At 71.1% G+C, this 57381-nt stretch carries 46 protein-coding genes and 1 pseudogene (1 of these 47 only partly in view); 19 read left to right on the top strand and 28 right to left on the bottom strand.

Going from position 1 to position 57381, the window contains the following annotated elements; translation table 11 throughout:
- The 6 genes and pseudogenes from ACT1U9_RS30345 to ACT1U9_RS30320 form a co-directional block, all read right to left on the bottom strand.
- Positions 1–676, bottom strand: partial view of a TetR/AcrR family transcriptional regulator gene (locus tag ACT1U9_RS30345; RefSeq protein WP_444535819.1) — the 5' portion only. It extends 68 nt beyond the left edge of the window; 676 of the gene's 744 nt are visible here — the first part of the coding sequence; it begins with the start codon at positions 674–676; its stop codon lies beyond the left edge, outside the window.
- A 141-nt stretch (positions 677–817) separates the two neighbouring features.
- The gene (locus tag ACT1U9_RS30340) at positions 818–1618 is read right to left on the bottom strand and encodes a maleylpyruvate isomerase family mycothiol-dependent enzyme (RefSeq protein ID WP_444535818.1); all 801 of its coding nucleotides are present in this window, start codon (positions 1616–1618) and stop codon (positions 818–820) included.
- Positions 1619–1649: 31 nt separating this feature from the next.
- The gene (locus ACT1U9_RS30335) at positions 1650–2519 is read right to left on the bottom strand and encodes a class II glutamine amidotransferase (RefSeq protein ID WP_444535817.1); all 870 of its coding nucleotides are present in this window, start codon (positions 2517–2519) and stop codon (positions 1650–1652) included.
- A 36-nt stretch (positions 2520–2555) separates the two neighbouring features.
- A pseudogene (locus ACT1U9_RS30330) lies at positions 2556–4979 on the bottom strand (phosphoketolase family protein).
- Positions 4980–5128: 149 nt separating this feature from the next.
- Positions 5129–6514, bottom strand: coding sequence for a S53 family peptidase (locus tag ACT1U9_RS30325; protein WP_188273651.1), 1386 nt, complete (start codon positions 6512–6514; stop codon positions 5129–5131).
- Positions 6515–6781: 267 nt separating this feature from the next.
- Complete coding sequence (locus ACT1U9_RS30320; protein WP_444535816.1) at positions 6782–7567, bottom strand: SDR family NAD(P)-dependent oxidoreductase; 786 nt, start codon at positions 7565–7567, stop codon at positions 6782–6784.
- A 122-nt stretch (positions 7568–7689) separates the two neighbouring features.
- Between ACT1U9_RS30320 and ACT1U9_RS30315 the strand changes: the two genes are divergently transcribed.
- From ACT1U9_RS30315 to ACT1U9_RS30300, 4 genes are all read left to right on the top strand, one after another.
- Positions 7690–8322: a TetR family transcriptional regulator gene (locus ACT1U9_RS30315; RefSeq protein ID WP_444535815.1), complete on the top strand. Its 633-nt coding sequence runs from the start codon at positions 7690–7692 to the stop codon at positions 8320–8322.
- 171 nt (positions 8323–8493) lie between these two features.
- The gene (locus ACT1U9_RS30310) at positions 8494–9552 is read left to right on the top strand and encodes a radical SAM protein (RefSeq protein ID WP_444535814.1); all 1059 of its coding nucleotides are present in this window, start codon (positions 8494–8496) and stop codon (positions 9550–9552) included.
- 389 nt (positions 9553–9941) lie between these two features.
- Positions 9942–10481, top strand: a complete 540-nt coding sequence (locus ACT1U9_RS30305) for a hypothetical protein (RefSeq protein ID WP_444535813.1) — start codon at positions 9942–9944, stop codon at positions 10479–10481.
- A 107-nt stretch (positions 10482–10588) separates the two neighbouring features.
- Positions 10589–11386, top strand: coding sequence for a nucleotidyltransferase domain-containing protein (locus tag ACT1U9_RS30300; RefSeq protein ID WP_444535812.1), 798 nt, complete (start codon positions 10589–10591; stop codon positions 11384–11386).
- Here the strand turns inward: ACT1U9_RS30300 and ACT1U9_RS30295 are convergent.
- The 6 genes from ACT1U9_RS30295 to ACT1U9_RS30270 all read right to left on the bottom strand — a co-directional run bounded on the left by ACT1U9_RS30295 (position 11367) and on the right by ACT1U9_RS30270 (position 20708).
- Positions 11367–14303: a condensation domain-containing protein gene (locus tag ACT1U9_RS30295; RefSeq protein ID WP_444535811.1), complete on the bottom strand. Its 2937-nt coding sequence runs from the start codon at positions 14301–14303 to the stop codon at positions 11367–11369. The genes ACT1U9_RS30300 and ACT1U9_RS30295 overlap by 20 nt on opposite strands.
- Positions 14304–14338: 35 nt before the next feature.
- Entirely contained in the window at positions 14339–15850 is a 1512-nt protein-coding gene (locus ACT1U9_RS30290) for an amino acid adenylation domain-containing protein (RefSeq protein WP_444535810.1), read from the bottom strand.
- A 23-nt stretch (positions 15851–15873) separates the two neighbouring features.
- The gene (asnB, locus tag ACT1U9_RS30285) at positions 15874–17679 is read right to left on the bottom strand and encodes an asparagine synthase (glutamine-hydrolyzing) (protein WP_444535809.1); all 1806 of its coding nucleotides are present in this window, start codon (positions 17677–17679) and stop codon (positions 15874–15876) included.
- A gap of 108 nt (positions 17680–17787) precedes the next feature.
- Complete coding sequence (locus ACT1U9_RS30280) at positions 17788–18645, bottom strand: hypothetical protein (RefSeq protein ID WP_444535808.1); 858 nt, start codon at positions 18643–18645, stop codon at positions 17788–17790.
- Entirely contained in the window at positions 18632–20005 is a 1374-nt protein-coding gene (locus ACT1U9_RS30275) for a ferritin-like domain-containing protein (protein ID WP_444535807.1), read from the bottom strand. Before ACT1U9_RS30275 ends, ACT1U9_RS30280 begins: the two co-directional genes overlap by 14 nt.
- Complete coding sequence (locus ACT1U9_RS30270) at positions 19992–20708, bottom strand: HAD family hydrolase (protein ID WP_444535806.1); 717 nt, start codon at positions 20706–20708, stop codon at positions 19992–19994. Before ACT1U9_RS30270 ends, ACT1U9_RS30275 begins: the two co-directional genes overlap by 14 nt.
- Positions 20709–21053: 345 nt before the next feature.
- Here ACT1U9_RS30270 and ACT1U9_RS30265 point away from each other — a divergent pair, with 345 nt between their 5' ends.
- From ACT1U9_RS30265 to ACT1U9_RS30245, 5 genes are all read left to right on the top strand, one after another.
- Positions 21054–22109, top strand: coding sequence for a phosphotransferase enzyme family protein (locus ACT1U9_RS30265; protein WP_444535805.1), 1056 nt, complete (start codon positions 21054–21056; stop codon positions 22107–22109).
- Positions 22099–23421, top strand: a complete 1323-nt coding sequence (locus tag ACT1U9_RS30260) for an aminotransferase family protein (protein ID WP_444535804.1) — start codon at positions 22099–22101, stop codon at positions 23419–23421. The genes ACT1U9_RS30265 and ACT1U9_RS30260 overlap by 11 nt, the downstream gene beginning before the upstream one ends.
- On the top strand, positions 23421–25184 hold the full coding sequence (locus ACT1U9_RS30255; RefSeq protein WP_444535803.1) for a 1-deoxy-D-xylulose-5-phosphate synthase N-terminal domain-containing protein: 1764 nt from the start codon (positions 23421–23423) through the stop codon (positions 25182–25184). The genes ACT1U9_RS30260 and ACT1U9_RS30255 overlap by 1 nt, the downstream gene beginning before the upstream one ends.
- Entirely contained in the window at positions 25165–26523 is a 1359-nt protein-coding gene (locus tag ACT1U9_RS30250) for a glycosyltransferase (RefSeq protein WP_444535802.1), read from the top strand. The genes ACT1U9_RS30255 and ACT1U9_RS30250 overlap by 20 nt, the downstream gene beginning before the upstream one ends.
- An 81-nt stretch (positions 26524–26604) precedes the next feature.
- Positions 26605–27615: a prephenate dehydrogenase/arogenate dehydrogenase family protein gene (locus ACT1U9_RS30245; RefSeq protein ID WP_444535801.1), complete on the top strand. Its 1011-nt coding sequence runs from the start codon at positions 26605–26607 to the stop codon at positions 27613–27615.
- A 7-nt stretch (positions 27616–27622) separates the two neighbouring features.
- Here ACT1U9_RS30245 and ACT1U9_RS30240 read toward each other — a convergent pair whose 3' ends face one another.
- Positions 27623–29350 (bottom strand): alpha-amylase family glycosyl hydrolase, encoded by a 1728-nt coding sequence (locus ACT1U9_RS30240; RefSeq protein ID WP_444535800.1) that lies wholly within the window; start codon positions 29348–29350, stop codon positions 27623–27625.
- A gap of 128 nt (positions 29351–29478) precedes the next feature.
- Between ACT1U9_RS30240 and ACT1U9_RS30235 the strand changes: the two genes are divergently transcribed.
- The 5 genes from ACT1U9_RS30235 to ACT1U9_RS30215 all read left to right on the top strand — a co-directional run bounded on the left by ACT1U9_RS30235 (position 29479) and on the right by ACT1U9_RS30215 (position 34008).
- Positions 29479–30333: an SDR family oxidoreductase gene (locus ACT1U9_RS30235; protein ID WP_444535799.1), complete on the top strand. Its 855-nt coding sequence runs from the start codon at positions 29479–29481 to the stop codon at positions 30331–30333.
- Positions 30330–30917 carry a DUF1349 domain-containing protein gene (locus tag ACT1U9_RS30230; protein ID WP_444535798.1) on the top strand — a complete coding sequence of 196 codons (588 nt, stop codon included), beginning with the start codon at positions 30330–30332 and terminating at the stop codon, positions 30915–30917. Before ACT1U9_RS30235 ends, ACT1U9_RS30230 begins: the two co-directional genes overlap by 4 nt.
- Positions 30904–32166 (top strand): hypothetical protein, encoded by a 1263-nt coding sequence (locus ACT1U9_RS30225; RefSeq protein WP_444535797.1) that lies wholly within the window; start codon positions 30904–30906, stop codon positions 32164–32166. Before ACT1U9_RS30230 ends, ACT1U9_RS30225 begins: the two co-directional genes overlap by 14 nt.
- A gap of 109 nt (positions 32167–32275) precedes the next feature.
- Complete coding sequence (locus tag ACT1U9_RS30220; protein WP_444535796.1) at positions 32276–33163, top strand: sugar phosphate isomerase/epimerase family protein; 888 nt, start codon at positions 32276–32278, stop codon at positions 33161–33163.
- Between the two features lie 8 nt (positions 33164–33171).
- Positions 33172–34008, top strand: coding sequence for an endonuclease/exonuclease/phosphatase family protein (locus tag ACT1U9_RS30215; protein WP_444535795.1), 837 nt, complete (start codon positions 33172–33174; stop codon positions 34006–34008).
- A 15-nt stretch (positions 34009–34023) separates the two neighbouring features.
- On the opposite strand, the gene ACT1U9_RS30210 is transcribed toward ACT1U9_RS30215, so the two are convergent.
- Together ACT1U9_RS30210 and ACT1U9_RS30205 are read right to left on the bottom strand one after the other, a co-directional pair.
- Complete coding sequence (locus tag ACT1U9_RS30210; protein ID WP_444535794.1) at positions 34024–36804, bottom strand: LuxR C-terminal-related transcriptional regulator; 2781 nt, start codon at positions 36802–36804, stop codon at positions 34024–34026.
- On the bottom strand, positions 36792–36923 hold the full coding sequence (locus tag ACT1U9_RS30205) for a hypothetical protein (protein ID WP_444535793.1): 132 nt from the start codon (positions 36921–36923) through the stop codon (positions 36792–36794). The genes ACT1U9_RS30210 and ACT1U9_RS30205 overlap by 13 nt, the downstream gene beginning before the upstream one ends.
- 353 nt (positions 36924–37276) lie before the next feature.
- Here ACT1U9_RS30205 and ACT1U9_RS30200 point away from each other — a divergent pair, with 353 nt between their 5' ends.
- Positions 37277–40294, top strand: coding sequence for a BTAD domain-containing putative transcriptional regulator (locus ACT1U9_RS30200; RefSeq protein ID WP_444535792.1), 3018 nt, complete (start codon positions 37277–37279; stop codon positions 40292–40294).
- Between the two features lie 24 nt (positions 40295–40318).
- Here the strand turns inward: ACT1U9_RS30200 and ACT1U9_RS30195 are convergent, their stop codons facing one another.
- The 3 genes from ACT1U9_RS30195 to ACT1U9_RS30185 form a co-directional block, all read right to left on the bottom strand.
- Positions 40319–40519, bottom strand: coding sequence for a hypothetical protein (locus ACT1U9_RS30195; RefSeq protein ID WP_444535791.1), 201 nt, complete (start codon positions 40517–40519; stop codon positions 40319–40321).
- Positions 40520–40675: 156 nt separating this feature from the next.
- Positions 40676–41038, bottom strand: a complete 363-nt coding sequence (locus ACT1U9_RS30190; RefSeq protein WP_444535790.1) for an STAS domain-containing protein — start codon at positions 41036–41038, stop codon at positions 40676–40678.
- Between the two features lie 238 nt (positions 41039–41276).
- Positions 41277–41933 (bottom strand): TetR/AcrR family transcriptional regulator, encoded by a 657-nt coding sequence (locus ACT1U9_RS30185; protein ID WP_444535789.1) that lies wholly within the window; start codon positions 41931–41933, stop codon positions 41277–41279.
- A 106-nt stretch (positions 41934–42039) separates the two neighbouring features.
- Between ACT1U9_RS30185 and ACT1U9_RS30180 the strand changes: the two genes are divergently transcribed.
- Positions 42040–43170 (top strand): FAD-dependent oxidoreductase, encoded by a 1131-nt coding sequence (locus tag ACT1U9_RS30180; RefSeq protein ID WP_444535788.1) that lies wholly within the window; start codon positions 42040–42042, stop codon positions 43168–43170.
- Positions 43171–43228: 58 nt separating this feature from the next.
- Here ACT1U9_RS30180 and ACT1U9_RS30175 read toward each other — a convergent pair whose 3' ends face one another.
- From ACT1U9_RS30175 to ACT1U9_RS30160, 4 genes are all read right to left on the bottom strand, one after another.
- A complete protein-coding gene (locus ACT1U9_RS30175; protein ID WP_444535787.1) occupies positions 43229–43753 on the bottom strand; it encodes a hypothetical protein in 525 nt (174 codons plus the stop codon).
- Positions 43754–43981: 228 nt separating this feature from the next.
- A complete protein-coding gene (locus ACT1U9_RS30170) occupies positions 43982–46126 on the bottom strand; it encodes a xanthine dehydrogenase family protein molybdopterin-binding subunit (protein WP_444535786.1) in 2145 nt (714 codons plus the stop codon).
- Positions 46123–47115, bottom strand: coding sequence for an FAD binding domain-containing protein (locus ACT1U9_RS30165; RefSeq protein WP_444535785.1), 993 nt, complete (start codon positions 47113–47115; stop codon positions 46123–46125). The genes ACT1U9_RS30170 and ACT1U9_RS30165 overlap by 4 nt, the downstream gene beginning before the upstream one ends.
- A complete protein-coding gene (locus tag ACT1U9_RS30160) occupies positions 47112–47684 on the bottom strand; it encodes a (2Fe-2S)-binding protein (RefSeq protein ID WP_444535784.1) in 573 nt (190 codons plus the stop codon). Before ACT1U9_RS30160 ends, ACT1U9_RS30165 begins: the two co-directional genes overlap by 4 nt.
- A 320-nt stretch (positions 47685–48004) precedes the next feature.
- Here ACT1U9_RS30160 and ACT1U9_RS30155 point away from each other — a divergent pair, with 320 nt between their 5' ends.
- Together ACT1U9_RS30155 and ACT1U9_RS30150 are read left to right on the top strand one after the other, a co-directional pair.
- Entirely contained in the window at positions 48005–48934 is a 930-nt protein-coding gene (locus tag ACT1U9_RS30155; RefSeq protein WP_444539290.1) for an NADP-dependent oxidoreductase, read from the top strand.
- A gap of 59 nt (positions 48935–48993) precedes the next feature.
- A complete protein-coding gene (locus ACT1U9_RS30150) occupies positions 48994–49929 on the top strand; it encodes an AraC family transcriptional regulator (RefSeq protein ID WP_444535783.1) in 936 nt (311 codons plus the stop codon).
- A 40-nt stretch (positions 49930–49969) separates the two neighbouring features.
- On the opposite strand, the gene ACT1U9_RS30145 is transcribed toward ACT1U9_RS30150, so the two are convergent.
- From ACT1U9_RS30145 to ACT1U9_RS30120, 6 genes are all read right to left on the bottom strand, one after another.
- Positions 49970–51079 carry an alpha/beta hydrolase gene (locus ACT1U9_RS30145; protein ID WP_444535782.1) on the bottom strand — a complete coding sequence of 370 codons (1110 nt, stop codon included), beginning with the start codon at positions 51077–51079 and terminating at the stop codon, positions 49970–49972.
- Positions 51080–51240: 161 nt separating this feature from the next.
- Entirely contained in the window at positions 51241–51981 is a 741-nt protein-coding gene (locus ACT1U9_RS30140) for a L,D-transpeptidase family protein (RefSeq protein ID WP_444535781.1), read from the bottom strand.
- Between the two features lie 206 nt (positions 51982–52187).
- Positions 52188–53915 (bottom strand): choice-of-anchor A family protein, encoded by a 1728-nt coding sequence (locus ACT1U9_RS30135; RefSeq protein WP_444535780.1) that lies wholly within the window; start codon positions 53913–53915, stop codon positions 52188–52190.
- Positions 53916–54170: 255 nt separating this feature from the next.
- Positions 54171–54755, bottom strand: a complete 585-nt coding sequence (locus ACT1U9_RS30130) for a hydrolase (RefSeq protein WP_444535779.1) — start codon at positions 54753–54755, stop codon at positions 54171–54173.
- 42 nt (positions 54756–54797) lie between these two features.
- Complete coding sequence (locus ACT1U9_RS30125; RefSeq protein ID WP_444535778.1) at positions 54798–56129, bottom strand: MFS transporter; 1332 nt, start codon at positions 56127–56129, stop codon at positions 54798–54800.
- Between the two features lie 86 nt (positions 56130–56215).
- Positions 56216–56668, bottom strand: coding sequence for a MarR family winged helix-turn-helix transcriptional regulator (locus ACT1U9_RS30120; RefSeq protein ID WP_444535777.1), 453 nt, complete (start codon positions 56666–56668; stop codon positions 56216–56218).
- A gap of 143 nt (positions 56669–56811) precedes the next feature.
- On the opposite strand from ACT1U9_RS30120, the gene ACT1U9_RS30115 reads away from it, so the two are divergent.
- On the top strand, positions 56812–57348 hold the full coding sequence (locus ACT1U9_RS30115; protein WP_444535776.1) for a histidine kinase: 537 nt from the start codon (positions 56812–56814) through the stop codon (positions 57346–57348).
- The last annotated feature ends 33 nt before the right edge of the window (positions 57349–57381 follow it).

Here is a 57381-nt window from a genome sequence, read left to right as displayed (position 1 = left end):
GGCCCGCGATCATCTCCTGCTCGTCGTCGTACTCGGTGAACAGCGGGACGAGCGCGCGCAGCCTCGGATACTCGGCGGCGGGCAGCCGGTGCAGGCCCAGGCGCAGCATCGGGTCGGGCTCGTCGGGATCGTCGACGACCTGGCGCTTGTCGACCAGGAGGGAGCCGAGGTTCCAGGCCACCACGGCGCGGTAGATCCGCAACGCCGTGGCGTCGTCGAAACCGGCCCGGCCGAGGACGGCGAGGATGTGCTCGGTGAGCTGGAGCGCCGGGGCCGGGCGCCGGGCCACCGGGACGCTGAGCGGGCGGGTGGCCACCAGGGGCAGGATCTCGGGGTGGGTGTGGGCCACCACGGCGAAGGTGCGGCAGATGCGTCGCAGCTCGGTGCGCCAGGCCTGGTCGGCGGGCCCGGCGTCCCGGTCGGCCCGGGACTCCTCGGCCGAGCTTCGCAGCCGGTCGTTGACCTCGGCGAAGAAGGCTTCGACCAAACCGTCGACCAGGGCCTCCTTGCCGGGGAAGTACCGGTAGAGGGCCATCGACTCCACGCCCAGGTCGGCGGCCAGACGGCGCATGGTGAGCGCCGCCAGCCCGTCGCGGTCGACCAGCGAGACGGCCGCGGCGAGCACCAGCGGACGACTCAGCCGCCCCCTTTTCTCGGGGCCGCCCTGTTCAACCATGTCCGCACCCCTATCGCGTGCGTTCCCGACTCCGCCGGGTGTGCCCAGGTCGGTCGGGGGGGATAGAAATAAGGATACAAGGTAAACAGGGTAAATACACTCTTCAATCATCCTGAACCACCCCGAGCGCCGCCGAGCCCGCTACAGCGGCGGGACCAGGGTGAAGTAGCGGTCCAGCAGGGACCGGTCTCCCCTGACCTCCAAGTGGTCGGCGGGCACGCGCTGCCACAGGAACAACATCAGGTCCGACGCCGTGGCGGTCAACTCGACGTCACAGCACGCGGTTCCCTCGTTGACCAGGACCTCGTCGCCCTCGAACTGGATGATCCAGATGCCTGCGCCGTCGCTCTGCCGGAACCGCATCCGTTCGCCCGATCCGCGCGGCGCCTGCTGCACGGCCCGCCGGAACGGGGCCATGACGCGGAAGGTGTGGGTGACGGCGTCCACCGCGAGGAGGGTGTCGACGGGCCCGGGCTTTCCCACCGTGTTCTCGGCGTCCCAGCGGTGCACGGCCGCCTCGATCGCCTGGATCCGCTGCCAGAAGCCGACGGTCTGCTCCGTCGACCAGGTCCACACCTCTTCGCGCGGATCGCGGGTGGCGAACAGCCGCTCCAGTCTCGCCGCCCCGTCCGCGAACCAGTCGAGGAGACCGGGCGGCAACGGGCCCCGATTCGGCGCCTGTTCGGGGTGGGGCCAGCCTTTTGCGTCGCCGGGAAAGCGGAGGAAGGCGAGGTCGGTGCTGTCGGGTTGGCTCGGCGCCCGCTCCTCGATGACACGGATGACGTACCGGTGCACCGAGCCCAGATGCATCACCAGATCCGACAGCGACCAGCCGGGACACGACGGAACGAGCGGCGTCTGCTCACCCCCCGTCGCCAACTCCCTTCTGACAGCGGCTTCCAGTGCCTCGGTCTCACGGTGGAACTGCGCGACGTAGTCCATGGCTCCCACTGTGGCATATACACCTACGGGCTCAGACGGGCTTCTGCGAGGCGGCGGCCTCGGGACGCAGATCGGCCAGATGCAGGCGCTGGGCCGGTGGGTCGGGCAGGACCATTCGGCGGTCCGGGCGGAGGCCGGGGCCGATGCGGAGGAGTTCACCGGGCTCCAGCAGGCGCCAGTCGGGGTGGTCGTCCATCCGCTCACTGGCGATCACCACCGCGGGCGCCTCGGCGAGCTCGCGGGAGTGGACGCGCAGCCGTCCGACGCTGCCGCTGTGGTCCAGGTGCCGGGTGCCGTGGTGACCGCCTGCCGCGCGCTGGAGTACGTACAGCTCGTGCGTGTCCGGATAGCGCAGCGCCCACAGCTCGTCCGGTGTGGTGAGGACGAGATTGAGGGCGTAGACGGGCAGGTGACCGGCGACCCAGCGCACCGCGTGCTCGATACCGGCGGCGACGTCTCCGTGGTGCGCCCGGATCTCCCTGGTGATCAGGGCGAAGAGGCGCTCGGAGTCGGTGTCGCCGATGGCGAGGGCGCGGTCCGGGCCCAGGTGGGCGTCGAGTCGGTCCAACCCCTCGACGACCCCGTTGTGCGCGAACAGCCGCCCGTCCTGGGCGAAGGGGTGGGTGTTGCGGACGTCGAGGCCGCCGGTGGAGGCGTACCGGATGTGCGCGAGGAACGTGGCCGAGCGGACCTGCCGGGCTTCTTCGGCGAAGGCGCGGTCCTCGAAGGCGGCGATGCGCTCCTTGCGCACCTGCGCGATGCCGCCGGCGTCGAAGAAACCGAGACCGGTCCCGTCGGGGTTGCGACGGCTCTGGTCGCTGAGGCTGTCGGGGGCGTCAAGGAGCCAGAACGTGGCACGGGTGCGCTGTGGGGCGCTGGTCAAGGCGAACAGGCGGCACATGGTGTTACTCCATTCCCGGCGGGCCGATTGGGTGGATCAGCCGTTCCACGTCCAGTCGGCGACCTCGGGCAGATCGGTGCCGTGGGCGCGGATCCAGGCGTGGTGGCGGGTGCGGGCGTCGGCCATGCTCTGACGGACCGCCGCCGCGCGCACGGCAAGCCGTGGCACCCGGTCGATGACGTCCATGACCAGGCGGTACCGGTCGAGGTCGTTGCGTACGACCATGTCGAAGGGCGTGGTCGTGGTGCCGGACTCCTTGTAGCCGCGTACATGGAGATTGGCGTGGCCCGTGCGGCGGTACGCGAGGCGGTGGATCAGCCACGGGTAGCCGTGGTAGGCGAAGACCACCGGCCGGTCGCGGGTGAACAGCGCGTCGTACTCGAAGTCGGCCATCCCGTGCGGGTGTTCCTCGCGGGGCAGCAGCTTCGTCATGTCGACGACGTTCACGACGCGTACGACCAGGTCCGGCAGATGGTCGCGCAGCAGTTCGGCCGCCGCGAGGACTTCCTGGGTGGGGATGTCCCCGGCGCAGGCGAGCACGACGTCCGGTTCGCGGGTGCCGTCCTCGGTGCCGGCCCACTCCCAGATGCCCGCGCCGCGCGCGCAGTGCACCCGGGCCTCGTCGAGCGAGAGCCAGTCGAAGCTGGGCTGTTTGCCCGCGACGACCACGTTCACGTAGTCGCGGCTGCGCAGCACGTGGTCCGCCACGGACAGCAGGGTGTTGGCGTCCGGCGGCAGATAGACCCGTACGACGTCGGGGCTCTTGTTGAATACGTGGTCGACGAAGCCGGGGTCCTGGTGCGAGAAGCCGTTGTGGTCCTGGCGTCAGACGTGCGAGGTGAGAAGGTAGTTGAGGGAGGGTACGGGGGCGCGCCAGGGAAGCGTGCGCGCGGTCCGCAGCCACTTGATGTGCTGGCCGACCATCGAGTCCACGATGTGCGCGAACGCCTCGTACGACGAGAACAGGCCGTGCCTGCCGGTCAGCAGATAGCCCTCCAGCCAGCCCTGGCAGAGGTGTTCGGACAGGACCTCCATCACCCGGCCGTCACGGGCGAGGTTCCGATCGCTCTCCAGGGTCTGTGCCTGCCACGCCTTGCCGGTGACCTCGAAGAGCGCGCCCAGCCGGTTGGAGTCCGTCTCGTCGGGGCCCACCACACGGAAGTCACGCCGCTCGGCCGTGTCGCTCATGATCTGCGCGAGCAGACCGCCGAGCACCCGGGTCGGCTCGTGCAGGGTGGCGCCGGGTTTGTCGACGGGGACGGCGAAGTGCTCCAGGGGCGGCACGGGCAGATCGCGGGTGAGCGCGCCGCCGTTGGCGTGCGGGTTGGCGCCCAGGCGCCGCTCGCCGTCCGGCACGCAGGCCAGGACCCGCGCCGAGGGACGGCCGTCGGCGTCGAAGAGTTCCTGCGGCCGGTAGGAGCGCAGCCATGCCTCCAACTGCCGCAAATGATCCGGGTCTTCACGAACGTTGGCGAGCGGCACCTGGTGGGCGCGCCAGGTTCCCTCGACGGGTTCGCCGTCGACCTCGGCCGGTCCGGTCCATCCCTTGGGCGTACGCAGCACGATCACCGGCCAGCGCGGGCGGGTGGTGGACTGCTTCGCGCGGGCGATGCGGTCCAGGGCCAGGTCCATCGCCCGCGCCATCGCCCGGTGCACCTTCAGCGGGTCGGAGCCGGTGACGTACAGCGGCTCATGGCCGTATCCGGTCAGCAGCGCGTCGAGTTCGGCCCCGGGCAGCCGGGAGAGCACGGTGGGATTGGCGATCTTGTAGCCGTTGAGATGCAGGATCGGCAGCACCGCGCCGTCGTGGACCGGGTCGAGGAACTTGTTGGAGTGCCAGGACGCGGCGAGCGGCCCGGTCTCGGCCTCGCCGTCGCCGATCACACAGGCGACCAGCAGACCGGGGTTGTCGAACGCGGCCCCGTACGCGTGGGAGAGCGAGTAGCCGAGCTCGCCGCCCTCGTGGACCGAGCCGGGCGTCTCGGGCGCCACATGGCTGGGCACCCCGCCGGGGAAGGAGAACTGCCGGAACAGCTTCGCCATCCCGGCCGCGTCCCGGCCGACGTCCGGGTATACGCGCGCGTACGAGCCGTCCAGCCAGGAGTTGGCGAGGACCGCCGGACCTCCATGGCCGGGACCCCAGACGCACATCGCGTCCAGCGAGCGCTCCTTGATCACCCGGTTGAGGTGCGTGTGCACCAGGTTGAGGCCGGGCGAAGTGCCCCAGTGGCCGAGCAGGCGCGGCTTGATGTGGTCGGGCCGCAGCGGTTCGGTCAGCAGCGGGTTGTCGAGCAGATAGATCTGGCCTGCGGACAGATAGTTCGCGGCCCGCCAGTGGGCGTCCAGGGAGCCCACGTCCGGTTCCCGCTCCGGGTCCGCCGGTCGGTCCTTCGTCACGGTGCCTCCTACGTCGTGAGCCACGGATGCGAGCAGTGGCTCATGGACGTCTGCGGGTTCCATCCGCAGGCTCCTTCAGTCGTACGGGTCGACCGGGAGCGAGGCCAGACTGTCGGCGGCCAATCCGGGCGGGGCGCCACCCGGAAACGAAGCCGGTCCCTCCCCGGGCCTGAACGGCCGGGGAGGGACCGGAGTCGTCACCGTGCGGGTCGTCAGTGGTGACGGCTCGCGCGGACGAGGGCCGGGACGAAGCGGGCGGCGTCGATGGTGCCGATGCCGGTCGCCATGTCGTAGCCGTTCACCGCGGTGTAGCCGGTGACGCCCTGGTAGCTGTTGTTCGTACCGTCGTTGACGTCGACCAGACCGCTGGAGCGCTTGTAGCCCTCGTGCTTGTACAGGGCGTACAGCGCGTCCTGGATGTTGCCGACGCGGTGACCGGCCGCCTGGTCGGCGAGCGCGACGATGCCGGAGAACAGCGGGCTCGCCTCGCTGGTGCCGCCGGACACGTCCCAGCCCACCGCGGTCGGGTCGTAGCTGGAGTACACCCAGGCACCGCCGTTGACCGCGGCGGCCATCGAGATGTCCGGGGTGGCGCGCTGGGTGCCGACCACCGAACGGACGCCGTTCTGGTAGGCGGGACGCTTGAAGACGTGCGACTGGCCGCCGCCGCCCGCGCCGTTGTCGTTGTACACGCTCTCCGGCTTGAGGCGGTTGCCCAGGTCGTCGAGGTGCAGCTGGGTGCCGCCGATCGAGGTGACCAACGGGTCGGACGACGGCCAGGAGTTGACCGGCTTGGTGTAGTAGCCCTTGCCGTCCGCGGTGTTGTCCGTGGCGCCGCCGTCACCGGAGGAGGCGAGCACGGTGACACCGTGCTTGGCGGCGTCCTTGAACGCGTACCGCAGCTTCTGGATGCTGGAGAAGTCACCCTTGTCGAAGCCCGGGAAGGTGTTCTCGGTGGCGCCGAAGCTCTGGGTGATGACGTCGCCGACACCGCGGTCGATCATCGCCTTCTCGGCGTCCATCATCTCCGGCAGACCGGTGACGCCCTCGGTCTCGGCGACGGCGGTCTCGACGAGCACGATCTTCGCGTCGGGCGCCATCGCGTGCGCCATCTCGACGTCCAGGGTGGACTCGCCGGCCCAGCCGGTCATGTCGGGGTTCTTCGGGTCCCACTTGGGGACGTTGCCCCACTTGACCACGGAGACCTTGGAGCTCTTGATGCCGAACTGCTTGCTGTAGACGTCCAGGTCGTGCTGGATCGTCGGCGAGCCGAACGAGTCCACGATCACGATCGTGCGGCCCTTGCCGGTGATACCGGCGTGGTACAGCGGGTTGAGGTTGTACGCCTGGCGGTACTGGAGCGGACCGTAGCAGGCTATCTTCCACTTGGTCTGGCACTGTTCCGTCGTGAGCGGGGTGCCCACCGCGCGGACCAGGTTGTGTCCGGCGATCGCCGGAACAACCTTGGTGTGCGGGGTCGCGGCAGGTGCGGCGACGGCGGACCCGGGCAGCGGCGCGGTCAACGCCGCTGCGGTCGCCAGGGCGGTGGCCCCAAGTGCTGTGGCGGCGACGCGTGTCCGGGAACGGGCTCTGCGCATGAATGCTCCTTGTATGGAGGGTTGCCGCCTTCGGCGGCTGCTGTGATCCCACCCGCAGCGTCATGCGCAGGACAAGTACGTTTATCGCTCGATTGCCGAACGTTTTACCTGGCGAGCCTTTCTTTATTGGTTCATGACCACCTCATGGGCCACCAATTGGGCCGTCAAGCCGTAGTCAGGGAGCCGCGATTCACAAAACGGGCGTATCGCGGCCCCCTGGGATCCGGCCACCCGGCCACACCCTTTACCTGCCACGGCCAGCGGCCGTCAGTAGTGCGTACCGCCGTCGATACGGATCTCCGTACCGGTGATGAACGCGCCGTCCGCCGACCCCAGCATGGCCACCACCCCGGCGACCGTCTCCGGGCCCGCGAAACCCTGACCGAGTGCGGGGGCGAGCTTCATGAAGAGGGACATGTCGGCATCTTCGGGCAAGCCCGGCCCCGTGCTGGCCCGGCTGGCGCCGCTGCCGTCGGTCATCCCCGACGCGATCGAGCCCGGCTGTACGGCGGTGAAGCGGATGCCCCGCTTGCCGTACTCGGCGGCGAGCGCGTGGGTCATGGACTGGATGCCGCCCTTGCTCGCCGCATAGGCGGCCATGTACGGGTGGGCGAACGCGGCCGAGGTGGAGCTGAAGTTGACGACGGCCGGGCCGTCGCCTTCGAGCAGCGCCGGGATGGCCTCGCGGATCATCAGGAAGGTGCCGGTGAGATTCACCGCGACGATCTTGTTGAAGTCGGCGAGGCTCGTCTCGTGGGTGTGCGAGGAGCGCAGGATGCCGGCCGCGTTGACCAGGACGTCCAGGCCACCGAGGGCGGAGACTGCGGCGGCGACCCCGGCCCGTACGGACGTCTCGTCGGAGATGTCGACGACCAGCGTGGTGAGCCGGTCCGCATGCACGCCCGCCTTCTCGACGGTGTCCTTGAGCCCGGCCTCGCTGACGTCGGCGGCGACGACCCGGCCGCCCTCGGCCAGGATCCGCAGCACGGTGGCCTGGCCTATGCCGGAGCCACCGCCGGTGATCAGTGCACGGCGGCCTGCGTAACGCTCCATCTGTCCTGCTCCCGTATATGTCGATCTCGGTAACACTCTTCTTGCACGGTACGCCTAAGTGGCACGATTTGCCACTATGGCCATTCATGCATCCTGGCTGCTGGGGGACGTAAGCTTGCCGGGTGAGCACCCAGCAGCCCCTCTCCCTCACCGAGCGCCGCAAGGCGGCGACCCAGCTCGACATCGCCCGCGCAGCCGCCGAGCTCTTCGCCGAACACGGCCCCGACGCCACCACCGCCGAGGCCATCGCCCAGCGGGCGGGGGTCGCGCTGCGCACCTTCTACCGGTACTTCCGCTCCAAGCAGGACGCCGTCGCCCCGTTGCTCTCCAGCGGCGCCGAACGCTGGCGGTCGTTGCTCGCCGAAGCCGACCCGTCGGCCCCGCTCGCCGAAACCCTGGAGCGAGCCGTCACCGAGGCGCTGGCGGTCCAGGACGAGGAAGGCGCCGAGCAACTGGACCGCACCCGTGGGCTGTTGCGGGCCGGCGCCTCCGACTCGGCGCTGCGGGCGGTGTGGTACCGGGTCAACCAGGACTCCGAGGAGCGCCTGGTGCCGGTCCTCGCCCGGCTGGCCGGCCCGGACGCGGACCCCCTGGAGGTACGGCTCGCGGCGGCAGCGGCGACCGACGCGATCCGGGTGTCCCTGGAAACCTGGTCCGAGACGGACGCCCCGACCACGGGCCCCGGCTCCCCGGGCGCGCTGGCGGTGCGGTGCCTGCGTGAACTCACCGGCGGGATGCGGTTGTTGGGGCACTGAGAGGGACCCCGGACCTGCAGATATCGGCAGCGTCATGAACACATCGCGCCATCCCCAGAATTAGGGATACCGGGGTCTCCTGAGCACTTCTAGCCTGGTGTGGCCAGTTCTTGCACGGTCCTTGTACGGGGGATACGTACCGCCGCACCGGGCGGATGAGGGGAACACGCCGTGGCACACACGTCAGAGGTCGCCGACCATCCGCAGTCCGTCATCTGGGACATCACGTACGCCTGTCCGCTGCGCTGCACGCACTGCTACTCGGAGTCCGGCAGGCGGCCCTCGCGGCAGGTGGGCCACGACGACATGCTCCGGATCGCCGACGCGATCATCTCGCTGCGACCGGATCTGATCACCCTGGCCGGTGGTGAACCGCTGCTGGTCAAGGGCATCTTCGAGGTCGCGGACCGGCTGACGCAGGCGGGTATCCCGGTGATCGTGTACACCGGCGGATGGACGTTCCAGCCGTGGATGGTGGACGAGCTCGCGCGCGTATGCCACCGGGTCGTGGTGAGCCTCGACGGTCCGACGCCCGAGGTGCACGACCGCATTCGCGGCCGGGTCGGATCCTACGCGCGGGCCATGGACGCGCTGACCCTGCTCGACGCGGGCGCGCGCAGGCAGCGCGAACAGGGCCGCCGCCCCATCGAGTTCGGCATCGACTGCGTCGTGGTGCGCAGCAACGCGACGCGGCTGGACGAGTTCTGCACCGACATCGCGCCGCGCTTCCCGGAGTTGCGGTCGATCGACTTCGGCGCCGCGATCCCGTCCGGGCTCGGCAGCCGGGCCGGATTCGTCGAGCACGAACTGCTCTCCGACGAGCAGGTCGCCTGGCTCGCGGGCGACGAGCACCACCGCCATCTCCAGTCCCTCGCGCCCTCGACCGTACGCATCCACACCACCAGCAACGTCGAGCTGCAGATGAACCCCACTCAGGTGCAACGCGGGCTCGACTTCCAGGCGATCCAGATCGAACCGGACGGCCAGGTGCGGGCCATGCTCATCTACGAGGGCACGGTCGGCAGCCTCCTGGAGGAACCGGCGGACGTGCTGTGGCACCGAGCGGTGGAACGCTGGACCGACCCGTTCATCATCGAGGCACTGTCCCACGCGGGCACCATGCGGGGCTGGGCCGAGGCGGTCCGGCGCATCGACTACCACTTCGGTTCGGACGCGGTCCGCGCCCGGATCGACCGCCGCCCGGTGTTCCCCATACCGACCGCACGCTGAGTCAGTGCGCGGCACGCCGCCCGTACACATACTCACCGACTCGTCGCCGCCACAGCCGTCGGCGACGCTCCCCACGAAGACAGTGAGGAGGTGAATCCCCATGGCATACCCGCCGCCGCGGCCCCGTTGCGACTCCCCCGAGTAGTACCGGCACGCCTGCACGGACCGACGTACGTTGAGCAACAGGCAGGCCACTGCACCGAGCCACGGCCCCACCGAACCGGGGACATGGGCGGTGTCAGTGGCCTGCCGTAGGGTTTTGTCCCATGACGATGCTTATGACATACGCAGGACCTGGCGAGGCCGATGCCCTGGTCACACGCACAGGAGGAGTCCCGCTGGGCCCGGCGGGGACGGCGTGGCCGAGCTGCACGGAATGCGACGGGCCGATGCAGTTCCTGGCGCAGATCCTGCTGGACGGCCAGGGCCGCCCGGTCACCCAGGACGACACCACCGCCGACCGTGTCATGGCGATATTCATGTGCCAGAACGATCCCGGCATGTGCGAGGAGTGGAGTCCTACGGCAGGCGGCAACCGGGCCCTGCTGTTCGCCTCGGACGGCTTGCAACCCCTGCCCACACCCGAAGTTGAGCCAGATGATGACGAGGACGTGCTCCACCTCGGGGCCGTCAACGCCGTGGCCCTGGCCCCCTTCCCCTCCGCCGACTACGGCAGCGCACGCGAGGAATGGGCCGGTCTCGGCGACAGCGACCTGAGCAACGTGCTGGGGCAGCTCGGTGGCGAGCCCGACTGGCTTCAGCACCCCGAGACACCCATATGCCCGGCCTGCACACACCCCATGGGCTTCGTCGCGCAGTTCGAGGAGGGCCCCGACCACACGACGGCCATGAACTTCGGCGGGTGCGGCTCGGCGTACGCCTTCAGCTGCGCACCCTGCGCTCAGGCCGCCTTCCTGTGGCAGTGCTGACCTGCGCATATATCCGGTGAACCACTCGGGACGCCGTGCTACCTTCCAAGAATTTATCCCTAACGGCCTGACGGTCTGACGCCGGACGGCCCCACGGAAGGCATGCCATGGACATCCCGTCCCTCCACAGCCGGTTCCTCGCCGATGCGCTCCCCCGGATCCAGCGGGACACCCGAGTCACCGGTGTCGCCGTCGCGGGGTCGATCGCGGTGGGGCGGCCCGATGTCTACTCGGATGTCGATCTGATCGTGGTCGTCGACGACGAGGCGTTCGGCGCGGTCATGGCGGACCGGCTCGGGCTCATCGGCTCGTGGACCGACCTCGTGGCGGGGTTCACCGGTGAACACGTCGGCGAACCCCGCCTGATCATCACGCTCGTCGGGCCGCCGCTCCTCCATGTCGACTTCAAGTTCGTACGGACCTCCGACTTCGCCGAGCGCATCGAGAACCCGGAGATCCTGTGGGACCGCAGCGGGGGCGGCCTGGCCGACATGCTCGTGGAGCAGCCCCTTCCGGACCGGTCGCTCGACCTCCAGTGGATCGAGGACCGGTTCTGGATCTGGGTGCACTACGGCGCGACGAAGCTCGGCCGCGGTGAGCTCTTCGAGGTGATGAGCTGCCTGGGACACCTGCGCGAGGTCGTCCTCGGGCCCATGGTCGCCCGGCGCGTGGGTGAACTGCCCCGTGGCGTACGCCAGCTGGAGTTCATCGCACCGGACGAGGCACGCGCGCTTCAGGCGACCGTGTGCGGTTACGACCGGCACGAGGCGGGACGGGCGCTCCTCGCCTGTGTCGAGCTGTACCGGCGATGGCTCGACGACTCGGGCGCGGCCGTCGAACACCGCCGTCACGCGGAAGAGCTCTCCTTGCAGTACCTCAACGACGTCATCGGACAGGCGAGTTGATGTCGTCGGCGAAGTCGACAAGGACCTTGGCCAGGTCGTCCGCCAGCTGACGCGCTTCGGCGACGGTGAGCAGCGCACCCCGGTGCGCCAGCGTGCCGGTGAGTTCGCCCTCGTGTTCAGTGAGCGTCACCGTGAGGCCGAACTGCTTGTCGTGTTCCGCCAGCGACTCGGCGACCACCGGGGTCAGTTCGGCTCCGCCGAGCCGCGCCCGGCGGCTGGTGCGCGTGTTCATGTTGAGGATGATGTCGGCGAACGGGCTGCGCCCATCCCGCCGTTCCGCGCCGAGGTGGTCCATGACCTCGGCGAAGGGCGCGCGGCTGTGCTCGAAGCCGTCGAGCGACGCCGACCGCAGCTGCCGCAGTACGTCGGCGAGCACGGCGCCGGGGCGGAGCGTCGAACGCAGGATCACGGTGTTCATACAGGGGCCCAGCACACCGGCGAGCCGGCCCTGGCTCAGGCCGCGGTTGGCGATCGGCGCCTCGAACGTGATGTCGTCGCGGCCGCTCCACCGGTGGAGCACCACCGCCAGTGCGGCGGCCGCCACCATGAACCAGGAGACACCGCGCTCGGCCTGGACCGGCTGGAGCCGGCCCAGCAGACCGGGAACGGTGGCGATGGCGACGGTCCCCTCCTCCTGCGGCGTGGCGGACGTCTCGACGTCGAGGTATGCCGGGGCGCCGGACAGTGCCTCGGCCCAGTACCGCAGGTCGGCGGCCCATGCCCCGTTCGCCTGCTCGGCCTGCTGCGCCGCGACGAACTCCCGGTACTGGACGGCCGGGGGCTCCACGGAGCGGCCCTCGCGCACGGCCGCGTAACAGCGTTCCAGCTCGGCGAGCAGGATCGGGATCGACTCGCCGTCGACGACCTGGTGGTGCACACACATCAGCAGGGTCTGGCCCGCCGCACCGAGATCGGCGACCGCCACCCGCAGCAGTCGACCGCTCCCCAGCTCGAACCGGCGCTCCGCGGCGTCCGTCAACCAGGCGGTGATGCCGTCGTCGCAGCGTTCGACGTCCCGCAGATCGAGCTGCTCGATCTCCGGCCGCCACGGTTCGCCCACCTGCTGCACCAGCACGCCGTCGCGCTCGACGAACCGCGTACGCAGGATCTCGTGCCCCTCGACCAGCGCCGCCAGCGCCTGACCCAGCGCCTCCGGCTCCAGCCCCCCGGGGGTCCTCCAGGCCAGACATACGTTGCCCCGCGCGGTCATGTCGGACTGCTCGATCAGCCAGATCCGCTGCTGGAAACTGCTCGCGGGCAACTCGTTGCCGTCCAGGCCCGTGGCCGGGTCGGCCCGCGTCTCTTCGACAGGTACCGGGACAACCGCCGCCAGGACCTGCTCGGTGAAGTCGCGCAGGCGGGGATACGTGAACAGGGTCCGTATCGGGACCTCCATGCCGAACTGCCGTCCGGCCCGGATGGTCAGTGCTTCCGCCAGCAGGGAGTGCCCCCCGAGCTCGAAGAACGAGTCGTCCGGGGTGATGCCGTCGATCCCCAGCACCTCCTCCCAGACCGCCGTCATCTCCGCGAGCTCCGCGGCCATGCCGGACACGGTCCCGGCCGACTCGATTGTCAGGTCGGTGGGCGGCTCAGGAGTGGGCCGACCGGTGATGTCGCCCAGAACCGGCGCCAGTGCCGCCTCCGGCCCGGCCGCGACGGTCTTCAGGATCGCCAGATAGTCCTCGGCCAGTTCCGCCACCGCTGTCAGCCCCACCGAGCCCGTGGGGTCCTTCCACAGCACATGGGTGCCGCCGCTGTCCTCGCGGACCATCACCGCGAGCGTGTACCCGGCGGTGCTCTCCATGGCCATCAGGCTCAGCACGCACGACGTGTCCCCGGAGCGCAGTTCGAACCGCTGGACGTCGACGTCGTCGCGCTGTCCGGCGTGCCAGTACTGGAACAGCGACTGATGGGTGTACGCACGGGCCTGCGGGCCGGTGAATCCCGCCTCGCGCATGATGGCGGGCAGCGGGAGCTCGCCGTGGCCCAGGGACTCCTTGACCGCGGAGCGCAGGCCGAGCACCACGTCCGTATAGCGGTCGGTGGCATGGAGTCGGTGCCGGATCGGCAGGGGGTTGACGAAGTAACCCATCTTGTCGTGGAGCGAGGGGTCGGTCCGGCCGTGGAACGGGATGGACACCAACAGGTCGTCCGCGCCGCTGTGCCGACGCAGCACGGCGAAGTAGGCACCGAGCAGAACAGTGAAGTAGGAGCAGCCCAACTCGCCTGCTCGCTCCCGTAGTTGGGATGCCAGGTCGGCGGGCACGTCCGCGCTGAACATGGTGTAGCGCGACTCGGCGTCACGGTTCGGGGGCAGGACGCGACCCGGGGCGCCGGAACCCAGCGCCCGCTTCCAGTAGGCGCGGTGCGCGTCACCGGTCGCCGTGTCCATGAGCTCGCGGGACCGGTGGGCGAACGCGGTCAGTGCCTCGCGGTGGTCGGCCGGACGCAGTTCCTCACCGGCGTACGCCCTGCGGAACGCGTCCAGCATGATCAGTACGGAAGCGCCGTCGAACACCAAGTGGTGCACGACGAACAGGAGCGTGGGGTACTCCGGCCCGCGCAGGACGTACACCCGCGCCAGCGGCCCGGACCGCAAGTCGAACGGCTCCTGCCACGCCTCGCGTACCGCCTCCGTGACCTCGGCCGTCACGGACCGCTCGATCACCGGGATGTCGGGGGCCTGCCCCCAGTGCAGCACCGGGCCGTCATCAGTGCGCGCGACGTGGGCCCGCAGCTGGGGGTACGCCTCCCCCACCGCCGCCACCGCCTGCCGCAGGCGCGCCACGTCCAACTCCCCCCGCACCACGAACGGCAGCGGGATGATGTGGCTCAGCTGCTCCGGCTCCAGTTCCCAGGCGATCCACATCGCCTCCTGGCCGACGGACAGCGGGATGCCTTGCTGGGGGACAGTCATGGGTTGCTCTCCTCGATGTAGGCGTCGGTGGGCGTTCAGAGGTCGGCCAGTGCCCGGCGGTCGGTCTTGCCCGACAGGCTCAGCGGCAGTTCCGGCAGTTGCACGAAACGCGCCGGCACCATGTGCGCAGGCAGCACCGCGCGTGCCCGCTCGGCCAGTTCGGCGCCGACCAGCTCGGTGTCGGCCGTGAAGTACGCGGTGAGGAGCCGGCCGCCGATGCGGCTGCGGCCGTTCACCACCGCCGCGTCCCGGACCTGCTCCAGCTGCCGCAGCGTCGCCTCGATCTCGCCCAGTTCGATGCGGAATCCATTGATCTTCACCTGGTCGTCGGCCCGGCCCGCGTAGCAGTACGCGTCGTCCGCCGTACGGGTGGCCAGATCGCCGCTGCGGTAGAACCGCCGCGCCGGCCCGCCCGGCAGGGACAGCGTGCGGAACCGCTCCCCGGTCAGCTCGGGACGGTCGACGTATCCGAGCGCGACACCGTCACCGGCCACCCAGATCTCTCCGGTCGCCCCGCGCTCCACGGGCGCGTACCGCTCGTCGAGCACCTGGATCTCCCAGCCGCGCAGCGCCTCGCCGAGATCGGTGGCGAAGTCCCCGTCGCTCCCGACGGCGTCCAGTTCGGCGTCGTCGAACGGCCTGGTGCTGACGAACACGGTCGTCTCGGTGATCCCGTACGTGTTCACGAACTGGCAGTCGCCGGGCACAGCTTCCCGCCAGGACCGCATCGCGGCGACATCCACGGACTCCCCGCCGAAGATGACCCGCCGTACGCTGACCGGCGCCTGCGCCGACTGTCCGACGGCGGCGGTCAGATGGCGGAACACCGACGGCACGATGCTCATCACGGTGACCCGTTCCCGTACCAGCAACTCGGCGGTGGCGCGCGGGGAGAGCGCGGTCTCGGCGGGGACGATCACCAGAGTCGCCCCGCTCGCCAACGCGCCCCACATCTCCCAGACCGAGAAGTCGAAGCAGTACGAGTGGAACAGCGTCCACACATCACTGCCGTCGAAGTCGAAACGCTCGCACACGGCCTCGACCATGGCGACCACGCTGCGCCGGCGCACCTCCACACCCTTGGGGCGGCCGGTCGAGCCCGAGGTGTAGATGACGTACGCGGTCGCCTCCGCGTCGGGCTGCGTCGGCCGCCACCCGGGAGAGGCCGTCGACCAGTCCATCCGGTCCACCCGTACGGTGACGTCGGCCGACAACCCCTCGGGCAACTCCCGGTCGGTCAGGATCACCGACAGTCCGCTGTCGGCAGCCATGAACTGAAGCCGCTGGACGGGATAGGCCGGATCGAGGGGTACGTATACGTGCCCGGCGGCGGTCACCGCGAGGACCACCGCGACCAGGTCCACCGTGCGGCCGAGGTGAAGTCCGATACGTATCGGAGCACTGGCCGGGCACTGCTCGCGGATGGCCGCGACCAACACGCCCACCCTGTCCGCCAGTTCGGCATAGGTGAGGGTCTGACGCCCGTCGCGGACCGCCGGGTGATCGCCCCCGGCCGTGGCCATCCGGTTGCTGAAGAGTTCGTACATCACTGTTCGCTTCCTCGTAGCCGTCAGATGCTGATACGTACGCGAAGTCGCCGCAGCCAGGCGTCGACTTGCAGGACCATCTCCACGTTGGCCCGCCCGTACCAGCCGCCCCGGTCGAGGAGCGCGGGGTCGGCCACGATCTTCTCCACGCCCGGGGCGTCGATCAGCGGACGGACCGGGGCCGTCGAGTCGTCGAGGAGGGTGCGCAGCCGCCGCACGAGAGCCGACTTGTAGCTGTCGGCATATGTGATCGGGTAGGGCACCTTGGGCCGGGTGAGCACCGACTCCGGTACGAGGTCCTTGGCGATGGTCCGCAGGATGCTCTTGCCGTGCCCGTCGAACGACTTCATCCGCGCCGGCACGTTGTAGAGGAAGCCGACGAGCCGGTGGTCCAGGAAGGGGAAGCGGAGCTGGAGTCCGGCCATGGCGGCCAGCCGCTCGGAGTGGTGGACGGCCTGTTCCAGGAGCCGGGTCATGGTGAGGTAGTCCGCCTGCCGGCCCAGCCGGTCCAGCGGGGAGTCCTCGCGCAGCCCGGGCACCTCCGCGCTCGCCTCCCGGAACAGCCGGTCGCAGTAGCCCCCGACGTCCACGCCGCGCAACAGCTCCGGGTCGAACAGGCCGGTGCCGATGCCGTGCTCCATCCCCCAGCCGCGGGAGCGCTCGATCCACGGGAACGTGGCGAACTCATGGCCGTCGTCGGCGCGGAAGCCGAGGCTGCCGAACACGGTGTCCGCCGCCTCGCCGCTGAGGGCCACCGGCACCTGCCCGGCCACCTGTCGGCTGAACAGGTACGGCGTGATGTTCTTGTCCCCGAACGGCGAGGGGTGGTCCTTGGCCGCCAGGACCGCGGCCAGCGTCACCGGGTCGGACAGTTCCTCGGGACGTACGGTGATCTCGTCGTGGCGGCAGTTCCAGAACCGTACGACGTCCAGGGCGTACGGACGGTCGGGGACCGCCGCCGCGGTGTCGCCGAACGCCACGGTGAAGGTGCGCGGTGCCAGGCCGGACGTGCTGGCGGCAAGTCCCGTCAGCGCACTGGAGTCCAGGCCGCCGGAGAGCAGCACGGCGGGCTCGGTGCCGCGCAGTTCACCGTCCACGGCCTCGCCGAGCAGACCGCGTACACGCTCGATCGTCTGCCCCAGATCCAGCTCGTGCGGCCGGGCTTCGAGCGTCCAGTAGCGGCGGGCCGTCTCTCCTTCGGAGGTCAGATGCACGGTGTGGCCCGGCGGCACCTCGCGCAGACCGCGCAGCACGCCGTGTCCGGGGCGGCGGAGCTGGGTGACCAACGCGCACAGCCCGTCCGCGTCGACCTCCGGCGCCACGAGGGGATGTGCGGCCAGGGCGGCCACGTCGGAGGAGAACACCACGCCGTGCTCGACGGGTGAGTAGCTCAGCGGTTTGATGCCGAACCGGTCGCGGCCCAGGACCAGTTCACCGCTGCGGGCGTCCCAGACGGCGAAGGCGAAGTTGCCTTCCAGCCGCTGTACGGCCGCCGGTCCCCATCGCAGATAGGCGTGCAGCACCACCTCGGCCACACTCGGTACGGACGTCTCGCCGGAACCGGCCGCCGACCACAGCTCACCGGCGTTGTGCAGATATCCGTCGCAGACCGCGACCGCGACGGTCTCATCGCTCTGCCGTACGCGGGCCGGTTCGGCGCTGCCGTGCCAGGCCGCGTCGACACATTGCGCCAGCATGGCGCGGGGGCTGTGCCACGACCCCGTACCGTGCCGCCCCCGGGCCACCAGGTCGGCGGTCAGCCTGGCGGTGGTCGCGTCCGCGTCGCGCAGATCGCGCACACGGTCCAGCCAGCCAGTGATTCCGGACATTCGCTACCTCCGGTTCGACGACGAGTCGACTTCTCGCGCCCCGTGCTCGACGCAGCCTCACACCGGGCCCGCCGCGCGCACATCACGCGGATGAGCAGGGAACGGGTACTACGGGGAGTCCTCCGCGCCCACGGGCAGGGTCAGGTTTCCTTTGAAGTAGCCGCACATGACGTCGGGGTCCCAGCCGCCCATCCAGAACTCGACCGTCCAGGGTGCGTCCGTGTCCACCTGCACCCCGTCGAGGAGCTCACCGGCCGCGACGGCCCTGCCGGTGAGCGGGAACCGGAACTCCTCGATCGCGGTCATGTTCACCACGCGCTCGTTCCCGGGCTCCGCGAGCCCGATCTCCAGCTCGCGGATCCTCTTCTCCATGCCTGCGCGGCGTACGGGATCCGTCTCGCGGGTGAGGTCGTCGACCAGCATCCGATGGCGCTCGATGCGGTGAGCCAGCGGATCGGCGATCCCGGTGGCGGCGCGGACCAGCTCCGGGTCGGTACGGAACACCCGTCCCCCGAACTTCTCCAGCTCGGCCCGGGGGATGCGGTGGACCGGGAGGTCGTCCGGCCCCTCGGACCACATCACCATCTGCCGCTCGATCCGTACGCCGGGCGAGCCGATCCGCAGATGGAACGGGACGATCGGCTCCCGGCCCGCGAACGTGAGCACGGTGTTGCGGTTTTCGAAGACCGGGTCGCCGAGCAGGTCGACCTCGGCGCCGATCAGCGCCGGGAGCGCGACGCCGTCGAGTACGGCAGCGGTGACGCTGACCCCGACGGGCGGCATATGGCTGCGCCATACCTCGGGGCGCGGGTCGTTCAGGACGATGACACGGTCGAGGTCGGGCTCACCGGCCAGCGCGAAGGTGCTTCCGCTCACCCCGCGCAGCTCGTCCGTCGGATCCGGATCGGTGGCGAGCCGGCACATGAACCAGCCCCCGAAGTCGAGCCGGAGTTCACGTACGCGCATGGGAAAGCCCTTCGTTCGGCTGGTCGGCGAAGCGGCCCGCCACGAGTCCGACGTTCTCCGCGATGAACGCGAGGCGCTTCTTCACCTGCGGGCTCACGGCGTCCGACCGCTGCGCCGCGTCGGCGAGGCTCCGGCTGCGGGCCGACAGGTCGAAGAGCCGTTCCGAGAAGACCTGATACGCGGGGCCGCGCTCCGGTATCAGCTGCAGACCTCGGCCGAACTCGAAGGGCGCTCCGGCGGTCGGTCCCGGTGCACCGGTGCCCGGGGAGGCGGTGAGCGCCGGGAGTTCGGTCAGGATCTCGCCGAGCGGGCGGACGAACATGGTCATCAGGGGGAAGAAGACCGTCTCCTGGACCATCTTCATCTGGGCCGGGGTGTCGTCGGTCCGGCCGTAGAAGCGCAGCAGCATCAGGACCATCAGGCCGTATCCGGCGTTGAAGACCTCCGCCGCGGTACGGGCCAGCGGTTCGGTGATCAAGTGGACGTCCGCGGCGTCGGCCGGCCGGCGGACGACGGGGTTGCACAGGGTCGGCCGGGCGGGCTCGAAGGCCCGGCCCGCCGACGCGGCGGCACGTATCTCCTCCTGGAGCTGTGCGCGCACCACCAGCAGGCGGTTGTAGTGCGAGTCCTGGGCCTCCTCCTCGGCGCCTTCGCCCTGTTCGACGATGAGGTCGATGGCTCGCATCGCGGAGGCCCTGTCGGTGACGGGGAAGGGCTCGACTCCGTACCCCGTGGCGACCGCGTCCTCGAAGACGCCTTCCGGGTCGATCACGGCGGCGGTGTCGATCTGGCGGTAGGGCGAACCGATGAAGAGTTCCTTCTCGTCCACCGTGGCGACGATCTGCCGGATCCGCTCGTAGAGCAGGCCCACGGTCAACGTCTCGCCGTCGTCCGTGCCGTCCCCGTCCGTGCCATGGATCTCGCTCAGCAGGGCCGTCGGCATCTCGTAGCGCAGGAAACGGTCCACCGTCGCCGTCGAGAACGGTTCGAGGGCGGAGACCACGCCGAGGGGGTAATAGCGTTCCGGCTGCGGGAAGTTGGGGCGTTGGAGGTAGGGGGCGGCGCCCACGGCGGTGAGCAGATTGAGCACCAGGCCGAGGTGGAGCATCTCCTCCCGGCTCAGCAGCAGCAACTGACCCTTCCACTCACGGATCTTCTCGATCTGGACCTCGTCGGCCCCGCCCTCGTCCGGCCGGGCCTTGAGGGAGAACGCGGCGTACAGATACTGCAGGCACAGCGAGTGTTCGAGCTCGGCGGCCTCGCAGAGGAAGTCGACCAGACGGGCCCGCAGCTCGGCCGAGCCGGAGCCGGGGGCCGCGGGTGCGGACGCCGGTGCGGCCGCTCGGTCAGTGGCGGACATGCGCTGCCTTTCTGGTCGGTGGGCCGAAGAGCTCGGCCGGAACGTGCGGCAGGCCGTCGAGAACGAGGTCCGCGGCCGCGTAGTCGAGGGACCGGGTGAGCGCCGTGGGCACCGCCAGTACGCGCAGTCCGGCCGCGCGGGCGGCGGCGACTCCGGCGAGGGAGTCCTCCACGGCGAGGCAGCGCGCGGGAGCGACACCCAGCCGCCGGACCGCCTCCAGATAGACGTCCGGGGCGGGCTTCTTCCGCTCGACGTCGTCGGCCGTGACGACGGTTTCGAACACGTCCCGTACGCCGTGGCGTTCCAGGCACCCCAGGACCCAACTGCGGGGCGCGGCCGAGGCGACAGCCGTCCGGATGCCCTCCCGCCGCAGCCGGTCCAGGGTGTCCTGGACTCCGGGCATCAGGGGGACGCGGTGCGGGACCAGCGACTCGTCCCACAGTTCGGCCAACCGCTTCAGCATCGCCTGCACGGCGTCCGGCCCGTGGCCGGTCCGCTCGGCGAGTGCGGCGAACAGTCCCGGATACCCGTCGGTATATCCGCAGACTTCCCCCGCCCACGCCTCGGCGGACAGTTCGGCGCCGTATTCCCGGAACACCTGTGAACAGGCCTCGAAATCAGGGGTGATGGAGTCGACGATGACGCCGTCGTGGTCGAATATCACCGCCTCGACGAATCCGCTCGGGTCATGTCCGACGCGCACGGCGATTTCCTTTCCGCTCGGTGACGGAGGGGCCTGCTGCGCCGTCGCGGCGACCTCCCCCTCAGGGTCAACCATGCTTGTGCTCCGCAGGATTGACGCACATCCCCCAGGCGGACAGAGGTTGCCGGCCCCCGCACGCGGACCAGTGGCTACTCGACCGGGTGATGTGCCACCGGTCGACGCAGGGCCACGATCTCCTGCACGAAGGGGACCTGGAATTCGCACCCCATTATTGGGCAAGGAGTGGTGAGGACGACGGAAATGACGGTTCATCAATCCCGCTTCGCCCCTCCCTTGCCGGGATCTGCCGAATGGGTCGAGGGTGTCCTCTCCACTCATTGGGATGTGTCCCGGAAAGGCAGCCGTCCGGTTCCGCTGACCCATGGCGGAGAAGCACCGCTCAGCCACACGGCCGGGCTGTGGCGGACCACGTACGGCGGGCGCGACCACGTGTTCAAGGTCCAGCTGAACCTCGACGCCGTGCGCGACGCCCGCTTCCACCCGCTCAAGCAGCAGATACTTCAGCGGTGTCTGCGGGCGGGCGTTCCGGTGCCGCTCGCCGTGCCGACCAGGGCCGGTGAGCCCATGGCCCGCCGGAACGGGCACGTCTGCGAACTCATCCCGCTGGTGGCCGGAACGGGATCCGCGCACAGCACATCCGCGCAGGCCCAGGCCGTCATCACCACCGGCCTCGCACTGCGCTCGGTGCTGGACGCACTCCCCCGCGAGCTCGTGCTGGGGATGGCGACGATCCCGCTGCCCGCCCTCGTCGACGAGCCGGACTGGCGGTTCGCGCTCGACGACGACGTGGACCGGCTGCTGCCGGTGGCCCGGGCACGCGGCGACTCCTGGGGAAGGATCGCCCGCGACGCGCTGGAGGGGCTGGCACTGGCCCGTCCCCTCCTGGCGCGGGCCCGTACGGAGCTGATGGCCGTGCCTGCCTCACGGCTACGAATTATCCACGGCGATCTGCACCACCACCACTTCCTCTTCGGCGCCGACGGCCGGCCGGATGTGGTCGCCGTCCTCGACTTCGACAACCTGACGGTGGGCGACCGGCTCCTCGACCTCGCGTGGGTCGCCGAGACCTCCGGTCGCGTCCGGGGTGGAGCCCGGGCCCTGCGTACGACCATGGACTCCTTCCTCTCCCAAGCCGTCGACCGGGGCCTGCTGGCCCGGGGCGAGGCGCGGCTGCTGATGCCGCTGCTCATCGCCCAGGCCGTACCGGTGGTCGTGGACATCGCCAAGGACATCCTCGAACGCGACCTCCTCAGCCCGGCGTGGACCGGCTATCTGGAACTCCTCGACACCCGTCGCCGCCTCGCGCTGCACCAGCTGCTCTCCACCGCTGCCTCCGACGAGACCGACCTCCCACGACCTAGGACCGAACATGACCGCTGAAGCGCCTTCCGGACCGCACTGGCCCGCCGACCTCGCCTCGTTCTGTTTCGAAGTGCCCTACTCCGAGGAGTCCATCCTCTTTGAACGCGCCTCGGGCATCCGGCTGTTCGACACCGAGGGACGCACCTACCTGGACGGTATGTCCGGTGTCTTCGTGACCTGTTTCGGTTACGACTGCGAGCCGATCCACAGCGCGGTGACGCGGCAGCTCGGCCGAATGGCGTTCAACCCCCCGCTGCACGGCACCAACCCGAACGCCCTGGCACTGGCTCAGGCGCTCACCGAGCTCGCGCCGCCCGGGATCGTCACCGCCAAGCTCGTCAACGGCGGTTCGGAGGCGGTGGAGGCGGCACTCCGGCTGGCCAGGCTCTACCACCGCGAGACCGGCAACAGCGGCCGCTACAAGGTGCTCAGCTACTACCACGGCTACCACGGCTCCACCTTCGGATCGCTCTCGGTGACCGGGCGCCCCGACGTCAGCCGCTTCGGGCCGGGCCTGCCCGGCGCCGTGCACGTCTGGTCCCCGGACGCCCTCCAGGACTTCCTCGGCGTACCCGAGGAAGAGGCCGGGCGGGTCGCGGCGGACCTGATCGAGCGCACCATCGAGGCGGAGGGCCCGGACTCGATCGCCGCGCTCATCGTGGAGCCGGTCATCCATCTACGGGGCATGGCCATCGCCCCGCGGGACTATCTCGTACGACTGCGGGAGATCTGCGACCGGCACGGCATCGTGCTGGTCTTCGACGAGATAGTCACCGGCTTCGGGCGCACCGGCGAGCCGTTCGCCGCGCACACCTTCGGGGTCACACCGGACCTGATGTGCGTGGGCAAGGGCATCTCCGGCGGGTACGCGCCGCTGGCCGCCGTACTGGTCCGCGAGAGGATCAGCGCCGTGCTCGGCGACGGCTCGGGGCCCGTCTCCTTCGCCCCCTCGCACACCTACGCGGCCAATCCGCTCGCCGCGGCGGCGGGCCTCGCGGCGGTACGGCTGTTCACCGAGGGCGACTTCCCGGCGCGGATCACCAAGCTCGCCGGGCACTTCGAGCCGGCCCTGCGCGACGCGGTGGGAACGCGCGGCCAGGTCCGCGCACTCGGGCTCCTCTACGGCGTCAGACTGTCCGGTCCCGACCAGGAGGACGGGGCGAGCCTCGGTGAACGGGTGGCCCGGGCGTGTCTGCGGCGGGGGCTCATCATCCGGGGTCAGGACGACTGGGTCGTGCTGGCGCCGGCGTTCGTCACCACCGAGAACGAGGCCGACGCCGTGTGCGGGATCCTCGCCGAGGCGCTGGACGAGACCTGCGGGCCCCGCTGATGGGCGCTCGACTGGCGGACTTCGAACGGGCCGTCGTCACCTCCGCGCCGCATCTCACTCCCGCCGAGAGCGCCGTGGTGCAGCGGGAGCTCTCCGAGCTGCGTGCCCTCGGGCTGCGCGACGGGCTGCTCGCGACCATGCGTCGGGTGGCCACCGCCGTGCCGGACCGGCTGTACGAGGACAGCGCCGAAGTCCTGCTGCGTATGCACGAGATCGCGGGCTCGGGCAATCTCCAGAGCTGCCTCTCCTCACTGCCGACCGTGCGCGCCTGCTTCGACCTGGGGCTGATGGCGTCGTCCGGTGTCGGGGCACCTGCCGATCTGATCGTCGGGCGCGGGCACATCGCGCCCAGCTTCTACGCCGAGCAGTACGTCCGGGGCACCCTGCCGTTCCTGCCGCTGGCCGCGCTGCACCAGGGCGGGCTGACCGGTGTGGTGCACCAGGACTGGGGTTTTCGCAACACCATGCGCTACAGCCTCGGGGTGGGACTCGCCCAGGCCGTCAGCCGCGCATGGGAGGTGAAGCGCCGGGGCGACGCGCGCAAGGTGGTGTGCCTGGCCGGGGACGGCGAGCTGCACGAGGGCGTCACCTTCGAGTGCGTCCGTTTCGCCGACGAGGCAGGACTCGACAACCTCGTCATGGTGGTCGACGCCAACGACAAGGGCATCGAGCCGCTGCTCAAGCCGCTCAACCGGGACTACCTGCGCAGCTACTTCCGTACGGTCGCCGAGATCGACGGCCGCGACTGTGCCACGGTCCGGGCAGCACTGGCGGACCTGCTCGACGCGCCCGGCCCGACGGCCCTGGTGTGCCGCACCCACAAGGACGGCCACAGCTTCCGGCGCCCGGCGACTTCCGCGGTGAAGCCCTCTTTCGCCGCCACCGGAGGTCGCCGACTCGCTGAGCTGCGGCAGCGCTCCGGGCGCGAACTCGCCGTCTTCACCGCCGACTTGGCGGCCAGGTTCGGGCTGCCCGGTCAGGTTCCCTATCAGAACGTGGGTCTCGCCGAGAGTCTGAGCATCGGCCTCACACTGTCCCTGCCGGCCGAGCACCTGAAGGTCGTCGCCACCGACGCGATGTACTACATGGACTCGCTCAGCATGCTCACCGAGGCCTCGACCAGCGTACGCAACCTGCTGGTCCTCGCCGGTCGCAACTGGGCGGCCTGGGGCGGCTCGGCCAACGCGTACAACCTGCTCGGGCTCATCGCCAACACCCGTGTCTACGAGCCGATCACCGCCGCCGAGTTCCAGGCGTGCACGGACCGGCTGGAGCGCCTGCCGTCGACGGTCCATGTGCTGAGCATGGTCGACGCCCGCTTCGAGGAACCGACGGTGGACTGCTCGGCGGACATCGACGACGGGGTGTGGCTCGACGCGCCGGAAGCCGACGACGTCGATGTGGCCGTGGTCAGCTTCGGATACGCCAGTACGCTCGTGGCCGAGGCGAACGCGTCGCTCGGGATTCCCCATCTGCACTGCGCGGCGCTCAACCCGGTACTCCGCGAGGAGCTCGTGGAGCGGCTTTCACGGTTCCGCCATGTCCTGTCGGTCGAGTACAACGGCGTGCGCGGCGGGTTCGGCGAGTGGCTGCGCAATCGCTACCTCCTGCCCGTGGCGGTGCACGGTGTCGAGGCGGACATCGACAACTGCGTCCACGACATCCAGCTCCAGCGGCACGGTATGAGCCCCGCGCAACTGCGCGACCTGCTGGTGTCGTTCGGGAACAGCGAGGAGGCGCGCTATGCGATTGCACGTACATGACTACACCTCGGTGAACGTCTCCGGCATCCTCGACGGCGCGGTGCTGATGCACCAGGAGATGGCACGGCTGCTCACCGCTCGCGGAGACGTGGTCCTGCACGACCAGACCTTTGGCCCCGACTGCCTGGCGCAGGCCCGGGACGGGGACGTGGTCTACGCGGGGAACGGCCCGTACGCGCATCTCTACCACCTGTGGCGGGAGCGTTCGGGCGCCGGCTTCCGGATCGTCCGGGAGGTGCACACCACCTTCTGGTCCGGCTACTGGACGCAGGAGGAGCTGTGCGCGCCGCTGGCCCGGCCCGGTGATGCGGTGCTGTTCCCGAGCGAGTTCACCCGGCAGGTGTTCCTGCGTGAATTCCCCGGCACCGGGCCGGACAACTCGGCGGTGGCGTACCCGATGCCGACCCGGATGCCGCGTGCCGCGCGGACACCGACACCGCCGCTGGGCACACCGCTGCGGATCGGCTATCTCGGCGCCCTGTCCGAGGCGAAGAACTTCGACCAGGTGCTCAGGGTGTTCAAGGAGTGCCGTCACCAGTCCGGGGGCCGGGCCGAGCTCGTCTTCGCGGGCAAGCCCAACCACCCCCGCTGGGCGACGGAGAACATCCTCGCGTGGCTGGCCTCGGAGGGTGTGCCCGCCGACGCGGTCACCCCGCTCGGTCTGCTCCACCCCTCGCAGCTGGCCGACTTCTTCTCCCGCATCGACGTCCTGCTGTTCCCCAGCACCGCGTCCCGGGAGAGCCTGGGCCGGGTGGTCGTCGAGGCCCTGGCGTACGGGGTCGCGGTGCTGGCGGCGGACATCGGCCCGGCGGTCGAGCTGCTGCCCAAGCGCAACCTGGTGCCCACGGCGCTCCGCACCGGGACCGAGTTCACCATGGACCGGATCGGGCCGCTGGGGGCGGTCGACGAGGACGAGCTCGTGGCCCGTCTGCTGGAGCGGGACTACGAACCGGCCCAACCGCCGCTGAACACCTGGCCGTTCGAGGACGAGACACTATGGCGCGCGCTGGCCGGGGACCTCGTCTCGGCGCCGCTGTCCCATGACGCGACGACGGTCTCGTCGATCCGGGTCGGCAAGCGGTCCGACGACAGCCACGGGCAACTGCTCACCCGTACCGAGCAGGTCTTCCTGGAGTACTTCCAGCGCCATGACGAGGCCCTGCTCGCCCGGATCGCCGCCCATGAGAGGGCCGTCGGGCGTGCCCGGCCCGAGTTGCGGGCCATCGTCACCCGGCCGGAACGCAGCCTCGCCGACTACCGCTCGCTCCCCGCGCTGGTGGACGCGCTGGCGGTGCCCGCGCTGACCTACTCGTTGGCGCCCGGGTCGGCGGGGAGCTGAGCCCGTCCGCCTCCCCCGCCCGCCGCGCCGTCCGGCCGTGGCGGGCGGGCGGCCGTCCGCCACCTCCCCGAAGGAGTACCCATGCCCCAGGGCCCCTCGCCGGCTGCCCGGACCCGCTTGCGCCCCGGTGCCGCCGCACGCGCCTGGACACCCACCGCGGTGCGTACGGCCGTGGTCGTCGGCACCGGACTGATCGGGACGTCCATCGCGCTCGCGCTGACCGAGAGCGGGGTGCGGGTCCATCTGGAGGACATCTGCGTACGCTTCGCCCGCACCGCCGAGGCGATGGGGGCCGGCAGCGCCCGGGCGCCGGACGAGCCGGTGGACCTGGCGGTCATCGCGGTGCCACCGGCCGAGGTGGGGGCCGTGCTGGCCGCCTGCCAGCGACGGGAACTCGCCGCCTGCTATCTGGACGTGGCCGGGGTCAAGGCCCGGCCGTACGCCGATGTCACCGCGCTGGGCTGTGACACCGTCTCCTACCTCGGCAGCCATCCGATCGTGGGCGGACGGATCCCCGGCCCGCACGGCGCCCGCGCGGATCTCTTCCAGGGCCGCCCGTGGGCGGTGAGCCCGCTTCCCGGGACCGGTGACGGCGCTCTCAACGCGGCGCTTGAGCTGATCGCGGTGTGCGGCGGGACGCCGGTGGTGATGGACGCCGCCGACCACGACCGGGCGGTGGCCCTGCTGTCGCACGCCCCTCGTCTGCTGGCCTCGCTGTTGGCGGGCCGGTTGGAAGGTGCCCAGGAGGCCACGCTGCGGTCGTCGGGGTACGGGGTGTCGTCCGACGTGGCCGTGTCCGCACCCCGCGATTCTCGGATGATGCTGGACGTGCTGCGCGCCAACGCGGGGGATGTGGCCGATGTGCTGGATGAGTTGGTGACGGAGTTGGGGCGGACGGTCGCGTCGTTGCGGGCGCTGGGGGACGGGGACGACGGCGAGCGGGATCGCGCTGCGGGGTATCTGGAGGAGGTTTTACGGCGTGGGGCTGCGGGGCGGGCACGGGTCGAGAGCCGGTCAGCCGATCCGGCTCGGCGCCGGGTATCGCCGCACCCCCCGGCAGCGGTCACCTCGCTGGGACGTAACCTCCGGTGAAGTATAGCTATGTGGCTGCGGACCGCAGCCACACCGTCGTGTCGGGCGGCACCACCCCGTCGGTGACCGGCACGCTCGACAGCACGATCTCGGCGTCCGGGTCCAGCCTCAGCCCGCCCGGACCGAAGTTGACCACACACCGCAGGTCCCGCCCTCGGCGGAAACCCAGCCACTCCCCCGAGGCGGGGCCCTCCAGACGGCACGGCCCGGCGCCCTCGTCGGGATACTGGCGCCGCAACCTCAGCGCCGCCCGGTACAACACCAGAGTCGAGGCGGGGTCGGCCTCTTGGGACCGTACCGTCAGCGCGGTCCAGTCCGGCGGCTGCGGGAGCCAGGACTTCCCGGGGGGTGCGTCGGTGAAGCCGTACGGCGCCTCGTCGCCCGCCCAGGGAAGCGGTACGCGGCAGCCGTCGCGGCCGGGGTCGGTGTGGCCCGACAGCTCCCACAGCGGGTCCCGGCGTCGCTCCTCGGGCACCCACGCCTGCGGCAGGCCGAGTTCTTCACCCTGGTAGACATACGCCGCCCCGGGCAGCGCCAGCGTCAGCAGCGCCGCCGCCCTCGCGCGCCGCAGACCTTCGGTGCCGCCGCCGAAGCGGGTGACCGGGCGGACGGCGTCGTGGCTGGAGAGCAGCCACGTCACGGGAGCACCTGCGGACGCCATCGCCGCGTACGACTCCTCGATCACGCGGCGCAGCGCCGCACCGTCCCAAGGACACTCCGCGTAGGGGAAGTTGAAGACCTGGTGCAGTTCGTCCGTACGTACGTAACGAGCCAGTCGCTGCTGGTCGAACAGGACCGCCTCCCCGACCAGCACCCGCTCACCGGCGGGTCCGGGACGGCTTGCCAGCAGCCTCCGCCAGGTGCGGAACAGCGAATGCACCTCCTCGCGGTCGTAGTACGGCCTGAGGTGGTAGCGCGCGGGGGCGCGGTGCTGATCGGGGCCGGCGTCCGGTAGGCCCGGGGCCTTGAAGAGCGTGTGGGCGACGTCCACCCGGAAGCCGTCGGCGCCGTGGTCGAGCCAGAACCGGATGACGCGGTCGTACTCGGCGACCACCTCCGGGTTGCGCCAGTCCAGGTCGGGTTGGTCCGGGGTGTGCAGGTGGAGGTACCAGTGGCCGGGGTGCTCGGGCAGCCGGCTCCAGGCGGGGCCGCCGAACGCGGACCGCCAGTCGTTGGGCGGGGCCGCTCCGCCCGGGCCCCGGCCCGGCCGGACGATGTAGCGGCCGCGCACCCGGTCGTCCTCGGGCGCGGCGAGCAACTGGCTGAACCAGGGGTGCGCCCGCGAGGTGTGGTTGGGCACCAGGTCGACCAATACGCGCAGCCCCAGAGCGCGAGCCCGGGTCACCAGGGCGTGCCAGTCGTCCAGCGTGCCCAACTCCGGTGCCACGGCGGTGTGATCGCTGATGTCGTAGCCGCCGTCGGCGAGTGGCGACGGGTAGAACGGCGTGATCCACACCGCGTCCGCCCCGAGCGCGGCGACATGGTCGAGCCGGGCCGCGGCACCCCGCAGATCCCCGATCCCGTCGCCGTCCCCGTCCGCGAACGACCGCGGGTAGAGCTCGTAGCAGACCGCGTCGCGCCACCACTCGTCCCGCTCCGGCTCAGTCGTACGACCGCGCTCCACGCCCACGTGCGGCTCCTTCTCTTCGTCGTCGTCATCGCCGCAGGGCAGCGTCGCCTCGATGCTGACCGCCCGCGCCGCGCGGCACATCACTCGGGTGGGCAGTGCTCGCACCCCGCACCCCTCCCCTCAACTCGGCTTACCCGACCGGGTGATGTGGCCGGAGCGGTCCGGCGTGAGGCTGGCTTCCAGCGGCCGGACACCGCTGCCCTTCCGCTCATCGACTCGGAGGTCGTACGCGTATGAACACCCGACAGGACGGTGTGCCGCAAACGGCCGCCGAGGCGCAGGACGGCAAGGTGGTCCTCGTCGTCGGCGGCGGCCGCGGTATGGGACGCGCGGTGGTGGAGGCGTTCGCGTCGCGCGGCGCGCGGGTCGTTGTCGCCGACGCGGACCACCTGGCGTCCGCGTACAACCATTACCGCTCGACGGATGTAGGGGGATTCGAAGCGGCCGAGGAGCTGGCGGCGCAGCTGCGCGACAAGGGCTGCGAGGTCACGGCCGTCGCTGCCGACGCCGCCGACGAGGACTCCGTACGGGCGCTCCTCACCACCGTCGGCGAGCGCCACGGCCGGTTGGACACGGTGGTCAACGCCTTCGGTGTCACCCATGTCTGCCCGGTCGAGCAGATGGAGCTGGCGGAGTTCACCAGGGTCGTCGAGGGCAACCTCAACGGTGTCTTCCTGGTGTCCAAGCACTCCCTCGAACTGCTGCGGGCCGACGGCGGCGGGTCGATCGTCAACTTCTCCTCCGTCTCGGGCCGCAGCGGCTTCGCCAAGGTGGCGCACTACTGCGCGGCGAAGTTCGGCGTGATCGGGTTCACCGCGGCGCTGGCCCTGGAGGAGGCGCGCAACGGTGTGCGGGTCAACGCGGTGTGCCCGGGCATCGTCCGTACCAACATGTGGCACTACCTGCTGGAGGAGTTCACCCGGCCCGGCGAGACCGAGGAGGAGTGCTGGGAGCGGATGCGGACGATGATCCCGCAGCGCGAGTTCCAGCAGCCGCAGGACATCGCGGAACTCGTCCTCTACCTCGCGTCCGCCCGCCGCGTCACCGGGCAGGCCGTGAGCGTCGACGGCGGGATGTCGGCGCCGTGACCTCGTCGTCCGGGCTGTCGCCGGAGGACGTGTGGTCGTGGTCCGGGGCCGAACGCCTCAACTATGCCGACTTGACGGGGCCGTTGGAGCTGGTCGCCCCGGTCGGGTCCGATCTCTACCGGGTACCCGGCGTCCGGGAGATCGACGCCGTGCCCGAGGTGTCCCGGACGCTGAGCGGTGACTTCACCCTGTCCGTCCGGGTCACCGTCGACGGCAGCCGGTTCGCGGACGCGGGCGGCCTGCTCGTGCACACCGCCGAGGGCTGGATCAAGGCATGTGTGGAGCGGGCGCCCGACGGCCGGTGGTCGTTGGTGACGGTGGCGTCGCTGCCGGTCTCCGACGAAGCGGCCGGCCCCGGTCTGGCCGGCTCCACCACCGAACTCACCGTCGTACGGGAGGACCGTCGGCTGGCGTTCCTGCACCGCGAGGAGGCGACCGCCGACCGCAGGTTCGTCCGCACCTTGCGCATCCCGTCCGGCCCCGTGCGGGTGTCGCTGTTCGCCCAGGCCCCGTTCTCCCCGCGGTGCACGGCCGCCTTCGAGGACCTTCGCCTCGGTCCGGAGCCGCTGCGTGACCGCCGCTGAAACCGCCCTGCCCGTACCGGCGGGCGCCGACGATCTCGTCCGGCATGTGAGCCGGGTGTCCGCGCGCCTCGCCCGGATCGGCGAGCCCTTGGAAGCCGACGCCGCCGTCGAGGACACCCGCCGCCGCGCGGGTGAGCTGGGGTTCGAGCCGGCGGACCTGGCCGCGCAGCTGCGCAACGGCCTTGTTCAGACCGGCACCCTCGGGCCCGACGAGGCGGCCGAGTACCAGCGCAACCTCCGCGCCCTGCTCGCCGCGACCGAAGTGGCGGATCCACACCGGCCCACCCCGCCGGAACTCTTCGCCGCGTTCCACCGGATGGGCCGCGAAGTGGCATCCTCGCTGGCCAGGGCGCTGCCGCCGGATCCCGACCGTACGGTGGTCTTCCTCGGCACCGACGCGGAGTTCCTGAAGACCGTCTACGACCTGCTGGCGGGCGACCCTCGGGCGTCGGCGGTGTTCTACCTCAGCCGGCTGTCCCTGCTGAGCGAGGCCGAGCGCACGGTGCTGTCCCGTACGAGCCGGGCCGTGTTCGGCGCGGACGAGGTCACACCGCGCACCTCCGCCGGGCGGCAGCGGGCGTGGATGGACAACGGCCTGGTCGCCTCGCAACTGGCCAGGATGGTGTCCCGTACGCGTGCGGAGGCGCGGGGGTCGGTGGTCGACGGGGCATCCTTCGAGGAGTTGTTCCTGGCTCGGTTCGCCGACGAGGTGGCGAACCGAAGCGACCAGTGGTCGCGTCTGCGAGAAGGCCGACTCACCATGTTCGGCAGCCCGTTGCCGGAGACCGACGCGTTGATCCGCGCCGGTGTCGAGGACGGCCTGTTCGCCGAGCGATGCCTCGCTGCCGGACGTCGGCTGCTCGGCCGGCCGTACGGCGGACGACCACTGACCGTGGTCGACATCGGCGCCAATGGCACTCAGCCCGCGCTGCTGATGGGCGCCGTCGACGTGCTCGATGCGTCGGTCGACGTCTCGGTGCGCCTGTTCACCCCGCACCCCGATCGCTGGGGGCCGCCGGGCGTACGCTTCCAACTGGCGCGAGCCACTTCGTTGTTCGCGCTCGGCGTGGAGACGGTGAAGACCTTCGCGACGGACTACCGGGGGGCTGCCCGGGGCGCCGCGCACACGTTGGTCGAGGTGCCGCCGGATCAACGGCTGCTGGCGCATCTGAAGCATCTCGCCTTCCACCGGGCGGCGTTGGAGGTCCGGGCGGCGTCCTCGCGGCGTGCCGCCGGAGCGACGGCGTGAGGGGTGGCCATTGGTCAGGAAGGCCGGTCGCGGCGGCCGAACATCCCCATGAAGCACGTCGTTCCCCGGCCCAGCCGTGATACCTCAGAAAAAGGGAGTTATGACCGATATGGGGAAGCCTCCGACCGGTATACCGGAGAATGTGCCGGGTGCCTCCGTGTCGCCCCGGTTCGGTTTCGGTGCCGCCGGGCTCGCGGACCACCGGCTGCCCGACGCCCTGTCGGTCCTCGCGGACCTCGGCTACGACGTGGTGACCCTGGCCGTCGGCCACTGGCCCATCGACCCCTGGGCCGACGAGTTGCGGCGCGAGGTGGAACTGCTGTCCCACCGCCTCGACCGGCTCGGACTCGGCGTGGTGATCACGACCGCGTCCCGCTATCTGCTCGACTCCTGGCACGCCGACGTCCCGAGTCTGCTCTCCGGCGAGCACGGCCGGGAGCGGCGCGTACGGCTGCTGCTCCGCGCGGTCCGTATCGCGGCGGACCTCGACGCGGGCGCGGTCGTCTTCCGTTGCGGCACGGCTCCTGCGGGCATGCCCGCACGCACCGCCTGGCAGCGGCTGACCGAGGGCTGCTCGCGCGTACTGGAGGCCGCCGAGCACGACGATGTGATGCTCGCGCTGGAGCTCTCACCGGGGATGTTCATCCGTACCTGTGGTGACTTCGAGGACCTGGCGGGCCGGCTCGGCCACCCGGACCGCCTGGGGTTGGCCCTGGACGACTCGGGGGATCAGCCGTCGGCCGACACCGTACGCCGGGTCCTGCCCTCGCTCACCCAGATCACCCTGGCCGGTCCGCCGGTCCCACCGGGCCAACTGAGCCTGGGCACACGGCTGGCACCCGTCCTGCCGGTGCTTCGCGAAAGCCCGCGCCGGATCGTGGTGTCGATCGGCTCTGCCGAGCACGGCGCACTGACCCCGCAGTACGCCAAGCGCGCGCTCGCAGGTCTCCGCTCCGCCTTCGACACGACCTGTTCGGCCGACGGAATCGGGAGGTGACCGGCGCGATGACGACCCACACGGTGATGTTCTGGAACCTGCACACCGTCGGAATCGAGCGGCACGACGGTGACGACCGCCGCTGGAGCCTCCAGCGCGAGCTGATCACCGAGCGCCGGCCCAGTGTGCTGATGGCGGCCGAGTGCTGGTGCTGGGATCTGGCGGACCGGGCCCTGTTCGAGGACGCCAAGCGCAGCCTCGGCATGGACGGGGCACTGTTCGAGGCGAAGACCGGATGCCATCAGGCGATCTTCTGGCGGTACGACGCGCGCCTGCTGGAGTCCGAGGCACAGCCGCACGAGCTGGCGCAGTGGCACGGTTACGGCAGCGCGGTGCTGCGACTGCCGGGGGCTGCCGACCCGATCCGGTTCACCGTGGCGCATCTGGACCCGTACAGCCCGCTGAGCCGGTGGATCGAGTCCGACCGGCTGCGCGGATTCCTCGGTTGCGACCCGGCGACCCCGACCGTGCTGGCGATGGACGCGAACACGGTGCCGCCGGGTGACCCCGAGCCCGACTGGTCGGCCCTGCCCGCCCACCGGCTCGGCAACCACATGCTGCCCGGCGGCGGGAACAGGGCCGACCGGACACCCGTGGAGCGCCTGCTCGGCACTGCGCAGGCACCCGTCCTCACGGATGTCGCGGCTCGACTGGGCGACCGGCGGCCCACGTTCGCCGATGCGGGCGCCGGGGATCCGCCGCGCCGCATCGACCTGTTCCTGGCCTCATCGGCGCTGCTCCCGCGGGTCGCCTCGTACCGTGTGGTCGGCGATCCACGGCTGGATCCGGCCAACGGGTCCGTGGCATCGGACCATCGCCCGATCGAGCTGGACCTCGTTCTGTAGATCCGCCGCGGACCGTCACTCCGCTTCGCCTTCCTCGTCGTCGCGGTGCATACGGGCCAGTTCCACGCGCGAGCCGATGCCGAGCTTGCGGAAGACCTGGCGGAGGTGGAAGTTCACGGTGTGCGGGGACAGGAACATCTGTCGCGCGGCCTCCCGGTTGGTCACTCCGGTCGCGACCAGGTCCGCCACCGCGCGCTCGGTGCCGGTCAGGCTCCCCCAGCCCGTGGCCGGGCGGGTGGCGTACGTCCAGTGTCTGCTGCGCACCCCGAGCCGGCGCAGCACGCTGCGGACGCGGGCGGTGTCCGGCGCGGAGCCCGCCTCCCGGTAGCCGAGCAGGGCGGCCTGGAGGTGTTCGGCCGCCGCGGTGCGGTCGTCGTACGGGATGTCGCCCGCCGGGCGCGGTGCCTCGGCGAGGAGCAGCAAGCCCAGGTCCTCCTCGGCCTGCGCCCGCGCCCAGGGGTCCGCGTGCGCTGCGGCGACGCGCCGGAGCGCCGGTGGCGAGCCGTGCAGTACGGCGTCGGCATGGGCGGCGGCATCCGTCAGGGTCCCGATGCCGGGATTGCGTGCGGCCGTCTCGCGGGCGAGGGTGACAATCCGCTGGGCGAGCGCGTGGTCGCCGGTGCTCCGCGCGGCGCGCACCAGCCAGGCCGGGACGGCGGGCCCCGCCAGCGACACCGTCCGCAGCGCCGTCTCCTCTCCCCGGCCGAGGTCCGCGAGCAACCGCACCACGGCGCCCGGACCACCTTGCGCGTCCGCGATCCTGAGCAGCGTGAGCAGCGCGTGGCCGAGCCCCGCCTCGAACGCGGCCGTGTCCGTCAACGTCCGCAACCGCCGTGCGCACTGGGCCACTCGGTCCTGATCTCCCCGGCGCAGCGCGACCTCGGTCCGGACCGAGAGGGCTGTCAGTACGGCGCCGCCCACCTGGGCGTCCCCGGTGGCGTCCAGGACCGCCTCGGCGTGTGCGGCGGCGTCGTCGAGGGCGCCGGAGACGAGCGCGAGCAGCGCATGCGGTGCCCTCACTAGCGGGCGCCAGGCGGGCAGGTCCGCGCCGTCGATCTCTTTCGCGAGTTCGCCGAGCACCATGTCGGCCTCGTCGAGCTGCCGCAGTTGGACGAGCATGGTGGCGAGCAGCGGACGGCCGTCCCAGAAGTATCCCGCGAGCGCACCCGGGCCCGCGAAGTCCTGGGCCGCCCGGACCTCCGCCAGGGCCGCGGCCACCAGTCCGCCGTGCCAGCGTGCAACAGCGCGCAGCAACCCGCCGGCCATGGCGCTCTCGGGCTCTCCACCGGCCCGCAGCACCTCGGCCCGCGCGTCCACGGCCATCAGATCGTCGGGCCGATAGCTCGCCCGGGCCCGTAAGGCCTCGATCCTGGACCGGTGTTCGGCGCTCGCCCCCGGCCACACCGCCGGCCGGTCCACTGGGCCGACGGCTGCGGCCGTCGGGTCCCCGGTCATCGAGTCCCCGGTCATCAGGTCCACGACGGTCAGGGTGCAGCGCAGTTCGGCCGCGGCCCGAGGGTCGCGGATGGCGGAGAGCGCCGTGCGAGCCGTCTCGGCCGCCCCGGCCAGCCGTCCTTCGGCGAGGAGACCGAGCGCGGTGATGACTTGGAGGCGGGCGTTCCGCGAAGCGCTCCCCGTCGGGCCGAGTGCACCGCTCGCCAGGTCGACGGCGCGGCGCGGCGCGACCTTCAGAAGTTCCCGGGCGGCGCGGTCGAGGTCGTCGACGGCCCGCTCGTCCCCCGCCTGTACGGCATCGGCCAACCACTGTGCCGCCGAGGCGAGTTGGCCGTCGCGCAGCAGCGCTCCGCCGAGCTCGCGCAGCAGCGCGGCCCGGACCGGCGTCGGAAGGCTGTCACGCACGCACCGCCAGACCAGTTCGTGGCGGAAGCCCAGTCGATCGCCCGCGCTCTCCAGCAGGCCCGCCGCCATCGCCTCCTGGACGGCCGGCAGCAGCCCCAGCGCCGTCCCCTCGTACAGAGAGGTCAGATCGCCCAGGGCGAAGGACCGGCCCACCACGGCGGCCACGTTCAGCAGCGAGCGGCTTTCGGTCGGGAGATGTTCCAGGGGCCGAAGGACGAGCTCGCGCACCCGCGGTGGCAGCGGGCCGGACACGATCTCGGCCACTGACTCCCTGACCTGCACGGACCCGGTGTGGCGCAGCACGCCGGCCAGGGCGAGGACGGCGCCGGGCGCTCCTTGGGCGGCCGAGCAGAGGTCGAGCAGTTCGGCCGACGGCCGGGCGCCGAGCGCATCCGCGAGAACCTGTGCCACCACGTCGTCGCCCAGCGGGCCGAGCACACAGCGGACGGCTCCGTGCTCCGCCAGCGCGCTGAACAGCCGGTCCGTGCGGCGGCTTCCACCACCGGACCGGCGCGCCAGGAAGAACGCGGCGGGCAGCCGTCGCGTGGACAGTTCACGCAGCGCCGCCACCGTTCCCGGCGCCGCCCACTGCACATCGTCCACCACGACGAGCGCGGGCCGCCGGAGCCGGTCCGATCCCAGATGGTCACCCAGCCGGGTCAGCGCCTCGCCCCGGGGCACCGCCGGATCGCGCAGCGCGTCCGGATCCAGCCCCAGCGCCACGGGGAGCTCCGGATCGCCCGGGTGATCGGCGGTCACCCGGCCCACGGAGAACCCCTGGGCCCGGGCCGCCGCCATCGCCTCGGCGAGCAACCGGGTCTTGCCGCTGCCGGGCCCGCCCTCGACCAGCGCGAACCCGCCCTCCCCCGCGGCCGCCGCGTCGAGAACTCCGGTGAGCAGGCCGTACTCCGCCATGCGGCCGCCTACTGTGCGCATCGCTTCTCCGTACAGCCGACGGCGGCGGACGGCGAGCCCGCGCTCGCGCCCACCGCCGCGTCGGCCAGGACCGGGGCATCGGGGCCGGGTGCGCCTCGACGGAAGCGTGATGAAGCCATGAGTGATCCCTTCCGAGGGCGGGCCCCGCCAGGAGCGAAGGCCCACCGTGCTGTTCAGGGGCACTCTTCGGGATCGTCATCTATGCCTGATCCATGGGACGTGAACACCGCATAGAGGTCGAAGTCGACACCTTGGAGAAGGTGTTCGGCTCGTCGGCCGCCGACCGTCGCGTTCCGGCCATGGACCGCTCTCACGCCCTTCTCCGACCCGCGCGACGCGCCCGAACATCCCACTCCGTAGCGCCAGGGGGTCCGTTACTGTGATCATCCGGATTCGACCGCAGCGGCCCTGATCCACCGCACCGACCATGAGCAGGCGTCGCGGCCCGCACGGCAGGAGAGCGCCAGCGATCATGGGGGACATCCGATTCACTGTGCTGGGAGCGGTACGCATTCTCCGCGACGGAGCCGCCACGGCCACCGGGTCCCCACAGCAACAGGCGCTCCTGTCCGCCCTCCTGCTCCGCTCCGGCCGCGGGGCCGCCGCGCATGAGCTGATCACCGCGGTCTGGGGCGAGGAGGCCCCAGACTCTGCGCTGGCCAATCTCCGTACGTACATGTGGCGCCTGCGCCAGGCCATCGAGGAGGACCGTTCCGCGCCCACCGTCCTCGTGTCACTGCGGGACGGCTACCGCATGGAGCTACCGCCCGGGACGGTCGACGCCCACCGGGCCGAGCTGCTGGCCGACCAGGCTTCGGCGGCCCGCGCCGAGGATCGCCACGACGAGTGCAGACGGCTGCTCACCGAGGCCGTGGAGCTGTGGCAGGGCGAACCGCTGGCCGGGGTGCCGGGTCCGTTCGCCGAGCAGCAGCGCGACCGGTTCGTCGAACTGCGGCTCGCGCTGCTCGAAGAGCGCTTCGACCATGATCTCTTCTGCGGCAGACACAACTTCGTCATCCCGGACCTGACCGCGTTCACCAAGGAACACCCGCTGCGCGAGCGGCCGTACGGCTTCTTGATGCGCGCGCTGTACCGCACGGGCCGGCAGGCGGACGCGCTGGCCGTGTTCACCCGGGCGAGACAGTTCCTCAGAGAGGAGCTGGGTGTCGATCCCGGCGCCGAACTCAGCGCCCTGCACCAGGCGATACTGACCGGCGACCCGGCGCTGGCACCGGAGGGACCGGTACGGCCACCGAGCGTGGCGGTCCACCTCCCACAGCCGCGCTCCGACGGGGAGCCGGACGCGTCTCCGCGCCCTCTCCCCACATCGACGACCAAGCCCGCCCAACTCCCGGCGGACATAGCCGACTTCACCGGGCGCACGGAAACGGTCGACCAGCTCTGCGCCGCCCTCACCGCCACCGACCGACACTCGCTGCCCGTGCTCGCGGTCACCGGAATGGGTGGCATCGGCAAGACCGCCGTCACCCTGCGGGCCGCGCACCGCGCCAAACACCACTATCCGGACGGCCAGCTCTACGCCGACCTGCGGGGCAACGAACGCGAGCCGGTCGGCCCGGGCACTCTCCTCGCCACCTTCCTCACCACGCTCGGTGTTCCGGGCCATGCCGTGCCCACCTGCACCGACGACCGCGCCCGGCTCTTCCGTACCGTCCTCGACGGCCGGCGTGTGCTGCTGCTTCTCGACAACGTCCGCGACCTCGCGCAGATCCAGCCGCTGCTGCCCGGATCGGCGGGCTGTGCGGTACTGGTCACCAGCCGCGCCCACCTCGTCGACCTGCCCACCTCGTTCTGCACCACGCTCGATCTGTTCGGCACGGACGAGGCGCTGGCCCTCCTCGGACGCATCGCGGGCACCGAGCGGATGGCGGCGGAACCGGCCGCCGCCACCGAGCTGGTCTCCTCGTGCGGGCATCTCCCGCTCGCCGTGCGGATCGTGGCGGCGCGTCTGGCGGCCCGGCCGCGCTGGAACGTGGCGACCATGGCGAGCCGGCTCGCCGACGAGCGGCGCCGCATCGGCGAGCTGCGGGTGGGAGACCTCGCGGTCGCCGCCGCCTTCGAACTCGGCCACCGCCAGCTCTCCGACGACCAGGCCCGCGCCTTCCGGCTGCTGGCTCCGGTGGCCCGGCCGGACATCAGCCTGGCCGCAGCGGCGGCGGCGCTCGGTCTGGCGGAGCACGACACGGAGGATCTGCTGGAGTCGCTGGTGGACGCGGCGATGCTGGAGGCCCCGCAGCCGGGCCGCTACCGCTATCACGATCTCGTACGGGCCTTCGCGCTCCAACTGCCGCCCCCGGCCGCCGAAACGCGGCCCGACGCGGCGCCCGGGACGCTCGCCGCGCTCCTCGACTTCCTTCTCGCGGGTGGGCGCGCCGCCTTCCAGCAGATGGTGCCCGGCGATCCGGCCGACCTCATCCTGCGCCCCAGCACGACCGACGAACCGGAGTTCACCGGTCTGGACGAGGCCCGCACCTGGGTGATCACCGAACTCGACTGCGTGACCAACGCGGTGCTGCTCGCGGCCGGGGCCGAAGCCGATCCGGGCAACCGGCTGCTGCAGCTGGCAGCGGACCTGCTGATCGCCCTCAGCCCCTTCGGCCGTGACATCGCGTACGGACAACTGGCCGCCGCCGCCCGCGCGGTGGCGGCCACGGCCGCCCTGCGCGGTGACGACAGGGCGGCGGGCCGGGCCCATTTCGTCTGCGGCAACGCGGCGCTCCAGAGCACGTCGTTGGCGGAGGCCGAGGAACACGCGGCGGCCGCCGCCGAAGCGTGCAGGCGCTCCGGCGACACCGTCATCCTCTGCCAGACCCTCAACGACCGTGGTCTGGCGGCCCAGTTCCTGCATCGCTACGCGGACGCGGTGCACTACTACGACCAGGCGATCAGTCTCGCCCGCGAGCTGGGGCAGCGCTCCGGGGAGCTGGCGACCACGCTCAACGCCGCGCTCGCCCGCATCCACGACGGGCGGGCCGACGAGGCGTCGGGCGCCTGCCAGGAGGCCCTGCCACGCCTGCGCGCGGTCGAGGACCACCATGGCATCGCGTACGCCCTCTACGTACAAGGGCTGGCATCGCATGAACTCGGGCGGTACGAAGACGCCTTGGCCAGCTACCACGAGTGTCTGGCCGGGTGTGCGGCGGCGGGCATCCGGGGGCAGACGGCGAGGACGGGATTCCGGCTCGCGGACACGCTGCGGGCCCTCGGGCGGCTCGAAGAGGCCCGGGACCGGGCGCATACAGCGCTCGCGCTCTGCGAGGAGCTGGGCGCCGAACGCGACCAGGGCCAGGCTCTGCTCATCCTCGCCCGGATACACGCCGGTCTGGGACACCGGGACGCGGCCTTCGCGCGCGGGCGCGAGGCCCATGAGGTGTTCCTGCGCCTGCGCCTCCCCGACGCGGCGCAGGCGCAGGCGTTCATGGCCGGTTTGGAGCCACCGAACGCTCGTGGACCTCGCGCATCCCACTGACTTACCGCGGCCGGGCCCTTTCGGTCAGCCCTTGCTGTTCCACTCCACCGGGTCGTGCGATCCCCTCCCGTTTCCGCCTGCCAGCACGGCGGCTCCATGGGAGCGGTCCTGCGTGCCGTGCGACGGCGCGGACACTCCCGTGGAAAGGGCGAACGCGGCGGCACCCCCGGCCACCAGGAGGGCGATGACGATACGCGGAGCGGAGATCTCGGCAGAACGCTTCATGTGCGGACTTCCTCGTGCGCTGGCGGTTCTTTAGCAGGTCTTGCGGGTCGGGAGCAGGATCGCCGGAAGCGATCTACAGCGGATATGTGAACGCTGGACACGCCGCAGCGAGCCGCCGTACACAGCGGCCCGAGGGCTGCCCGCGCCGACGTGCGCCTACGCGGCGGCGATCTCCGTCAGACTCGGCGGAAGGTCGTCGATCGAGGTGAAGACGGAGTCGACGCGGACGATGCGTAACACCTGCCACACCCGGGGAACCGCCCGCACCAGGCGCAATCTGCCGCCGTGGCGGGCCACTTCGTCCCGTACGGTCAGCAGAAGCCGGATGCCGCTGGCGTCCAGGAAGGTCACCGGGCGCAGGTCGAGCACCACGTCGAGGGCGTCCCGGGGGGTGAGTTCACGTAGGCTCGCGGCGCACTCGTGGTACGCCAGGATGTCCAACTCGCCGCGCAGTTCGATGATGAGGGTCCCGCCGACCGTGCGAGTCCGCACGGAGAAGGCGAGTTCGTCTGTGCTCACGTAGAGCCTGCCTGTTCTCCCCAAGACACTGTCGTGCCGCGATGTACACAGCACCCGAATTCATTACTCTCCGTGACATCGGCGGGGCACGGAGAGGAACCGATTTCACAAAGCTCCTGCTAGTCGTGATGCCCAGCCTGCCGACGCCTCGCACCTCCGTGACAGTGCGTAATTCAGCCGGATTTCAAGTACGGGATTCGGGCCGTGGACGCGTAACTTCCGTATGTTGTACGGACGTTCAGGCCTGCCCCTCGGGTCGCAGCGCCCCCTTCAGCGTGGCCCGGATCGCCGGGGTGAGCATCTCGGTGACCTGATCACGCGTCAGCACCACGACCGCCGGCAGCCGCAGCAGATACCGTGTCAGCGCGACCCCGAGCAACTGGGACGCCACGATGCCGCCGACCCGGGCCGCCGCGTCGGGGCCGAGGGCGGACGCAAGGGCGGGCCCGACCTGGGTGGCCAGGATCTGGTGCAGACGCTCGGCCGCCCGCTCGTTGGTCACGGCCGAGCGGAGCAGCACGAGGAGCGCGTCATCGGTCGGGTCGCCCTCCCACCGGTCGAGGAAGTGCCTGACCATCACCTCCGCGAGCGCCTCCGGCTCGACCTCCGACAGGACGGGCAGCCGCAGGTCGATCGTCAGGGCGGTGTCGAAGAGCTGCTCCTTGCTGCCGAAGTAGCGCATCACCATCGACGGGTCGATCCCGGCGTCGGCCGCGACCGCCCGGATGGTGGTGCGCTCGTACCCCTGGGCCGCGAAGCGGTCGCGCGCGGCGCGGAGGATGGCGGCCCGGGTGACCTCGGACGACCGCCGCGCTGACGGTGCACCGTTCGTCGCGGAAATGCCCGTCGCGGCGCCGTTCGCCGTGGCACTGCTCGTCGTCGCGCTGTTCGTCATGCCAACAACTGTAGGCCAACAAGTGTTGACACGCCACCAGTTGGGGTCCATCGTGGTCAACAGGCGTTGGCCAACACGCGTTGGCACATCAGAAGGGGGCTCCACCATGACCGGTACCGCACTCCCCGGGACCACGCACGTCGCGATCGTCGGCGCCGGGCCGACCGGCCTGGCCCTGGCCGTCACCCTGGCCCAGTCCGGCATCGACTTCGTCCTCCTGGACCGCCTCGCCGAGGGCGCCAACACCTCCCGCGCCGGTGTGGTGCACGCCCGCACCCTGGAGGTCCTGGAAGAGCTCGGCGCCGCCGACGCGCTGATCGCCCGGGGGCTGCGGCTCAACCGTTTCACCGTGCGCGACGGCGCCCGCCACCTGCTCACCATCCCCTTCGGCGACCTCCCGACGCGGTATCCGTACACCCTGCTGACCCCGCAGTACGAGACCGAGGCCGTGCTGCTCGCCCGGCTGCGCGAGCTGGGCGGCGACGTCCATCGCCCGTACGAGGTCAGTGCCGTCGAGCAGGACGCGGACGGAGTCACCGTCACCATGAGCACCGGTGAGCGGCTTCGGGCCGCGTACGCGGTCGGTGCGGACGGGATGCACAGCGTGGTCCGCGACGCGGCGGGCATCGGCTTCACCGGCGGTGCCTACGGCCAGTCGTTCGTGCTCGCGGACGTCACCATGAAGTGGGCTCCCGGACGCGAGGAGGTGTCCCTGGCCTTCGGCACCGCCGGACTCTTCGTGGTCGCCCCGCTGCCGGGCGAGCGCTACCGGGTGGTCACCACCGTCGACGAGGCACCGGCCGAGCCCGACCTCGCCTTCGTCCAGCGCCTGCTCGACGAGCGCGCCCCGGGCCAGGCCCATGTGACCGACCTGGTGTGGTCCTCGCGCTTCCGCGTCCACCACCGCGTCGCCGACCACTACCGGGCCGGCCGCCTCTTCCTCGCGGGCGACGCCGCCCACGTCCACAGCCCGGCCGGCGGCCAGGGCATGAACACCGGCATCCAGGACGCCCACTTCCTCGGCCGCGCCTTCGCCACCAGGACGCTGGACGAGTACGAGGCACGCCGCCGCCCGGTCGCCGAGCAGGTGGTCGCCTTCACCGACCGGATGACCCGGATCTCCACCGCCACCGGCCCGCTGCGCGCCCTGCGCAACACCGTTCTTCCCCTGCTCGCCCGCGTCCCCGCCTTCCGCCGGAACCTGGCCACCAACCTCGCCGAGCTCAACTACCGATGATGACGAAGGCCGTGCCCGGGGCGACTGCGCTTCCGCCCCGGGCACGGCCTTCGCGTACCTACGGAGTGGGGCGGGCGGCGGCCTCGGCGGCGCGCAGCGCGTCGACCGTCTTCCGCAACTCCGCCAGCGTGTCCGCCGGTACGTGCCGGGTCGTCGCGGCGTGGTCGTTGAGCGCGCCGCCCGGCAACGCGGGGAGCGGAGGCAACGGCGGCAGCTTGATCCCGAGGAGGCTGCCGAGCAGACCCTGGAGCGTGTTCAGCAACCCCGTCACGATCGACAGCAGCCCACCGCCTCCGTCGTCGGCGACCGCCGCCGCAGCCGGCGCGGTGCTCGGTGATACCGATGGGCTCGGCGCCTGCATCGGGGTAACCGGATCCTTCGCCGACGACACCGGCATCGCGGGAACCGTCGACAGCGGCATCGCCGGGACCGCCGCCACGGGCTGCGCCGTGGGCGCGGCCGGGGCCGTGACCGGGCGCGGGGTGTCGGGACCGGGAAGCGCGACGGCGGCGGCCGAGGCGACCGAGGTCAGGCTGAGCGCTGCGGTCAAGGTCAGGGCGGCAGCGGTCCATGTGGCACGCATCAGAGGTGGTTCTCCTGTTCGATAGGTCGATTGGTCGACAAGGGAGATCGGGGAGACGGGACAAGACACCGCACTCCTTGGTCCACACCGTGCGTCACGACCACCACCTGAGCCACCGCTCCTACGCCGAATGCGTAGCGTCACCTCCTTGTGCCGAGGGGGCCACCGTCCAGGACGACGCGGAACGTACGTCGCGGGTCGTCCTGGCCGGGGCCCCCGTCGTCGCGGTCAGGCGCTGGGACCTCCCGGGGGTCCCGGCACCGCGCCCGCCGCCAGGACCCGGTCGGGCCGGATCGGCAGGTGGCGGTGGCGTACGCCCGTGGCGTGCCAGACCGCGTTGGCGATCGCCGCCGCCGCTCCCACGATGCCGATCTCGCCGATGCCCTTGATCCCGACGGGGTCGTCCGGGTCGGGATCGTCCACCCAGTCCACCTCGATCAGCGGCACGTCGGCGTTGGCCGCGATGTGGTAACCCGCGAGATCAGGGGCAACGTGGCCGCCCGACGCCGGGTCCCGGACCGCCTCCTCGTGCAGGGCCATGGAGATGCCCCACGTCATACCGCCGATGAACTGGCTTCGCGCGGTGAGGGGGTTGACGATCCGGCCCGCCGCGAAGATGCCGAGCATGCGCCGTACGCGCACCTCGCCGGTGGTGACGTCCACGGCGACCTCGGCGAACTGGGCGCCGAACGAATGACGTTCCTTCTTCGCCAGCGCTCCGACCAGCTCGGCGGTGTCGGACCGTGCGGTGATTCCCTCCGGCGGGATCGAGCCCCCAGGGACCAGCTGTTCGCGCAGCTCGCGCGCCGCCGCCATGACCGCCCAGGCCCACGAGCGCGTGCCCGCCGAACCTCCGGCGACCCATGCGGAGCCGAAGTCACTGTCGCCGATATGCACTTGGACCCGGTCGGACGCGACCTCAAGGGCGTCCGCGGCGACCAGGGCCAACGCGGTCCGCGCCCCGGTGCCGACGTCGGCCGCGCTGATCCGCACGGTGAAGGTGCCGTCCGCCTCCGCCGTCACGGCCGCCGTGGACGGCAGGACGCCGGACGGGTACGTGGACGCGGCTGTGCCGGTGCCGAGCAGCCAACGGCCGTCGCGCCGCACGCCGGGGCGCGGATCGCGGTCCGCCCAGCCGAACCTGCGGGCCCCTTCCCGGAAGCAGCCCAGCACATCGCGGGTACTGAACGGCAGCCCGCTGACGGGCCCGACCACCGGCTCGTTGCGGGCGCGCAGCTCGATCGGGTCCAGGCCGCACTTCTCGGCGAGCTCGTCGAGCGCGGACTCCACCGCGAAGGACCCGGGCGCCTCGCCGGGCGCGCGCATCCAGGTCGGCGTCGGCACGTCCAGCGCCACCACCTGGTGCACGGTGCGATGCGCCTCGGCGTCGTACATCACCCGCCCCACATTGGCGCTGTACTCCACGAACTCCGACACGGTGGAGGTCAGGTTCTGCGTCTCGTGCTCGAAGGCGCGCAGCCGTCCATCCGCGTCCGCGCCGAGCCTGACCTCGTGCGCGGTGGGGCTGCGGTAGCCGATGAGCGAGAAGGTCTGACGACGCGTCAGGACGACGCGTACGGGCCGGTGCAGCACGGTCGCGGCCATCACCGCGCACACCTGGTGCGGGCGCACCCCCTTGGCTCCGAAGGCGCCGCCGATGTGGTCGGAGCGTACGCGCACGGAGGCCGCGTCGAGGGAGAACAGCCTGGCGAGGTCGTCCGCCACCCACCTGCTGCCCTGGTTGGAGTCGAAGACTTCGAGCCGTCCGCCGTCCCAGCGGGCCGTCGCCGCGTGCGGCTCCATCGCGCTGTGGTGCTCCTCCGGAGTGGTGTACCGCGCGTCCACCCGCACCGCACTCGCGGCGAGCGAGCCCTCGATGTCACCCTTCTCGACTGCGGCCTCGGGGTTGTCCGGCGTGTACGTACCGGGGCGTCCCGCGAGGAACTCCACGTCGTGCGGCTCCTCCACGTACCGTACGACCAGCGCCTCGGCGGCCTCCCGCGCCTGCTCGGAGGTCTCGGCGACGACCAGGGCCACCGGCCAGCCGAAGTACGGGACGCGGTCGTGCTGGAAGACCTCGACGACCGGGTCGGGACGGCCGAGGAGCCCGGCGAAGTCCACCTGGATGCGGGGCGCGTTGGCGTGGTGCAGGACGGTGAGGACACCGGGCATCGCGAGGACCGGGTCGGCCTCCACCGCACTGATGCGGCCACGGGCGACGGTGGACAACACCAGCCAGCCATGGGCGAGTTCGGCGAACGGCACCTCGGCCGCATAGCGGGCCGCGCCCGTCACCTTGTCCACGCCCTCCAGACGGGTGTGGGCGGTGCCTACGGCCCCGGTGACGGCGGTGGGTCCGGTCACGGTGGTCATCGGCCGGCCTCCTCGGTGAGCTCGGTCAGCACGGCCACCACGAGATTGCGCATCAAGGTCACCTTGTATCCGTTGTCGGGCAACGGCTCTGCCGCTGCCAGCTCGGCGTCGGCGGCGGCCGCGAACGCCTCGGCGCTCGCCGGTCCGCCGACCAGCGCCCGCTCGGCCGTCCGGGCCCGCCACGGCCGTGAGGCGACCGCCCCGAAGGCGAGACGTACGTCGTGCACCAGGCCGTCCCGTACGTCGAGCGCGGCGGCGACCGAGCCGATCGCGAACGCGTACGACGCCCGCTCGCGCACCTTGCGGTAGCGGGAGTGGGCGGCGAGTCGGGCGGGCGGCAGTGTGACCCCGGTGATCAGCGCGCCGAGCGGGAGCGCGCTCTCCAGGTGCGGGGTGCCACCGACGGGCAGATAGAAGTCCTCCAACGGCACCTCACCGGGCCCGTCCACCGCCTCGTACGACACGACCGCGTCGAACGCGGCCAGCGCCACCCCCATGTCGGAGGGGTGCACCGCAATGCAGTGCTCGGAGGCGCCGAGGATCGCGTGGTTGCGGTGCTCCCCCGCGATGGCCGCGCAACCGCTGCCGGGGACACGCTTGTTGCAGGGGCGGGTGAGGTCGGTGAAGTGGGCGCAGCGGGTGCGCTGGAGCAGGTTCCCGCCGACCGTGGCCATGTTGCGCAGCTGCCCCGACGCCCCCGCCAGCACCGCCTGCGCCAGCGCGGGGTAGTGACGGCGGACCCGGGGGTCGGCGGCGAGATCGCTGTTGGTGACGGTCGCGCCGATGCGCAGTCCGCCGTCGTCCGTCTCCTCGATCCGGTCGAGCGGAAGGTCCCGTACGTCGACGAGGAGCCCGGGGCGTTCCACCCCCGCCTTCATGAGGTCGACGAGGTTGGTCCCGCCGCCGAGGAAGCGCGCGTCGGGCTCGCTGCCGAGCAGCGCGACCGCACCGGGTACGTCGACGGCACGCCGATAGCCGAACTCCCTCATGCCGACACCTCCTCATCAACGGCGCCGTCCACGCCGGATGGGTTCTCGGCCGCCGCCCGCGCGACGGCCTGGACGATCGATACGTACGCCCCACAGCGGCACAGGTTGCCGCTCATCCGCTCCCTGATCTCATCGGCGGTCAGCGGCGGCACACCCGCCTCCGGACTCACGTCGGCGGTCACGGCGCTCGGCCAGCCCGCCGCATGCTCCTCGATCACCGCGAGGGCCGAACAGATCTGGCCCGGTGTGCAGTAGCCGCACTGGAAACCGTCGAGGTCGAGGAACGCCTGCTGCACCGGATGCAGCCGGTCGCCCTCCGCGACCCCCTCGATCGTGGTGATCTCACGCCCCTCGGCGGCGACCGCCAACTGCAGACAGGAAACGGCCCGGCGCCCGTCGATCAGTACGGTGCAGGCCCCGCACTGCCCTTGGTCGCACCCCTTCTTCGTCCCGGTGAGATCGAGACGCTCGCGCAGGGCGTCGAGCAGTGTGGTGCGGTGATCGACGGACAGCGTGTGCTTCTCGCCGTTGATATGCAGGGTGACAGGGCTGGACGTCGACAAAGCCATGATCAGCCTTTCTTTCCCCTCGGATACGCGTGGTACAGCTCCGCGCTCGCCGAACAGTACCTCGTCAACATCCTTTCCCAGTGGACCATTTGGCGCCTCACCCGAGGATCGGCCGGGTCGTACACGGACAACGGGACCCCCACCGACACCTCAGGCTCCCGCCGATCGACCCGAACAATCAGCGAGACGATCGGACATCTTCCGGAGACAGAGAGATATTCATCGGCTCGATCGATCTTCCTAGGCTGATCAACATGAAGAACCGGCCCCCGCCGAGGGGCCGGACGAACACTCAGGAAAGAAGCCTTCTCATGTCTTCGATGCGCGCAGTCGTCCAGAAGTCCTTCGGCGGCCCCGAGGTCCTGGAGACCGTCGAGACCGAGCGCCCCGCCCCGCTCAGCGGTGAGGTCCTGATCCGCGTCCACGCGAGCGCGATCAACCCCGTGGACGTGGCCGTGCGTTCGGGTGCGTTCCCGCTGCTCGGCGAGCCGCCGTTCGGTGTCGGCTGGGACATCTCCGGTGTGGTCGAGGAGGCCGGACCGGGCGCCCGCTTCAAGCCGGGCGACGAGGTGTACGGCATGCCGTTCTTCCCGCGCGCCGCCACCGGCTACGCCGAGTACGTGGCCGTCCCCTCGCGGCAGGTGGCCCGCAAGCCCGCCACGATCGACCACGTACACGCCGCCGCCGTTCCGCTCGCGGCGCTCACCGCCTGGCAGGGTCTGGTCGACGCGGCCCAGGTCACCGAGGGACAGCGGGTGTTGATCCACCGCGCGGCCGGTGGCGTCGGCCACTTCGCCGTCCAGATCGCCAAGGCCCGGGGCGCCCACGTCATCGCCCTGGCGAGCGAGCCCAAGCACGACTTCCTGCGCGAACTGGGCGCCGACGAGGTCATCGACTACCGCACCACGGACCTCACCGAGGCGGTGAGCGACCTCGACGTCGTCTTCGACTCGTCCTCGCAGGGCGCGAGTTCCCTGGAGATACTGCGGCCCGGCGGCACCCTCGTCACCATCATGGAGCACTGGAACCAGGAGCTCGCCGCCCAGGCAGAGGCAGCCGGACGACGCTTCGCGGGCATCTCCGTCGAGCCCGACTACGCCTCGCTCGAAGCCATCGCCGCGCTCATCGACGCGGGCGGCATCCGCCCGCACGTCAGCGAGACGTTCCCGCTCGCCGACGCCGCCAAGGCCCATGAAGTGGTCGAGTCCGGCCGGGTCCAGGGCAAGGTCGTCCTGACCGTCGCCGAGTGACAGCAGGTTCTAGGGTGGGTGCGCAACCACAGGTGGGACACGGGGAGAAGGGGCGGGCGTTGGACATCCTGACCGAGGCACTGAGCTCGATGCGGACGGGACAGCCCGCTTCCGTACGCACCGAGGGCCGCGCGCCCTGGGGCCTGCGCCTCCCCCCGGTCGCGGGCGCCGGTTTCCATGTGGTGCTGTACGGAACGTGCTGGCTGGTCCCGCTGGACAACGCGCCCGGCGCCGAGCCGATCGCGCTGAGCCCCGGCGACGTGCTCTTCCTGCGGGACGGTCGCGGCCACATCCTCGCCGACCAGCCGTCCACCCCGGCCGAGGTGGAGGGGCACGGCCAGTACCGGGCGGGCATTCCGATCGGCACGGTGACCCTCGGCGGCGACGGGCCGCGCACCAGCCTGCTGTGCGGCAACTACCACCTGGACCAGGGCCGTCCGCATCCGCTCGTACGGCAGCTGCCCGAGATCATCCACCTGCCCACCCGGCACGGCCGGCACCCCGAGCTCAGCGCGGCGGTCCAGCTGCTCGGCTCGGAGCTGGAGAACCCGCGCATCGGGTCGGCGGGCATCGTCCCGGCGCTGATCGACTCGCTGCTGCTCTACATCCTGCGCGCCTGGTTCGAGGACCAGCCGCCCGCGGCCGCCGCGGGCTGGGCGGCCGCGCTCGGCGACTCGGCGGTCGCACCCGCGCTGGCGGCCATCCACGAGACCCCGTCGAGCCAGTGGACGGTCGAGGCGCTGGCCGACCGGGCGGGCCTGTCGCGCGCGGCCTTCGCCCGCCGTTTCACGACGCTGGTGGGCGAGCCGCCCATGGCCTATCTGACGCGGTGGCGCATGACGACCGCCGCCAGGCTGCTGCGCGAGTCCGAGTCCCCGCTGACCACGGTCGCGGCGCAGACCGGATACAGCTCCGAGTACGCCTTCGCCAAGGCGTTCAAGCGGGAGTACGGCGAGGCCCCCGGCGGCTACCGCCGGGCGGCCCGCGCCGCTTGATTCCTACCAGGGCAGCCGATCAACTGCCCTGCGGTCGTGCTCAGTTCGCGCTGAGGCGGCTGCTGAGCCAGTCGAGGGCGGGCGGGATCTCCCGGCGCCAGGTGTTGAAGTTGTGGCCCCCGGTGTCCAGCGTGATCGAGGAGACCCGGGCGGGGGCCTTCACCTTCGCGATGAACTTCTGCGTCGCCCGGTAGTTGCCCTCGCCCTTCTTGGACGTGGTGACCAGGAAGGAGGAGTTGCCCTGCGGCAGGTGGTCCAGGGCCCACAGCAGGTCCGCGCGGTGCTCCTCGCGCTTGTTGCCGTGGAAGAGGTCCCCGGAGTCCATGTCGATCTCGGGCTTGTAGTCGGCCGACAGGCCCACTCCGGCCGCGTACTTCTCCGGGTGGTGCAGCGCCACCGCAAGCGCGCAGTAGCCACCGGTGGAGTCACCGATGAAGCCCCAGTTGCGCGGCTTGGTGCCGACCCGGTAGTTGGACGAGATCGCGCGCGGAAGATCGGCGGCGAAGAACGTCTCGGTCTGCGGGCCCTTCGGGATGTCGACGCACTGCGTGTTGCGCGGCGGCACGACGGTCGGCCGCATCATCACCAGGATCATCGGCGACATCTTGTGGTCCTTGGCCTGCATCCAGGCCGTCTTCGGGTAGCGCAGCCCCTTGAGCAGGTTCTCGGCGGTGCCCGGGAACCCGGTGAGCACGACCGACACCGGGAACTTCTTGCCCTCGTACGCCTTCTGGAAGTACTCCGGCGGCAGATACACATAGGCCGGGCTGGCGATATGGGACTTCTCGCCCTGCACCATGACCTTCTGGATCTCACCGCCGATATGGGGTGTTCCGCCGCCGGGGACGTCGACCTTCTGCTTGGCGATCAGCTTCACGTCCGGGCCGGCGGCCGCGTTGTCCATGACCCCGACCCCGTCCTGGTGACCGAGGAGATCCGCCCACGAGCCGTAGAACAGGAAGGTGTTGTTGGCGATGAGGCCCACCGAGGCGAACACCAGGAGCTGGACCGAGAGGATGAGCCCCACCCTCCCCAGAATGGCTCGCCAGGTGTTCCGTGCCAGGTTCGGCCACAGCCAGACAGTGACCGCGAACAGCACCATCGCGCCGAACACGGCCAGAGCCAGAACCTTGCCGCTCGTGAGACCCATGAAATCAGTGACGCTCTCTGCCAGTTGTTCACCCGGACACGCGGGCACGCGCGCCCGGGGGCAGCACCACGCAGGGGTGTGCACCGGTATAGATAAGCATCAGCGGGGATCCGTTCCACCTCCGGGGGCCATCTCCGGGAGCCGCCTCCGAGCCCTCGGCGTCAGCGGCGAGCGGCGGATGCGCTGCGCACGGACCCCGTGGCCGGTTTCTGACCCCAGATGAAGACGGCGTCGCCGGTCTCGATGGTGTTCCACAGGCGCTGGGCGTCGGCCAGCCGCAGGTTGATGCAGCCCGCCGAGCCACCGCCGTTGAAGAGGTCGCCGTACACCCCGTGGAAGGCCTGGCCGCCCGAGAAGTACTGGGCGTACGGCATGGGCGCGTTGTCGTAGAGCTCGGAGTGGTCGTCGATGCGGCGTTCGGTGATCTCGTGCCATCCGTCGCGGGTCGTCTGACCCCAGCGGCCGCTGCGGACCGCGACCGCCGGATAGATCACCTTGCCGTCGCGCTGCACCCACAGGAGCTGCCGCTCCAGATCGACACAGACGACCCGGTCCTCCCGCCGGGGGCACTTTCCGGCCTTGTTGGGAGCGCGGTGCTCTTCGATCACCAAGGTCGTACGGTACGTGGCCAGGCTCGCGTAGCCGTCGGCCGGGACGACGCCGTTGCGCGCCTGGAAGGTCCGGATCGCCGCGCAGTCGGCGGGCGACTGGCGGCCGTCGGCGGGGAGCTTCAGATATCGCTCCAGCTGCCATTGATACGGGCCGGTGTCCGCGGTGCACGCGGGCTCGGGCGGAGTCGCCGCAGAAGCCGATGCCGACTCGGCGGTCAGGCCGAGCGCCAGAGCGGCGAACAGGCCGAGGGAGACCGCCTGGCGAAGGCGGCTGCATATGAGCGGGATCATCACGTGCTCCGGGTCGCTGGATGCGGCGACAGCGTCCAGGCACCGGCGCCTTGGCGCCATTCGAGCACGGCACGGCACGGGCCGCCGGGTGCCCGGGGCCATCCGGGTGGCGGTGCACGCGTACAACGAATCACGCGGACGGCCCCGGCCCGACGCGATGTGCGCGTACGAACCGGGGCCGCCAGGGGTGAACCCGACCTGCCGTATCAGCGGTGCGGGCCTCCCTTGCCCTTCCCCTTGTCCGGCTCGCCGCGCTTGTTGGTGAGCCGCACCTCGATGCCCTTCGGCGCGTTCTCGGCGGTGAGGACGTACGGACCCGAGACGGGGTCGCCGGGCAGCACATACCCCTCGGGCACCGCGACCTCCCGGACGTAGTACGTGCCGAGCGCGAGCCCGTCGAAGTCGCACGTGCCCGTGCCGTTGGTCGCGCACGCGGGGCCGGTCTTGGTGTCGGGACCGGGGCCGGACGTCTGCAGGCCCGGCCGCCCGTTGGTCTCCCGCCACAGCTCGAACACCACGCCGCTCAGTGGCCGATCGGTCGTCTCGTCCGTCTTGTGGACATAGATACCTCCGTGAACCGGCGGGACCGGGGCGTCCTCAACCGTGACGGCGACGCCTTGCTCGGCGTTCTCGGCGGTCAGCTGGTGCGGGCCGGACACATGGGGCCGGGGCAGCACATAGCCGTTCGGCGCCTTCGTCTCCTGCCAGTAGTACGAGCCCAGCGGCAGATCGGCCGCCCGGCACTCCCCGTCCGCGCCCGTTGTGCACGCACCGCCGACCGCCGTGTCCGGTGTGGCGCCGCCGGTCTGCAACCCGGCCTGGCCGTTGGACTCCCGCCACAGCTGGAACACCGCGCCCGGCAGCGGCCGGCCCGTGTCGGTGGCCTTCTTGGTCACACTGATCCGGCCGTGGACGACGACCGGCGGCTCGTCGTCCGGCAGATCCCCGTCGAAGGGATAGCTGTGCAGCTCGTAGCCGCCGGAGCCCTCCTGGACCAGGTTGCCGGCGAGGTAGACGCGGCCGTTCATGCCCGGTGTGGAGATCGTCGTGGTGCCGGCCGGGTTGCCCGCCATCATCGAGCCCTGGAACTGCGCGCCACCGGTGAGCCGCACGGTGCTCGCGGTGGGGAAGTTCCACATCAACTTCGGCCGCAGTTGGGTCAGTTGGTCGCCCGGCAGTCCGGTTCCGGTGTAGGTGTTGATGGTGGGGGTGTCCGAGAGCATGTTCACGATCACGGTCGCGCCCGCCGGGATGCCCGTGAAGGCCAGACCCACCTGAGTCGTCGGCCCACCGAGGTCACCGGGGACGTTGAACACCTGCCGCTTGCTGGTGCCGTCACCCTTGAACGTGACCGCACCGCTCGCCGCGGTGACCGTACCGGTGGCGGTCTGGCGGGCCATCGTGTGCGAGAACCGCTCGATGACCGGCAGCAGGTCGGCGTACTTGGTGCTCGCGCCGCTGTCCTGGACGGCCTTGCCGGTCGGGGCGATGCTGATCGTCCCGGTGGCCGTCGTGCCGTACCGCAGATTGCCCCAGGCGGTGGTCCTGGAGTCGGAACCGCCGAGGTAGAGGGTGTTGCCGCCCGCAACCGAGACGCCCTTGCCGACCGTGACGAAGTCCGTGCCGTCCGGCGGCACCACCCGCGAGCCCACCCCGACGACGCTCATGTTGAACGCGCCGCCGCCGTTCTTGGCGATGCTCAGACTCCCGAGCGTGACGACCTGGCCCTCCACCTCGGCGGCCCGGCCCTGCACCTTGTAGTCGCCGCCGACAAACACGTTGATCGAGGCGTCCCGCCCGACGAAGTCACCGTTGTGCGGCGGCGGGTAGGTGCCCGGACACTGCGGGCCCGAACAGGCGCCAAGGGGTGGGGGCAGCGAGACGGCGGCACTGGGCCAGGCCGCCGCCAGCGGCGTACCGGCCAGGGCTGTCACCACCGCAAGCCGTACCAGCAGGCTTCTTGCGCGGGCGCGGTTCGGCACAGACTCTCCGATCTACGTGGACGCGAACAGCGGACCCAGCCAGCAGAAACGGTAGAGCGCCCAGGACCCACCAACCGGCCCGTGCGACGCGCGGAAGATCGCTCACATGGGCCAGTTTGCCCGAGCATCGAACACGCGCTCGCATTCACGTGTACGAGGGCCCGGGACTCAGCGACGCACGCCTTGGCCTGCCACTCCCACGTTCGTTCAAGGACGTGTCTTGGCCAGCAGCGCGGCGATCTCGGCCGTGGTACCGCTCTCACCGAGGCGCGGGAAGATCCGCTCCACGCTGTTGCGATGCGCCTCCGCGTCCATGTCGGCCATGGCGTCGGTGGCCAGGGTGACGTGATAGCCATGCTCGTGGGCGGCGCGTGCGGTGGACTCCACGCCGATACTCGTGGCGATCCCGGCCAGCACGATCTGGGTGACGCCCCGGCGGCGCAACTGCAAGTCGAGGTCGGTGCCGTGGAACGCGCCCCAGTTGCGCTTGGTCACCCTGATGTCCTCGGGGTGCCCGGACATCTCGTCGACGATGACGTCCCAGCCCTCGGGACGCCCCGCTCCCCCATGGCTCGCCTCGGTGCGGCCCGGGACGGCATCCGATCCGTCGGCGGCGAAGGTGACCCGTACCAGGACGACCGGGAGGCCGAACGACCGGAAGGCGGCGGCGAGTTCGGCCGCGCGGGCCACCACCTCGGGACCGGTGTGGGGAGTGGTCGGGGCGGCGACGATGCCCTTCTGGAGGTCGATCACGACGAGCGCGGTGCGTGCGTCGAGGGTGGTGAGAGCCATGGGTGTGCCCTTTCTGGTGTGTCAGGTGTCATATCGCATGGTTTACGGGTTCCGTGCGCCGACGCGGCGCAAGCACGGGTCCAGAAGAGTGGCGGCCGCGAGCAGGACCGACACGGCGGCCATGAACAAGGCCAGGTCGTGCAGCCCCCGGGTGTCGGCGCCGTGCTTGAAGAAAGCGGCGTTGGCGGACGAGGCGATCAACGCGCCGAGATACATGAACGTACGCAGCAGCCCGGCGGCGGAGCCGATGCGGGCGGGGTCGGCCTGGTGGTACAGCGCGTTCTGGTTGGCGAGCCCGATGAGACCCTGCGGGACCCCCATGACCGCGCCCACCGCGATCAGCAGCCACACCGCACTGCCCGACCCCAGGAGCAGCAACAACGCGGATCCGGCCACCTGGAAGACACTGCCGACGACGAGCTTGCCGCGCAGCCACGGACGGCGTCCGGTGATACCGGAGACCAGCACCGCGCTCAACGACAGCGGCAGTTGGATCAGCCCGGCCACCGAGGCGGAAAGGCCGCGCCCCTGCTCCAGCCACTGGGTGAACCCGTACAGGAAGGCGTACAACGTGATGAAGCTCAGCACCTGCCGCAGATACGTGGTCATCAGCGGGGCGTTCCTCCCGAACACCCGCAGATCGATGAACGGCTCCGCCGCACGCAACTCCCGTACGGCAAATCCTCCTGCCGCCACAGCGGCGACAACCAGCAGGTACCAATGGCCGAGTTGAGGCCCCATCAGGAACAGCATCGCGGTGACGAGCGCGACCGCGAACAGCCACATGCCCGCCAGGTCCACCCGCGCTCTCGGCAGGTGCGCATCCGGTTCGCCACCATGGGGCGCCTTGGGCAGACGCCGCGCAGCCAGTACGAGACAGGCGGCCGAGAGAGGGATGTTGACCGCGAAGATCCACTGCCAGCCACCCAGACCGATCAACAGTCCGCCGAGTGCGGGGCCGACGACGGCAGTGACCTGGTTGGCCACCGACAGGGCGGTCAGAATGCCGACCGGGCTCTCCTGGCCGGTGCGCTCGGCCTCGCTGCGGGTCAGCGACATCGACGCCGGATACGCGGCCGAGGTGCCGAACCCGAGCAGCACCCGGCTCGCGATCAGTACGCCCAGGGTGGGCGCGAGGGTGCCGACCAGCCCGGCGACGCCGACCAGGGCCGTGCCGACGAGGTAGAGGCGGCGCGGACCGTAGCCGTCCACCAGGCGTCCGATGACCGGCTGGCCTATCGCGGTGGCGAGGTAGAGCGCGGAGACCAGCCAGGCCGTCCGCGCCGGCGGCGCCCCGAACGCGGCGCCGATCGGCACCAACGCTACCGCGATCATCGAGGAGTTGATCGGGTTCAGGACCGAACCCAGGATCATCGGGGCGATCAGGCGACGATCGAAGCCGTCCTGTGAACGGGTCGAAGGTCGGCGCAGTGAGCGGGCTATCCGTGCGGCTAACGCGCTCACGGCTGCGTGAGCCGTTCCAGCAGGGCCATCGCCTCGACGATGGTGCGCCGCTCGTCCTCCGAGTAGCGGTCCTGGAGAGCCCGGGCCAGCCACTCCACGCGGGCCTGCCGGTTGCCCTCGGCGCGCTCACGGCCCGCTGTGGTCAGGCTGACCAGCTGGCGGCGGCCGTCCTGGGGGTCGGGGTGGCGCTGGATCAGCCCATGCCGGTCCAACCCCGCGAGCGTGGCGGCCATCGACTGGGGGCGCACCCCCTCGGTGGCCGCCAGAGCACTGGCCGAGGTGGTGCCGGCCCTGCCCACGAGAGTGAGCGCCGACACCTGGGACGGCGTGAGGTCCTGCGTCTCGGCGATCTCCCGCAGCCGTCGCCGCAGGCGACTGACCATCACGCGCAGGTCGCGCGCCGCACCGATGGCCGACCCGGAGATGTCCTCGGTGGTCTCGTCTTCCATACCGTCCACCGTAAATCCCTCAGCCCAGACTGTCCAGTCTCAACTGCACAGTCTCACCTGAAGACCTTGCCTCGACAAATGTGCGCGGCCCCACCCCGGGTGTGATGCTGGGCGGGACACTTCGTCCGCCGCCGGGAGGCTCCATGAGCGACCGCCACCACGTCGTCCTGCTGCCGTTCGCCGACCCGGCGCGCTGCCGGTCCGCGTTCGCGCAGGCCAAGGAGCTGCCCGGGCTGCGGCAGGCAGCGATCCTGGAGCGTTCGACGGACGGCGTACTGGACGTGCCCGACAACCACGTACGCGGCGCGGGCGTGCCCACCGTCGGCTCGGGCGTGGTGGGCGGCCTCATCGGCCTGCTCGGCGGCCCGCTCGGAATGCTGCTCGGTTTCACGGCGGGCGCGGCGCTCGGCAACGCGGCCGAAGGCAAGCGCGAAATGGACGACACAGCCGGTCTCATCATGCTGAGCGCCCGCGTCCCGGACGGCGCCGCGCTGCTCGTCCTCGACCTGGACGAAGCCTCGCCCGAACCGGCCGACCAGTTGGCCGCCGACCACGACGTGGTCGCCGAGCGGCTGTCCGCGAGCGCGTTCGCCGAGCAGGTCCGCGCGGCCGAACGGCAGGCCGAGCGTCCGGCCGGGGATCCGCCGTCCGCCACCGATGCCCGGAACCCGCTTGACTAAGCGTCATCACCCTGCTGCGCTTGGTGAGTTGGG

It is taken from the genome of Streptomyces sp. BR1, assembly GCF_052373795.1.
Taxonomy (GTDB): domain Bacteria; phylum Actinomycetota; class Actinomycetes; order Streptomycetales; family Streptomycetaceae; genus Streptomyces.
Note: the sequence above shows the minus strand (reverse complement) of the source record. Positions and strands in the feature narration are given on the sequence as shown.

Coding starts and splice junctions, on each gene's coding strand:
- ACT1U9_RS30210 (WP_444535794.1), bottom strand. CDS start 36,804: ATGCGCACAGTAGGCGGCCGCATGGCGGAGTACGGCCTGCTCACCGGA.
- ACT1U9_RS30195 (WP_444535791.1), bottom strand. CDS start 40,519: ATGAAGCGTTCTGCCGAGATCTCCGCTCCGCGTATCGTCATCGCCCTC.
- ACT1U9_RS30160 (WP_444535784.1), bottom strand. CDS start 47,684: ATGGCTTTGTCGACGTCCAGCCCTGTCACCCTGCATATCAACGGCGAG.
- ACT1U9_RS30295 (WP_444535811.1), bottom strand. CDS start 14,303: ATGACTGTCCCCCAGCAAGGCATCCCGCTGTCCGTCGGCCAGGAGGCG.
- ACT1U9_RS30125 (WP_444535778.1), bottom strand. CDS start 56,129: ATGATCCTGGGTTCGGTCCTGAACCCGATCAACTCCTCGATGATCGCG.
- ACT1U9_RS30145 (WP_444535782.1), bottom strand. CDS start 51,079: ATGGGTCTCACGAGCGGCAAGGTTCTGGCTCTGGCCGTGTTCGGCGCG.
- ACT1U9_RS30170 (WP_444535786.1), bottom strand. CDS start 46,126: ATGACCACCGTGACCGGACCCACCGCCGTCACCGGGGCCGTAGGCACC.
- ACT1U9_RS30115 (WP_444535776.1), top strand. CDS start 56,812: ATGAGCGACCGCCACCACGTCGTCCTGCTGCCGTTCGCCGACCCGGCG.
- ACT1U9_RS30215 (WP_444535795.1), top strand. CDS start 33,172: ATGACGACCCACACGGTGATGTTCTGGAACCTGCACACCGTCGGAATC.
- ACT1U9_RS30200 (WP_444535792.1), top strand. CDS start 37,277: ATGGGGGACATCCGATTCACTGTGCTGGGAGCGGTACGCATTCTCCGC.
- ACT1U9_RS30335 (WP_444535817.1), bottom strand. CDS start 2,519: ATGTGCCGCCTGTTCGCCTTGACCAGCGCCCCACAGCGCACCCGTGCC.
- ACT1U9_RS30255 (WP_444535803.1), top strand. CDS start 23,421: ATGGGCGCTCGACTGGCGGACTTCGAACGGGCCGTCGTCACCTCCGCG.
- ACT1U9_RS30300 (WP_444535812.1), top strand. CDS start 10,589: ATGGACATCCCGTCCCTCCACAGCCGGTTCCTCGCCGATGCGCTCCCC.
- ACT1U9_RS30290 (WP_444535810.1), bottom strand. CDS start 15,850: ATGTACGAACTCTTCAGCAACCGGATGGCCACGGCCGGGGGCGATCAC.
- ACT1U9_RS30325 (WP_188273651.1), bottom strand. CDS start 6,514: ATGCGCAGAGCCCGTTCCCGGACACGCGTCGCCGCCACAGCACTTGGG.
- ACT1U9_RS30250 (WP_444535802.1), top strand. CDS start 25,165: ATGCGATTGCACGTACATGACTACACCTCGGTGAACGTCTCCGGCATC.
- ACT1U9_RS30130 (WP_444535779.1), bottom strand. CDS start 54,755: ATGGCTCTCACCACCCTCGACGCACGCACCGCGCTCGTCGTGATCGAC.
- ACT1U9_RS30185 (WP_444535789.1), bottom strand. CDS start 41,933: ATGACGAACAGCGCGACGACGAGCAGTGCCACGGCGAACGGCGCCGCG.
- ACT1U9_RS30340 (WP_444535818.1), bottom strand. CDS start 1,618: ATGGACTACGTCGCGCAGTTCCACCGTGAGACCGAGGCACTGGAAGCC.
- ACT1U9_RS30165 (WP_444535785.1), bottom strand. CDS start 47,115: ATGAGGGAGTTCGGCTATCGGCGTGCCGTCGACGTACCCGGTGCGGTC.
- ACT1U9_RS30175 (WP_444535787.1), bottom strand. CDS start 43,753: ATGCGTGCCACATGGACCGCTGCCGCCCTGACCTTGACCGCAGCGCTC.
- ACT1U9_RS30220 (WP_444535796.1), top strand. CDS start 32,276: ATGGGGAAGCCTCCGACCGGTATACCGGAGAATGTGCCGGGTGCCTCC.
- ACT1U9_RS30155 (WP_444539290.1), top strand. CDS start 48,005: ATGCGCGCAGTCGTCCAGAAGTCCTTCGGCGGCCCCGAGGTCCTGGAG.
- ACT1U9_RS30205 (WP_444535793.1), bottom strand. CDS start 36,923: ATGGCTTCATCACGCTTCCGTCGAGGCGCACCCGGCCCCGATGCCCCG.
- asnB (WP_444535809.1), bottom strand. CDS start 17,679: ATGTCCGGAATCACTGGCTGGCTGGACCGTGTGCGCGATCTGCGCGAC.
- ACT1U9_RS30280 (WP_444535808.1), bottom strand. CDS start 18,645: ATGCGCGTACGTGAACTCCGGCTCGACTTCGGGGGCTGGTTCATGTGC.
- ACT1U9_RS30260 (WP_444535804.1), top strand. CDS start 22,099: ATGACCGCTGAAGCGCCTTCCGGACCGCACTGGCCCGCCGACCTCGCC.
- ACT1U9_RS30320 (WP_444535816.1), bottom strand. CDS start 7,567: ATGGAGCGTTACGCAGGCCGCCGTGCACTGATCACCGGCGGTGGCTCC.
- ACT1U9_RS30120 (WP_444535777.1), bottom strand. CDS start 56,668: ATGGAAGACGAGACCACCGAGGACATCTCCGGGTCGGCCATCGGTGCG.
- ACT1U9_RS30235 (WP_444535799.1), top strand. CDS start 29,479: ATGAACACCCGACAGGACGGTGTGCCGCAAACGGCCGCCGAGGCGCAG.
- ACT1U9_RS30180 (WP_444535788.1), top strand. CDS start 42,040: ATGACCGGTACCGCACTCCCCGGGACCACGCACGTCGCGATCGTCGGC.
- ACT1U9_RS30275 (WP_444535807.1), bottom strand. CDS start 20,005: ATGTCCGCCACTGACCGAGCGGCCGCACCGGCGTCCGCACCCGCGGCC.
- ACT1U9_RS30305 (WP_444535813.1), top strand. CDS start 9,942: ATGCAGTTCCTGGCGCAGATCCTGCTGGACGGCCAGGGCCGCCCGGTC.
- ACT1U9_RS30140 (WP_444535781.1), bottom strand. CDS start 51,981: ATGATCCCGCTCATATGCAGCCGCCTTCGCCAGGCGGTCTCCCTCGGC.
- ACT1U9_RS30245 (WP_444535801.1), top strand. CDS start 26,605: ATGCCCCAGGGCCCCTCGCCGGCTGCCCGGACCCGCTTGCGCCCCGGT.